We start from the raw sequence: 57,671 nt of genomic DNA on the forward strand, positions 1-57,671 counted from the left end.
TTAATTTCTATTTTAAAAATATCTTACCTACTTTAGGCAAAACAATTTCAAAAGATAATGCAGCCTATACTTATCTACCAGAATCGGTTAGGTCATTTCCAGACGGGAAAGATTTCACCTCAATTTTGGATAAATTAGGCTTCAAAGATACAGTATGCAAACCGCTAACATTAGGTATAAGCTCAATTTACACGGGAATAAAATAGTTTTATTCTTATTAGGGATATTATTCAGTTTTCAAGTTTCGGCACAGCATTATGAAAAAGAAAACTTACCCAATTATGATGAACAATTAATTCATTATGGCTTTTATTTGGGTGGACATACAGCCAATCTTAAAGTTAGATATAATGAAGCTTTCCTCACCAATGAATTTGACTCTTTACACTCTGTAATCCCTCAAAGTTCTCCTGGTTTTACTGTGGGTTTTATTTTTAACCTAAGAATTGCGCAATATTTAGACTTCAGAACAATGCCAGGTGTTGGGCTTTATCAATACACCTTAAATTACAATACTTACGACCAAGCAGAACAAATTACTTATCAAGGAAAAAAGGAAGCTTTTTATGCTGAATTACCGCTTTTGCTAAAATATAAGTCTCAAAGAAGGCAAAATTTCAGAGCCTATATGATTGGTGGCGCCAAACCGTCTTTTGAAGTAAGTGGCAAAAGACCATCGGATATTAATGAAGATGTTCTATTAATTAATACCTTTAATTTAGCTTTAGAAATAGGCTTTGGGGTTGACATCTATTACGAATTATTCAAATTCTCTCCTGAAATCCGCTTTTCCAGAGGATTGACTAATGCATTATTTGATAGGCAAAATAGCTATAGCAGCCCGATCAATGAATTGGTTACGAATAGCGTTTCTATTTACTTCCAGTTTCAGTAGACTCAAAATTTAATCTTTAGATAACATTAAATATCATGTTTGAGTTAATTTTGCAACTGGTTTAAATCAAATTGTTATGAAAAAATTAATCTTACTTTTCAGTCTTGTTTCATTATTTGCTATTTCTGAATCAAAAGCACAATGGCGACTGGCTGCAGGTATAGATGTATTAAGTACACCTTTCTTTGAAAACATCCCAAAATATAGATTTGGAGTGGAAGGACAATATTTCATGGCCAATCGATTTGCCCTTACTGGCGGATTAGAATTTATTGAAAAAGATTTAGGTGGTTCTGCAGGCTTCAGATTCTATCCTATCAATCCTGTTTTTCTGAGAATGAGAGGCATATTGAAAGACAATTCTGATTTAGCTTTAGGAATGGGTTATGCAATAGGCCTGAGTAATAACTGGCGATTAGAAACCATGGCTGATTATTTTGCGGTTAGTAGTGGGTTTGCGTTAAGAGTTGGCTTGGCTGTTAAGCTATAAATTAATAATAGGCGCCATGCTAAAAGTGTCTTCCTTATCTGAAGGATTGATTCTTAAAATATTAGAAACCACTAAATTCACTAAAATCAAAGAAGCCTTATAACGATTCAATTTTGAGATTTCCTGAAATTTAGTCAATGTAATGGATTCATGCTCGCCTAAATATTCCAGTAAGACTTTCTCTTTTTCCTGAATCTGAAGCACTCTCCCATTTTTCCTTTGGGAGAACTTAATAACATTTCGAACTTCCTTGCTGGCTTGTATGCTCTTATCGGCTAAACGAACATAAGCTTTTCCCCAATCAGTTTCTTCATCGGGCAATGCATAATGAGGTTTTTTCTTGCTCTCAGGTACCTCGTAATGTACAACTGCTCTGCTTTCATCTTCATCTAATGGAATGATGTTGTATTCGTATTTCAATCGTGGCTTGCATAGTTTTGCTAATGCCTTATTCAATACGTATATTTCTTCCTCAGCATATTTCACTCCCGGAATATTGCCGTTGTCATCTACACCTATTAAAACATCACCACCTTTTGTATTGGCAAAAGCTACAAATTCTCGCACTATCTTTTCAGGGTGAGCAGCTTTCCTCTTGAACTCGAGCCTATCTCCCTCTCCTCTTCTTACTAATCGATATAGTTCCTTTAGCTCCATTGCCAGAAAGTAATAGTATTATTATATGGAATCTAATAATTAATTTCGCAAACATTTATTATTTGGTACTGAATATCAATCCCTCTCATGTAATTGCCTAATAGGCTCTATTTAACTAAAAGCGAAGGCAATCGGTTTGAATGAATCCTTTTAAATAAAAGACTGATTAAGAGGCAAAGATATCTTCGTCTTTTTTGAAAGATTTGAATTCCAAAGCATTTCCGCTTGGGTCCAAGAAAAACATAGTAGCTTGTTCGCCTGGCTCTCCTTTAAAACGGATATAAGGCTCGATAACAAAATCTGTTTTAGCTTCCTTCAATCTATCCGCTAAATCATGCCATTGTTGCCATTCCAGAATCACTCCAAAATGCTTAATAGGAACTGAATGACCATCTACAGGATTAGCTGCTGGCTCTTGTATAGCTTCATCTGTTAAATGCGCTGTAATTTGGTGACCATACAAATCAAAATCAATCCATCTTTCAGAAGTACGCCCGATTTTACAATTCAAAACTTCTTCAAAAAATTGACGGGTTGCATTTAAATCTGTGACAGGAAAAGCTACATGAAAAGGTCTGATATTATTCATTTTGTGCTAGTTAAATGGATAAATAGATGTTAGTTAAAAACATATTTCCTTCTCTTTTAGGGAAGGACTAAGGATGAGGCTTAAAAAAAGCAGTCAGTGAAATGATTATCAACTGACTGCTTAATATTTTTGATTATAATTTTATACGCCTTCTGCCTGTACTTCTTTTACATCGTTAGGCAACATTCTTTTCAAAAGATTTTCGATTCCTGCCTTTAATGTAATAGTAGAAGAAGGGCATCCGCTGCAAGCTCCCTGCAATAGAAGATTTACTCTTTGAGTATCCTTTTCATATGAATGGAAAGAAATTGCTCCACCATCTTGCTCAACAGCAGGTTTGATATATTCATCTAAAATATTCTTGATTTGCTCTTCCAATTCAGCATTTTCGCTTGTATTGGTCTCTTCAAATAAGTCTTTTGCTTGCAATTCGATCACTCGCTTACCAGATTCCAGAAATTCTTTAATGGTATCCTTTACATCATTTTGGATTTCTACCCATTCGTATTCCGGTTTTTTGGTAACCGTAACGAAATTGCTCATATAAAAAACTCTATCTACATATTCCTTTTTGAAAAGGATTTCTGCTAAGGGCGCTTGAGCGGTATCTTCTATAGATGGAAAATCAAAAGAATCACCTTCAGGCACCAACATTTGGTTGGTAGCGAATTTCAATGAATTCGGATTCGGATTGGCTTCCATGTAAATGGTAACAGGTTGTTGTGTCTGCGTACTCATCTTTTTTAATTAAGTTATTTTCAATTTATTTATTTGCTGGAACGTCATCAGGAACATTAAGTTCGCCTTCTGACTTAGCAATTAATGTAGAAACAGTAGCATCGCCTGTAACGTTCACCACAGTTCTAAACATATCCAAAATTCTATCTACAGGAAAAATAATAGCTACCCATGCAGGATTTAAGCCTACTGAATTCAAAACGATAATCATCATCACTAAACCGGCACTTGGCACGGCAGCAGAACCAATAGAGGCTAAAGTAGCAGTTAAAACGATAGTCAATTGTTGTCCTAAAGTTAAATCCACCATGTGCAATTGAGCTAAGAAAACCACTGCTATTGCTTGGTACATACTTGTCCCATCCATATTAACAGTTGCTCCAATAGGCAATACAAAACTACTTATTTTCTTGGAGGCACCCATATTTTCTTCAACACACTCCATAGTTACCGGTAAAGTAGCAGCACTACTGGAAGTAGAAAATGCCAAAAACTGAGCAGGGCTTATCCTCTTTAAGAATTCTCTATAGGTTAATTTTTTGATAAAAAGTGAGACTATTAACGGATATAATACAAATATCATAAATAACAACCCTACTAATAAGGTAATAGAGTAGCTACCCAATCCCTTGAAAATTTGCCATACTTGAGCAGGTGTATCCGCCATTTTAGCAATAACTCCTGCTAATAGAGCAAAAACAAAAACTGGTGCTGCTTTCATAATGATGTCCACCATTTTAAGTATCACCTCATTCGCCCCATTTACAAAACTTATTACACCTCCTACCTTATCATTCGGCAACATAGCTAAACATATCCCAAAGAATAAAGCAAAAAAGATCACTTGAAGCATATTGGCATTACTGCTAAAGGCTCCGAATACATTTTCTGGCACCATATCAACGAAAAACTTGAGCGGTCCTTGGTTACTGGTTTCTTCTGCCGATTGAGATAATTGATCAACTTTCTCATTGGAAGCTTCAGCAACAGTTCTCAATGAATCCATTGCGCCTTCATTCATGGTGGAATTGACCAAATCCTGATATTTCTGCTCCTTTAAAAATGAGCGACCGTCTTTCGGTTGAGGAACATCAGGGTTTTCACTTACCCATAGTTCATATTTAATTCTATTTTTAACTCTTTGATCTTCATTAACGAACTTGCCTGGTTGCACTAAATTGACTAATGTTAGACCAATACCGACTGCCAGCACTGTAGACATTAAATAGAATACAAGTGTTTTTAAGCCCAGCTTTCCTAGTTTGTTAATATCAGTTAAACTGGAAACACCACTAATAATAGAAAGTAAAACCAATGGAACGGCAATTGCTTTCAATACTCTTATGAATATGGTACCGAAAGGATCAATCCAATCAATTGTAAATTGATTCCAGCCTAAATAGCTAGAAATAAAAGCCCAGACAATCCCTAAAACCAGACCAATAATTATTTTAATGTGTAATGGTAATTTCTTCATCAAATTTTATTCGTTTTAGCCCTCAACATAAAATCAGCAATCGTTAAAGCAGCCATTGCTTCCACAATAGGTACCGCTCTTGGCACCACACATGGGTCATGTCTTCCTTTGCCTTTTACTGTTACTTTATTTCCATCTTTATCAATACTCTCTTGATCATTCATAATAGTGGCAATAGGCTTAAAAGCTACATTAAAGTAAATATCTTGCCCATTTGAAATCCCGCCTTGCACACCACCTGAATGATTACTGGTTGTTTTCACTTTTCCTTCTTCCGTTTCAAAAGGATCATTATGTTCTGATCCATACATTTTCACACCTTCAAAACCACTTCCGTATTCAAATCCTTTTACAGCATTTATGCTCAGCATTGCTTGTCCTAAAACTGCATGTAATTTATCAAATACGGGCTCTCCTAATCCTACTGGAGTTCCTTTTACAACACAACTGACAATTCCACCAATAGTATCTCTATTTTTTCTGGTCTCATCAATATGTTGAATCATTTTTTCAGCCATTTCAGGATCCGGACAACGCACAATATTTTCCTCTGCTTTGTCCAAATCCATTTCTAGATATGATTTTTCAAGTTTTAAACTTCCAACTTGAGAAACATAGGCCTGAACATTAATACCTGCTTGCTTCAGATACATTTTAGCAATGGCTCCAGCAGCCACTCTAGCTGCTGTTTCCCTTGCAGAACTTCTTCCTCCTCCTCTATAATCACGAATACCATATTTTTCTTGGTAGGTATAGTCTGCATGAGATGGCCTGTAACTATCTTTAATATGAGAATAATCTTTACTCTTTTGATTAGTATTTCTAATTCCCAAAGCGATTGGAGTTCCAGTTGTTACTCCTTCAAAGATTCCCGATAAAATTTCTACCTCATCTTCTTCTTTTCTCTGAGTGGTAATCTTGGATTGCCCTGGCTTTCTGCGTTGCATTTCAGATTGCAAAAATGCTTCATCTACCCTTACACCGGCAGGACAACCGTCTATTACAACACCTATACCTACCCCATGGGACTCCCCATAAGTCGTGATTTTGAAGATTTTTCCGAAACTATTGCTCATTTATACAAAAATTGATGCGCAATTTAGGACTTTTTAAGTAAGATGAACAAGGAAAGTGAAAAAGCCACTATAAGAAATATGTTAAACACCCATTTCCAGATTTCTGTGGTTTGATGTGATTGTAACTGATTGGACACCTCATCAATTCTATCATAGAACAACCCATCAGACGAAGCTTGCTCGATATTTACGTTAGCCATGCTTTCACCAATCACTTTTATATTGTAATTAGATTTTAAAGTATCATATTTATTGGTTGAAGTATTAAAAAATATGAACTGAAAATATTCCGATAAATCGTATTCTCCTGGTTCTTTAGGAATCATATAGTATCGAAATGCTTTTGAACCTCTTACTGAAACTCCACTTCTGGTTATGTTTTCACTTACATCAGGCGAATAGATTTCTAATTCCTTTTTATCAATCACTTGAGGTTCCGTTATTCCTGAAATATTCCCTTTCCCTCTAACATCAAATTCATATTGAAAACTTTCTCCTGTATTCAATTCAGTAGAATTAATATTTTCAGACAACTCATAATTCCCAACCGAGACTTGGTCTTTTAATGGATGCTCAGGCAATGGCTTTACTTTAACTGTTTTGGGTTTGGAATAGAAAGTTTTGAACGTTTCTTTCCTATTCTGCCCAAAAAAACTTCTGCTTTTAGCCACCTGATATTTGATCATTTCCAATCCAACTTTCGGAAACACTATATCCTGCTCACCTAAAGGAAAAAAGGTGGCCTGAAATATTTTATAAACACTATATCGTTTTCCACCAATATTGACAGGCTCCGCTGTGATGTTTTCAATATTAAAATTCTCTTCCCAAACATTATTTGGTCTGACTTTACGTAAAATTTCAGTCAGTTGATTTGTTAAGTCATGAAACTGAAGCGGTGCTCTATTCTCATTTGAAACATAAAATGCTAAAGTAGTATTGACTCCCTCCCCAACATATATCTCATCTTTATCAGTGGTTAAAGCAAAAAATGCATCCTCTTTCAAATTAACAAATTCATCTGGTTCATCTCTTCTTCCGAAGAAATCCTCAAATGGATCACTTCCGAAAGGGTCGTATCTCCTATTTCGGCTTTGTTGCTTTGCTGGACCTACTTCTACATTTTTTCCAGGAGAGCTTATGACTTTTCCATTCACATTAATATTGAAGGCTGGTATATTGATAGTACCTTCCTTTTCTGGAACATAGGTTTGCGTAATACTTTGACTTCTTGTTACCTGCCCATTAAAGATATTAGTAGACGAACTACTTGAAGTACCTCTTTTCACTAAACCAGAGATCTCAGGAAACTTATCATAAGATTTTAAAGTCTCTCCCTCAACCTTTACAGTGATAGTAAAAGCCTCATTTAAAGCAATTCTATCTGGTCCTAGCTCAATAGAAATGTCTTGTGCCATCAGCCCAAAACTACCAAAAATCATTATTGAAAATATAATTAAAAAATAGTCTAACCTAAACTTCATATTTATCGTATTTTGATTCAAATACTTTGAATATTCGAACGTTAAAATTAGTGTTTAATTTTCGATTTTAATAAATTTTTACTACTTTCAAGAAACCAGAAAACTAAGTTCTTTAAAGTAATATCTACAACTCAAACCATAATAGCTATGTTAGATTATGCAAAATCAATTCTTTCAAAAGTAAGTTTCGACAGACGTTTATTTGAAAAGGAGTTGACAAAAGCTATTGCTCTGTTAGTTGAACATGAGCTGAATTTATTGAAGGAATGGTGCTACAGAAATTTTAGTTCTAAGTACCGTGATGTGTTAAACAAACATTTCCAAACTATTTAATATTTGAAGCCACCTAATAGGTGGCTTTTTTAATGTTCGATCATTTTTAAAAATCTTCTCTCCTATTCGCAATTCAATTGCATTTAACGTAATTTCGCTTCAAATTATATTAACATGAATTAACATGAACAATAGGAAGAAAAATTCAATCTATTCATTGATATTAATTGCAGTAGTGGCAATTGTTTGGTTTTATAGGGATAGCCAAAAGCCTGAAACTGAAAAATTGCCTTATATTTTTATTTCAGGAGAAGCACAAGGCACTACCTACAACATCACCTATTCAGATGTAGAAAACAGAAATTTCAAAGCTGCAGTGGATTCAATTCTGCATCAATTTGACTTAAGTTTATCCACTTATGTGAAGAGCTCTGAGATTGTAAGATTTAACAAATCAGATAGCTTCAAATTTGAATCTCCCTTTTTTTATCCTGTTCTAGAAAAATCGAAAGAAATCTATGAAGCTTCAGAAGGAGCTTTTGACCCAACTGTTTATCCATTGATAGAAGCTTGGGGATTTGGTCCAGAAAAAGTGGACTTCCCAGATAGCAGCCGAATAGAAGAAATAAAAGAATATGTGGGTTTCGAACACATTAATTTCAATAAGCAGCGAGTTGTAAAAGAAAAAGAAAAAGTATCTCTAGACTTTAACGCTATAGCACAAGGCTATTCTATTGATGTCGTTTTTGAATTCTTAGAAGCTCAAGGAATTGAGAACATGATGGTAGAATTAGGAGGGGAATTGAGAGTGAAGGGAAAGAATGAGAATGAAGATTTATGGGCGATAGGTATTGATGATCCTAAAATAGAAAGTGGTCAACAAGCTTCAAGAGTTGCCATTATAAAATTAGATAATGAAGCCATTTCCACATCAGGAAATTACAGGAAATTTTTCGTACATGAAGGTGAGAAATATGGACATAGCATCAATCCAAAAACAGGCTACCCGATTCAAAGAGACATTATTAGCTCAACAGTAGTTGCACCAACATGTATGGAAGCAGATGCATGGTCCACTGCTTTTATGGTTACTGGATTGGAAAAAGCAAAGGAAATTCTGACTACACAAAATCATCTGAAAGCCTTTTTCATTTATGAAGATGAAAATGGTGTTCTAAAGCAATTCAATACTGAAAATATAGGGGAAAATATCATACTAGAATAATGGTTCAAGAGAAAAAAGAAGGCTTCAATGAATGGTTTGGTTCTCCCTATTATCACATTCTATATAAAAATAGAGACGATAAAGAAGCTAAATTCTTCCTTACCAATTTACTGAATCATTTAAAAATCCCAAAAGAGGCAAAATTATTGGATGTTGCTTGTGGTAGTGGAAGACATTCTATTTTTTTGAACAAAAAAGGTTTTGAAGTAGAAGGAATCGATCTTTCAGAAAGAAATATTGCATTGGCAAAAGTACATGATAATGAAAAATTGCAATTCCATATTCATGATATGCGCAAAAGCCTAAAGGAAAATTATTTCGATTACGCTTTCAACCTGTTTACTAGTTTTGGTTTTTTCAAATCGGAGGAAGAAAACCAAAAATGCATTAGTTCGATTTCAGATTCACTTAAAAATGGGGGCGTATTTACCTTAGATTTTCTGAATCCATACAGGGTAATTCATAATCTGGTGAAAGAAGAAGTCAAAACTATTGACGGCATTGAATTTCACCTGAAAAGACATTTTGATGGAGAAAATATCATTAAAGAAATCAAATTTAATGCTGATGGTAAAGAATATGAATTTGAAGAAAGAGTAAAAGCTGTTAGAAGATTATCCTTTTTGGAATTTTTTCGTAATGCTAACTTTATGCTTTTGCAAACCTTTGGCGATTACGAACTAAATGAATATGAACCCGAGTCTTCCGAACGCATGATATTTATTGTGAAGAAATTATGATTAGTAATACTATAATATTGTTTTTACTCACTTTTGGGGCTGGCTACCTAGTGTTTTTTATTCCAAAAGTGAATAATTCATTTTTCAAATTGGCACTAGTATTTGCAGGAGCTTATCTGTTTTCAGTTACTGTAATTCATATTTTACCAGAAATATTTTCGCAAGGTGAAAATGTTGCTTATATCAGTTTATATGTCCTTGCAGGTTTTTTCGTTCAAGTAATTTTAGAATATTTTTCCGAAGGCGTAGAGCATGGTCATTTGCATAATATTGAGGGTCATCATCATCATGGGCAAAATAAATGGCTGGGATTGTTAATTGCCTTATCAATTCATGCTTTTTTAGAAGGCACGTTATTGGCTCATCCTGACACAATACATTCGCACGACAGCACTAACTCCGTATTCTTTGGAATATTAATGCACAAAATGCCAGCTGCATTTGCGCTAATGTCAGTTTTGATTTGTCATTTAAAAACGAAATGGAAGACTGTTTTAATATTAGTCATTTTCAGTTTGGCAAGTCCTGCAGGTTTAGGTCTTAGTCATCTTTTACACGATGCTGAAATATTCTCAGATAGAGTCTTCCTTATACTCTTTGCTATTGTTTCAGGAAACTTTTTACATATTTCCACTACTATCTTTTTTGAAAGTAGCCCAGATCATAGCTTTAATTTCAAGAAATTATTTATCTCTCTTCTAGGGGCACTGATTGCGGTATTGGCTGAGTTTTCGTTTTAATTATTGCTACTTGTTTTAAGGTACTATAAAGTAAATAATAGCAAGGCAACAAAAGTAAATGGCTAATTACATTTTGATCAATCCATTTATTTAAATAAATATTAAACCCATGAATCATGGCGGGGACTGCAAATAAAGCAATAGCTAATGGGATTCTAAGATAAGCAATATCTCGTTCTTGAAAATATTGTAAAAGATGAATTATAGATACAAAACCTATTAAGCCAACAATAGAATTCATCTTCACTACATCAAAATGCTGAACAGTAAAAACCTGAAAAAGAAATATTCCAAAAAAAGCAAATATCAATCCTTTTAAAAAGACTTTAATTTTAGCCGAATCTATTAATCTTAAACTAGCCAACTGGAAGAATAAAATTGAAACACCTTGCATTGTCCAAGCAATTAGATGTGGATTTTTACCTAAATAAAGATCCAGTAAATGAGCGGTTCCACCTAGAAAGGCTGAAAACCCTAGAAACAAGAAAAAGAAAGCAGTTAATTTTGCGTATTTGGAATTGAATTCATAAAAAAGCTTATGTCCAAAATAGGCACAAAAAGCTGCCATCAAAATATCACTGATGAAAGTTAAGGGATCAGCTAGCTCCAATCCCATAAACTCAATGTAGGTATGTTCAATCAATTTAAATGTAATTCAAAAACTTAAAATCAATAAGTGAACTGACTAAAAAAATCAGTTCACTAGACAGTTTGAATTAAACTGTTAAACAATATATGAATATTATTTTATACTTAAGTGCAGTTCTTTCAATTGTTCTGGAGAAATTGTGGCTGGTGAATCAATCATTACATCTCTTCCAGCATTGTTTTTAGGAAATGCGATATAATCTCTGATTGAATCAGAACCACCAAACATGGCGCATAATCTATCAAATCCAAAGGCTATCCCTCCGTGTGGTGGTGCACCGTATTCAAAGGCTTCCATCAAGAACCCAAACTGCTTTTGAGCTTCCTCTTCTGTAAAGCCTAAAGCCTTGAACATTTTTTGCTGTAAAGACTTATCATGAATCCTGATACTTCCTCCTCCAATTTCAACTCCATTGATCACCATATCGTATGCATTTGCTCTGATTCTTCCTGGATCAGATTCAATGAATTCCATATCCTCTGGCTTAGGACTGGTAAACGGATGGTGCATGGCATGAAATCTCTTCGTTTCTTCATCCCATTCCAAAAGAGGGAAATCTAATACCCAAAGTGGTTTGAAAACATTTCTATCTCTCAAGCCTAATTCAGTACCCATTTTCAAACGTAATTCATTCATTGCTCTTCTAGTGTGATCAATATCACCACTAAGTACTAAGAGTAAATCCCCGGCTTTTGCTTCAGCAGCTTCTGCCCAAGCGTTAAGATCTTCTTGGCTGTAAAATTTATCTACAGAAGATTTGAAGCTTCCATCTTCATTGCATTTCACATAAACCAATCCTTTCGCTCCAATTTGTGGACGCTTCACATATTCGGTTAAAGCATCCAATTGCTTACGAGTATATTCTGCTGCACCAGGAACATTTATTCCTACCACTAACTCCGCTTGATCAAATACATTAAACCCTTTGCCTTGCGCATGTTCATTTAATTCTACGAAAGGCATTCCAAATCTAATATCAGGCTTATCAGAACCATAAAGTTTCATAGCCTGATCGTATGTCATTCTTTCAAAATCATCAATTTCAACACCTTTCACTTCTTTGAAAAGATATTTTACCATTTCCTCGAAAGTGTTCAAAATGTCTTCTTGCTCCACAAATGACATTTCACAGTCAATTTGAGTAAATTCTGGCTGACGGTCAGCACGTAAATCCTCATCTCTGAAACATTTCACAATCTGAAAATATTTATCGAAACCAGAGACCATCAACAATTGCTTGAAAGTCTGCGGTGATTGTGGCAAAGCATAAAATTCACCTTCATGCACACGGGAAGGAACTACAAAATCACGTGCTCCCTCAGGAGTAGATTTTATTAAAACAGGTGTTTCTACTTCTAAGAATCCTGCGCTATCCATAAATCTACGGGTGGCTTGCATTAATTGGTGACGCAGCTTAAGCTTTTCCCGTACTGCAGGTCTTCTTAAGTCCAAATAACGGTATTGCATTCTTAATTCTTCTCCACCATCAGTATCATCTTCTATAGTGAAAGGAGGAGTTTTAGCAGCATTTAGGATTTTTAACTCCTCAAGAGATATTTCTATTTCTCCAGTAGCCATTTTATCATTTTTGGAGAAGCGTTCCAGCACCTCGCCTTTTGCCTGTAGAACAAATTCTCTACCTACTTTTCGGGCAGTCTTAAGAATATCTTCGTTTGTTTTGCCTTCTTCACATAAAAGCTGTGTAATTCCATAGCGGTCACGCAAATCTATCCATAATAAACCGCCTTTGTTACGTACACGCTGTACCCAACCGCTCAATATTACTTTTTCACCTTTATTTTCTATTCTTAATTCTCCGCAATGATGTGTCCTATGCATGATAAAATCTTAATTCAAATTTTGGGCAAAGGTAAGCAATTAGGCGAATTGATGAAGTGCTTTTCAGAATTGAATTTAATGGAGCAGTAAATTTTAAATAAAAAAAGGGATGAATTCGGTTTTTATGAACTCATCCCATTAGATTATTGATTAAGTAAATTATTTTGAATCTGCCGTTTCTTTGCTTAAAATTTCTTCAATTACAGCTTTCATTTCTGACTCTGATCTATAGCCTCTTGCAATTAGATAACCTTGATTGCCAATGCTTAAGACCACAGAGGGGAAACCTCCAATCCCCATCTGTTGACCAATTTGAAATTCTTGATATGTTTTTTCTTTGTAAGCAGGATCTTCCAATTTACTTTTGAAAACCTCCCAAGGTAAATCAAAACTTTCTATAAGTGTTCTGTAATTTTCAACTTCATTAAGATTTATACCCTGTTCATATAAAGTTGATTGCAAAGCTGAGGCAAACTCAATGCTAGATTTATTGGTCATAGATTTATAAACCGTCATAGCGATACAAGGCAATTCAGAATTAAGCATTAAGCTTCCTTCCTCCAAAATATCCAAATAAGGTTTCCCAAACTTCACACCTGTCATTTCTTCTAAACGAGGCATAGCTTCCTTTAGATACTCTTTCATTTCGCTTAATGGCTTCACTCTATCTCCAAGCACCATTCCACCGCTGATGGCTTCAAAAGCTACTTGCTCTTGAAATTCCTTTTCCAATTTTTTAATCACTGGACTGAATCCAAAACACCATCCGCATAAAGGATCGTAGAAGTATAATAATTTTGCTTTTTCCATGTTGCTACATACGTTGTGAAGAGGATTGAGTTGACAATTGAAATAAGAATCTAATTAAATTCTCCAGAAAGTTGATAACCAAAAGAATCAGCACTATTGTCAGGGCTTAATGCCAATAAATACATTTTTGTTTTAGCTGGAACGGTAAATTTATAGGGTAATTTTTTAGTACTAATGAGATTTTTCAATTCCAATTTTAAAATACCTCTCATTTCTGTATTCATTCCGTTATTAACATAAATTAACACGTAGTCCCCATAATTCTCTGTATCAAATTTAATTTTATTATTTAAGTCGGAAGGCTTCATTTCAGCTTCAAACTGTGATTCCTGAAAGCTATCCTGAACTTCAAAATCAGGTTTTTCAGGATGGTATGCATAATAGCTATTCGATTCTCTAGGTATAAATAATTCCTCTTTATAATTTAAAAACTTTATTGGCAAAGTAATATTTTTAAAATTCTGATTTTTAGCAACCATAAAATGAAGGTGAGGCCCAGAGCTCCAACCAGTATTACCACTGAGGCCAATGAATTGCCCTTTTTCAATTTTATCTCCTTTTTCAACTAAACTCCCATTTTTTTGCAAATGAACATAGCTTCCAACCGTCCCATCGTCATGATAAACTTTAATAAAATTACCATATTTTTCAAATTTCGGGTCATTGCCTCCCACATTAGAATCTTCACTAACTTCTATCACTAAGCCATTTCTTGCAGCATAGATACTGTCTCCAATTTCTAAATTAAAGTCGATGGCATTTACCCCTCTATGTGTCCCTGAGCCATTATTCCCTTGCCCTATTCTGACCCTTTTCCCATGCTTATAGGGCAATAGATATGGATAATCTTCATCAATTGTAAGTGATGGATCACCTATATTATAAAGAAAATTGAAGTCAAAGGAAGTACCCTTAGTTTCCTCATTTTTTTTCAACTTCAAAACCTCTTGACTCGCGGCATTTGCTGGAATAGTTCTGATGAAACTTTTCTCTCCTGAGCTAGAAGATAAATTTTCCATTTTCTGAAAATCAATCTTAACCGTATAAGGAACTGATTCATTGTTATTTGCATAGAACACAAAGCCTTCATCAGATTTTTTATAAAATATTTTAATTGGCTTATCTTGGGCTAGCAGAAAGCTTGAATAAAAAGTATAGATAAGTAAAAATAAGAAGCTTTTCATTTGAATTTAATTTTAAGACCCTCCCGATTAGCATGGACAGGCTATGAAATTTATTTAAAACTTATACGTATTACACTGTAAAAACAGTTGCATTGTTTTACAAAAATGAAATTAGGAAAGTTTATAAGTTCAATAATTAAATCACACAGAAAACTACTATTTATTATTGAATATCAAATAATAAATACGTAATCCTATTGTAATCTAATAAACTCGAATTATTTTTTTCTACTATTTTGATTCTTTAGAAAGAGGAAACAATAAGCTTAATTGAATGGCGGTTACTTGATTTGTAGATGTAGTAGGGTTCTCCCTAATAAAGTGGTTAACAGGAAGAATATTTGCAAATCCAGATTTGAAACTTCCGTCCAATTGCAGAATAAATAGAGAAAAATCATAGGAAAACCCTACTCCAGCATTAATCCCAAAGTCGCCTCTATTATCTCTATCTGGAGAATAATAAATTTGAACCTGATCCAAATCCTGATCGTTTTCAATTGTAGTGGAAGAATTTAATGCCCATGCCACATAAACTCCGGCATCTACAAAGAATTTAAATTTTTCTTTACCAAACACCTCCCAATGCAAATAGAAAGGCATTTCTAAATAATTTATTTCTGTAATAACAGTATTAGTATAGAAAGTATTGGTTGAATCCAGAGTGTTTTGTCCCCAACCTTTGGTAGAATAGTTTAAATCTAATTGAATCCCAATCTTATCATTTTGCATGTAGCGGTATGAAATCCCAAAAGTTTGACTTACAAAATAAGCAGTTGGAAATCTGGTTGAAATAGGTCTATTGGTAAAATCAGTGAAATTTACAAAAGGAATATTAGCACCTCCTTTTACACCCAAGTAGGATTGGCCCTTAATTTCTTTTGTAGAAATTAGACATAAAAAAAGTATGAAAACTATAAATATCTTTTTCATACTATTATAACTTATCAAGATCGAAAAAATTACGATTCTGACTCCTCTTTATCAGTATTTCTTTTATCAATAAATGCGATTGCATTTACTAGGCCAACTAAAGTGACTAATATCCAAAAAAATGTGTTGGCTCCTTCTGTTACCGGTATATCGTAAAACATATTTTTCTCTTTATAATTTATTGGACAAAAATAGAGGATAAGCTTTTATCCTACAAGCATTATTGATTTACTTTTTTAAAGTATCTTTCTCAAGATTAAATAAATCGTTCAAAACACCAATTAAGGTTTCTTCTTCACCTCTTTTGCAAGCGGCTTTCAGTTGTAAAACTGGAAGTTTAAGTATTTTCTGCATCATGCTTTTAGTCACCTTATCTACAATTTTACAGTCTTCGCTTTCAATATCTTTAAGATAACGAGCAAGTTCTTCTTGTCGTATCTGCTCTAATGCATTTTTCAGATTATTAATAGTTGGAGAAACTGCCATTTCTTTTGACCAGTCATTGAATTCATCCATTGATTCCTCAATGATTTCTTCTACTTGTGGAATAGCTTTAATTCGTTTCTCTAAGGCTTCATCCGCTTTACTTTTCACACTATCTACATTGTAAACCAATGCTGCAGGGTTTTCCTCTACCTCGTTACTTACTGAACGAGGAACAGATAAATCTATAAAATACTTAAAACTTAAAATATCTAAAGCATCAACTTTTTCCTTCGTAAAGATGGGTTCTGAAGCCCCAACTGAGGAGATAATTATATCTGCATCTTGAACTCCGTCCCACAATTCGGTATAAGGATGAACTTCAAAATTACATTCAGCTGCTAATACCTTAGCCTTATCTTCTGTTCTGTTGGTAATTTTAACAGAAAGTCTTGTATCTCCTACAAGATTCCGGCAAACATCCTCTCCTATTTCACCTACACCAACGACCAAAACTCTTGGATTTTTAATATCCGCTGTTAAGGTTTTTACTAATTCAGTAGCTGCATAAGATACTGATGCTGCCCCATCTCTAAATGGAGTTTCTTGTACCACTCTTTTATTAGTGAAGAAAATAGTATGCATCAAACGATGCAAGAAAGGACCAGCCAATTGTAAATCAGCCGAAAGCTGATAAGCTCTTTTAACTTGATTTGAAATTTGAATATCACCTACAACTTGAGCTTCTAAGCCCATTGAAACTCTAAAGAGACGTTCAACTGCAGGTTCATGCTCGTTAATAATTTCAAAATAGGGTTTAAATGAATCAAAATCACTAATTCCTTTTTCAATCCCTATTAATTTTATGATATCTTCAGAAAGCTCCTCTTCATTGAAATAATATACCTCTGTTCTGTTGCAAGTCGAGAGCACCAAAACATCGGAAACTGAAGTAAACTCTTTGAAATAGTTCAATAACCTACCAATAGCCCCATCATTAAGAGAGACTTGTTCCCTAATTTCAATAGGGGCATTTTTGAATGATAAACTTATTGCTTTGAAATTTTCTTTCATAATTCTAGATGAATACGCAAAAATAACTTTTAAGTCACAGGAAATAAAATAGATGTAAGTAGTTCTGCTTATTTATTATTTTTCTAAATAAGACGCCTTCCTATCACTGCCACTTAACACATAAAAATGCCAATTCATTCCATTTATTTTTTTAGCAAAATAAAATAACGAAATTCGTGCAAAATTTAATCAATGGAAACGAATACGATATTAGTAATAGGAGCAAATGGTCAGCTGGGCACCGAATTAACAGCTGAGTTAAGGGCGATTTATGGAAGCACTAATGTTATTGCAACCGACATTCAAAATCCAAAAAAGGAACCACTTCCCAATGAGCCTTTTGAGCAATTGGATGTTATGAATGCTGAAAAATTGAATAAAATAGTAGAGCAGTATAAGGTTACGGAGATCTATATGTTAGCAGCAATATTATCTGCCAAGGGAGAGCAAAACCCGATCTTTGCATGGGATCTCAATATGCAAAGCCTACTTAACGTATTAGAAGTAGCTAGAGAGAAAAAGCTATCAAAAGTTTATTGGCCTAGTTCAATTGCTGTTTTTGGACCAAAATCTCCTGTTGACAATACTCCTCAGGATTGTGTAATGGATCCCAACACTGTCTATGGAATCAGTAAATTGGCTGGAGAAAGATGGTGTGCATACTATAATGAAAAATATGGTGTTGATGTTAGAAGTTTAAGATATCCTGGATTAATAGGATACAAATCTTTGCCAGGTGGCGGTACTACTGATTATGCTGTCGATATTTTCCATAAAGCATTAAATAAAGAAGATTTTGAATGCTATTTGAGAGAGGATTCATATCTACCCATGATGTATATGCCTGATGCTATTAAAGCTACTATTGATTTAATGCAAGCACCTGCAGAAAAGATTAGTGTAAGATCTAGTTATAATTTAGGAGCACTTAGTTTCACTCCAAAAGATATTTATGAAGTAATCAAAAAGCAGCATCCTGATTTCAAAATTTCTTACAAAGTGGATTATAGACAAAAAATTGCTGATACATGGCCTAACAGCATTGATGATAGCCAAGCGCAAAAAGATTGGAACTGGAAACCATCATTCACTTTAGAAGATATGGTAGAAGATATTTTGGAGAAACTTCCTGAGTATGAATTCTAAATAAGTTTTTAAGTATAAAAAAGGCTGATTTTAAGAGAAAAACTTAAAATCAGCCTTTTTTTTTGCAGCAATCAATCATTTCCTACCATAAATAAAGCGTTGGCAAATAATAGTTGACCTTGATGCCAAAATGCTCTAAAGAGTGGATCATCTTGTAAATAAATCACTTGGCCTCTTCCAAATGATTCAACTCCAAAAACCATACTGTTGAGTTGCTGTTGCTTTGCTTTATAACCTGCAAATCCTGCGATGTGGCTATTATTAGATTTAATCACCCCTACATTCCATCCATTGGGCAGATACTCGTAAGCTTTTCCAGAAGTCTTTAGGCTGAAATATTGATTTCCTAAGCCAAACGCTAGCGGATGACTATTATCAAGTTGAATGTCATAAATAGCGCCAAATATACTACTCGACAATCTTTTTCTTTCCGCATTTTCATATAAAGCCAATGCTTCTTCTGATGGATCTTCTTTTTTTGTTTTCAGTTGCCCATTCTCGTGATCTGCAATTAATGAAATAGCAGAACCCATCGCAATAACTTTTCCTCCTGATTTAGCAAATTCTAATAATTTTGATTTTCCTTCTTCAGTTAAATTAGAATAGCTACCTGATGGTAAAATTAACTGATCGTAATCAGAAATATCAATTCGATCAAAGCTACTCACTCTTATACTGTGAATTGGATAATCTAATGACTGCTCAAAGAAATACCATATTTCACCATAAGCTAAAGAAGAAACTCCTTCATCCATTAAAACGGCTATTCTTGGAGCTTTCAAAAATTGAACCTCTGATGAACCTATATCATAAATTTTATCAGCAAATCCTGAGGTTATTGGATAAACTCTTATTTCAAATTTATTTGAAAGCTTTAACAGCTCTTCATTTAAGTTCTTGATTTCTTCATTGTTGGTTTGGGTAATAATTAAACTTCCCTTATTAAATTCTTCAGACTTAAATTTCAAATTTTTATATGCAATTCGAACTTTTATATCCTGCTTAAGGGCTTCCGCTAAAAATTGAGCTGAATTAAATGAATTCCATTTTATGGCATAAGCATAAGCTGATTGCAAATTATCGTTTTCATTGATTTGCTCATCAATAGGTTCAGAATTCATTCTATTTTTCAAACCGTAAGTTTCCAATCCGTAGGCATAAGGAATCGCCCAAGCTGTAATGTCATAGGTTAGGGAATCGCTGTAATTCGGTTTAGGATCGAAAAGTGCCTGAATTAGAGTTGATTTTGGTTGGTAAGCACTTATGACCAAATCTTTTTTATCTGAATTGAAACTAATTTCCTTTCTTTGAAAATAACTATAGCCACTTAAATTTTGTTGCTTCCCAATTTGACCAATTTCTATTTTTTGACCTTCCAAAAATTCAAGTAAAGCTTTTATATCATCCTTTTTATCTTCTGTCCATTTTATAACATATGATTTAAATGGATCTTCAGGATTGTTGATATTTCTTGAAAAATATTTTTTAAACTCACTGTTTAGTTTTTCAGCATTTTGAGAAGCTATTTCGATAGTACTCATCCCTGTTGTATAATGATGTTCCAGCCTATCTTTCAAGGTCAATGTATCCCCTATATTGGTAATCGCTCCTAATCCAGCTCTTCCATTACCTGCTTGTTCGTAGGTCATCCCGATGGCACCATTGAATGTTGGGTAGGTATCACCATAACTTGGATAAAACAAATCAAATCGCTCACGAGTAAAGTATAACCAGTTATTTTGATCAAAATATTTAGCATGATTTTGACCTATTTGTGTCTGAAAATCTTTCTGCCAATCGGTAATTACCTCATGCAGCGGCTCAGCTGCTGGAGCAAAATAATAGGGGCTATTAATGGATTGCTCATGAAAATCGACATGAATATGAGGCATCCATTCATGATAGGCTTTCATTCTGGCTTTTGATTCCGTTTGCGTTTGCCATGCCCAATCTCTGTTCAAATCAAATAAATAATGATTTGGTCGACCACCTGGCCAAGGTTCATCATGTTCTACTGCATCCAAGTTGGGATTGAAATTTTTCGCACCATACCTTCTATAAAAATTAGCATATCGATCTCTCCCATCAGGATTTACGCATGGATCCATTATGATTATTGTATTCTCTAGCCATTCTTCACTTTCCATTCCTCCAGTTAATAATTCATAAGCAGTTTTCATGGAAGCTTCTGTGGAGGATGCTTCATTTCCGTGAATATTGTAACTCAACCAAACCACAGCTTTTTCAGCGGCACCATTTAATTCACCATTTAATCCAGTCTGCGCAACATTTTGATTCTGGATTTCATCAAGGTTTGCTATGTTCTCGCTAGAAGAAATCACAGCATAATAGAGTGGCCTTCCTTCATAAGTCTCACCATATTTCTTCAAGATAATTTGATCAGAATTATCGGCTAGATATTTAAAATAATCAACTACTTGATGATGGAAAGTGAATTTATCTCCCAAAGCATATCTTAATTTCTGATCAGGAGTTTGAAGATTTTGAGCAATTGAAAGACTTGTGATTGAGTAAATTAACAGAAAGAAAATTACTTTTTTCATATATATATCCTTGAAGTGAGTGTGAAAATTATTTGTCAATTTACATTGTTTTTTAAAATATCGAAAATGTAATTGACAGACGGTTAGAACACAAGCTATACCAGACAATTGTAATTTTTCTCACAAAAAAAGGTCTCATTTCTGAGACCCTTTAAATTTGATTTAAACCTAATATTAATTTCTACTTCTGGAAGAAGAAACTACGGCTCTTGAGTTTCTACTTTCATTACTTCTACTATTTTGAGATCCTCTTACTGAAGAATTTGGACTTTTTGCTGAATTACTGATTCTTGAATTTGAGCTGCTTCTTCCTCTCTCATTATTACTGATTCTTGAATTTACACTACTTCTGCTTCGCTCAGAATTACTAATTCTATTATTTGAATTATCTCTAGTTGAGTTACTTCGCACTTCATTTCTATTTACTGAACTTCTGCTAGAAGAACTTCTTCTCGAATCTGATTTTATATTTTTTGAAGCATAACTTGCTCTTACATTTCTATTAGCTGCTCCATTATTTGCTGCATATGAATTATAATTTCTACCACTTCTGTAAGCGATATGGTTATGCCCATTATGATAATTATGACCATGATTTCTGTGGTTACAAACTACTTGATGAGTTCTATAAAAGTTACCATGATAACCACAATGACCACTACAAATATGTTGTGCTAATGGATAATTGTTATAATAGTTAATATCCAAAATGATAGCATTTCTACCAAAGAACAACTCTACAAACTGACCTCTATCTACTAGTAAAACATTGTAAAATAGATTTCTTCCTCTGCGTTCACGATTGATATGCACAATCTGATGATATGGATAGTAATAATCAATTTCATAAAGTACCGAATTTGGAACTGCCCAGTTGTGTGTTGTGCCAAAAGAAGCCACAATTTGAAAATTTTGAGTTTTTGCAGAATTAGAGAAAAATAATAATCCTAAACCTAAAACGAACGGAAGTAAAATGTGCTTCTTCATAACTTTAATTGTTTGGTGTTATGAAGGATGAACCAAGTATTGTGCCAAAACCGTCAAATTATATATAAATACCTGATATACAGTATTATAAATTATTTTTTATCGATGAAATATCCTTAAGATTTGTTTCCTCTACACTTTGGAGAAGGATCAAGACTTATGCTTTAGACTTATTCATAAGCAGTTCTGCTTACAATACTTCTGCCCAAAGTAATTTCATCAGCGTACTCAAGTTCTCCGCCAATTGGAATCCCTCTGGCAATGGTGCTGGTTTTAACTCCTAATTGTTTTACTTTTTTGCTGATGTAGAAAGCAGTGGTATCGCCTTCCATGGTGGGAGAAAGTCCGAAAATAATTTCTTTTACTTCTGAATCTGATGAAGAAACTCTCTCCATTAAACTGTCAATGGTTAAGTCTTCAGGTCCAATTCCTTCTATAGGAGAAATAATTCCTCCTAAAACATGGTATAAGCCATTATATTGTGAAGTATTTTCGATAGCTAATACATCTCGAGTATCTTCTACCAAGCAGATAATAGAATTATCTCTTTTATGGCTTTTGCAAATATTGCATATCTCCTCATCGGAGATATTATGGCATTTTCTGCAGTATTTAATATTTTGGCGCATATCTATGAGAGATTGCGCTATATCCGTTGTGAAATTTTCTTCTTGTTTTAATAAATGTAGGACTAATCTTAGGGCTGTTTTTTTTCCAATACCAGGAAGCTTGGAAAATTCATTGACTGCAGACTCAATTAATTTAGAGGAAAACTCCATATTATTCTATCTCAGCATTGATTCCAGCATCTACTATAGCTTGTCTGTAAGGGATTAAATCAACAAACGAACCTTTTTTTACTGCACATTTGCCTTTGTAATGCACCAATAAAGTGCATTGCTCAGCTTGTTCAGGAGAATGTTTACAGACTTTAACCAATGTATTAATTACATGCTCAAATGTATTCACATCATCATTATAGACGATCAAATCATTGATATCCTCATCAGAGGTAGTTTCCAAAACCACCTCTCTTTTGTCTTCTTCTAGCTGATAAAATATTTTAAAATCACTCATCACGATTCAATAACTTTAAAAAAAGCCTAATGTTACAATTAAGCATAATTCACATGCAAATTTACGAAAAATTAACCAACTTCGGATTTATTTAAAAACCCAATTTTAAAATCATTTAAGAAATAACTTTTATTAAGGCTTATTTTTTGTGCAATAGTAATTTCGAGTTTATAAACTATAATAATTCATTATGAGTCCGATTCTGGTCATTTCAGTCATATCCATTTACTTTCTGGTTTTAATGGGGATTTCCTGGCTTACTTCTCGTCAAAATGATAACCTAACATTTTTCACTGCCAACAGACAATCGCCTTGGTATTTGGTGGCTTTTGGAATGATTGGTGCTTCGCTTTCTGGTGTAACTTTCATCAGTGTACCTGGTGAAGTGGGCAATACTGCTTTCGCTTATTTTCAGGTGGTTCTGGGCTATTTGGTGGGCTATTTTGTAATCGCTACTGTTTTGCTTCCCCTTTATTACCGACTTAATCTGATTAGTATTTACACTTATCTGGAACAAAGGTTTGGGAAATACTCCTATAAAAGTGGTGCATTTTTCTTTTTACTATCTAGGATTGTTGGCTCTTCCTTTAGATTATTTTTGGTAGCTGGAGTATTACAATTAGCTATTTTCGATGCGTATGGCTGGCCTTTTTCGGTCACCGTGGCGATTACAATTGCATTAATCTGGCTCTATACCTTCCGCGGTGGGATAAAAACCATTGTTTGGACGGATACACTTCAAACGCTCTTCATGATTTCGGCAGTTGCTATCAGCATTTATTTAATGAAAGATGCATTAGATATGTCTTGGCTACAGCTAACAGAGAAAGTTTCTGCTTCAGGCTATTCCGAAATATTTGTTTGGGACTGGCAAAGTGGTCAAAACTTCTTTAAGCAATTTATCAGTGGCGCTTTCATTGCCATTGTGATGACAGGTTTAGATCAGGATATGATGCAAAAAAACCTGACTTGCCGCTCCTTAAAGGATGCACAAAAGAATATGTTCTGGTTTTGCATAGTATTGGTAATTGTGAATTTCATGTTCTTAAGCATGGGTGCATTGCTTTACATTTATGCGGGAGAAATGAATATTGCCATTCCGACCAGAACTGATGATTTATATCCACTTCTTGCTCTCGAGCATTTCCCTTTAATTGCAGGAGTAGTTTTTCTTTTGGGGATAATTGCAGCAGCTTATTCTAGTGCTGATTCAGCCCTTACAGCATTGACCACGTCATTTTGTGTTGATTTCCTAGGCTTAGGCCAAGATGATAAACCCATTTCTAAGAAAATCCGCATCAGAGTACACCTGGTTTTCTCTGTCATTTTATTTCTAGTCATTATCGCGTTCAAAGCCATTAATGATCAAAGCGTAATTACTGCTGTTTTTAAAGCAGCAGGCTATACTTACGGCCCAATTTTAGGGCTATTCACTTTCGGATTGCTCACAAAATATCAACTGAAAGATAAATGGGTTCCGTTAATAGCTGTACTCGCTCCTATCTTTTCTTATATCATCAATGAAAATTCGGAAGCATGGTTTTACGGCTATAAATTTGGATTTGAAATACTGGTAGTCAATGGATTACTGACTTTCTTTGGATTATTTTTAATTAGAAAAGATAAAATAGAAATCGGCCTAAAATAGATCCTAATACAAAAAGATTGAATTGATTGGCTTCCAATCATTGACAGTAGAGTTAATGAAACTTACGAAATGCTTTCAGGAAACCACATTTCAATATCTAAAATTGAACCGTTTTGAAAATATGAATCAGAGGCATTTCAGATTCCATGAGAACAAAAACATCTTATATATTAGAAAAAGACGCATTAGCGTAATTAATTGATGAACGTTTTGGAAATTACCTCAATGTTTAAGTCGTAACAAAATGAACGCTTATACAGAAGGAGTTGGATTCAATAACAGCAAAAAAACTTTGATACAAAGCTCAATATTCCAGAGCAGTAATTATAGTCTTTCATTTTTATTGTCAAGCATAGCATTCTGATTTCACAATGGCCGAAAGTAAAATGAAGATTGACAACCGCCAAAAAATCAGTACGTTATTAGAAGAAAGTAGAGTATCTACAAACCTGAGAAATGAAAACTATATTTTTGACTTTGGGATTACTTTGTACAGTTTTTTTGCTCGAAGCGCAGGAAAAAACACCCCCTAATATTATAGTAGTAGAGTCGAACTTTATTATCAGCACTCATTTTTCTTATGACAGAGTCATGACTTCTGTTGGAGATAAGTCAGCACTAACGCTTGGGGGTGACTATATGATGGGGACTGGTTTTGGTTATGGAACGCATTGGATTGCACCAGAAATCAATCTTTTTTCTTTTGGTCCCAAACACTTTCTCGAAACCGGAATACAATATGCAATTGCCTTCAGCAATAGTGAACCAGAAGCGGATAGTGATTCTTCGCTGGGCATCAAAGTTGCATACCGATACCAAGGATCTAAAGGATTTATTTTTCGCACCAGCTTATATGCACATCTCGGAGTTGATCCGCCTGTTTTTCCTACAATTGGATTTGGATACGCCTTCTAGAATTTTACTATTTCTTCAAAACAAATTTAAAACGCGGGAATTCCATTCACATTAGCTATAATTTTCATTTATCAGAGCAAAGTTAAACCTCTAGCTCTACCATCGGATCCCAAAAAATACTTTTGAAATTCTGAATTTGATCATCCTTTACTTGAATCCCTTCTGCTTCCAATGCTTTTTGCATGGTGTCAGGAGTTTCAAAATGCATTTTACCGGTCAATAATCCATTTCTATTCACCACTCTATGTGCTGGGATATTTTCTATAGAATGAGAAGCATTCATAGCATATCCTACAACTCTGGAACTTTTTGCAGCTCCTAAGTATTTAGCTATAGCCCCATAGGATGTCACTCTTCCTTTAGGGATTAATCGGACAACTTGGTATACCTGATCGAAAAAATCATTCTTTTCCTTCATAAAATATGCAGACTGCTTTTACTTTTCTATTTTTGATTTTTCAGCTGGTGAATTTTTGGCATCCATCCTCCCCTTTTGGGAAAATTAAATGGGGTTTAATTCATTTTGCTATGTGTTTTCAATTTGTAAGTCGGTCATGACCGTTTCGTATGGCTAAATTAATTTATATTTTCTTAATTCCATGGTGTTTGTTTGCTTATGCCAGTCATGCGCAAGCTTATGCTAATTTTCCTCATGACAGCACTTTGGAAGTATTTTCCAAAAAGGGCAAAAAAGGAATTAGAAATGAAAGTGGAAACATCTTATTAGATGCAAAATATCAAGCTTTTGGATGGTCTGATGGTGAATCAAAAAGCCTAACTGGATATATTGGTTACCAACAAAACGATTTATGGGGCTTAATGTCCAATGACTTCGAAGTAATTTCAAAACCTAAATACCATAGCTTATTGCCATTTGGTGATGATTTGTTTATCATTTCTGAGAAAAGTAAATATTCTAAAGTCCTATTCTATGGCTTAATTAAAGCGAATGGAAAGTCAAAAATTAAGACGAGTTTCCGAAACATTTATCCTGCTGGAAACCATCTTATCACAGCCACTAAAAAAGAGAAGGATATTTATTTTGGTATAATCAATTCCTCTGGTAAAACTACTCTACCATTTGAGTATTTCCATATTGGGTATTTAGGGCACGACAATTTTATTCTAACAAAAAATACTGGTGAAAAAGAACTTATAAAACTCGCTTCTAAGCCAGAAGTATTATTGGGAAATATGGACAGTGTTTCCTCTTTTAGAGATGGAGTAGCTATCATTTTCAGAAATGGAAAACAGGGGCTAATTAGGCAAGATGGCAAAATGTTATTACCAATTGAGTACAAAAAAATTGAATGGAATAATGGCACACATATTTATGTTACACCTCTCGATGAATGGACTATTTTAAATCAAAATGGCAGAGAAACAGGTATACAAAAAGCTGATTCCATTTTTTATTTGAATGATAGTTTACTTGTAAAAAACACTTCTTCATTTGCCCAAATCCATAATATTAACACTAATAAAAGCAATCAAGTTTTTCATGCAGATATCATTGGTGTATTTGGAGACCACTTCATTCTCAATAAATCAAATCAGACTTTCATAGCTCAGGACAGCAATCAAATTATTAGTGAAAAATTCAATAATGATGTTCAATGGAATGAAGATTTTTTTGTAGCAAAAAAGAAAACTTATCAAGGTTTTGAAAACATCATTATTAGTACAAAAGGAAAATCAATAAAAGCTGACTCATACATGTTTTTAGATAATTCCATCGCCCTAAAAATCAAAGCAAATTGGGGTATTTTTGATAAGAATTTAAAAGAAGTCATCCCTCCTCTTTATCTCAATATCCTGAGAAATGAAAATCAATATATAGTGAATTTTAAAGGTCTTTATGGTGTAATTGACCTAAATAACAATTGGGTAATTCCCCCTCAATACAAAGAAATTAAAGCTATCAACAGCACTCAATACAAATTGGTAGATAAATATTTACGTGAATTTATTTCTGACGGAGATGGAAATACCGAAGCCAGACTATATTATGATTTTTATGGAAACTATGGAGTGGAGCAAGATTTAAACGATAAATATAGATTAGTTGATCATAAAGGACAGGCTATATCTGATTTCAAAAAGGGCAAATATTCAGGTCATGGGAAATCAGGAATAATTTTTCGAAATGGAAACCAGCATATATTGCTAAATGATTCTGGGAAAGAACTATTCAAGATTAATGATTATGATACTATCATTTTTTCAGATGATGAATACTTAGCCATTCAAAAAAATGGTCAATGGGGATTTATAAATGATAGTGGTATTTTAAGAATCGCAAATCGCTACGATACAGTGCGTCCTTTTAAAAATGAAAGGTCAGCAGTTAAAATCCGTAATTCATGGGGTTTTATAAATCGAAGTGAAGATTTAGTGGTTCAGCCATATTATTCTAAAGTGTCAGATTTTGAAAACAGCACTGCATTTGTCCGAATTAATAATAAATACGGATTGATTAATGTGAATGGCGATTTCATAATTGAGGCTGAATACGATGAAATTTTAAAAGAAAAGGGATTTTATTTATTGAGAAAAGCTTCAAAATGGGGAATTGCAAATACTCAAGGTGAAGTAATTTCTTATCCTAACTACGATGAAATTACTGTGGGAAATGATTATCTCAAAGTAGAAAAATATGGCACTTCCAGGATTCTCTCCAAAAAAGGAACAAACCTTATTGACAATCAATATGATCAAATCTATTATGACGAAGAAAGAAAGCTTTTCCTTGCAAAGAAAAAATCTAAAAAAGAACAAGTTTTCTTAACTGATATTTTGAGTGGTGACTATCCTTAATTTCAATCTCCAGCAGAAATAATTTCCTCCATATTAATCCTATCTATTATAATCTATTAGCTGATTTTTCTGTGAAACATATTGAATTTCACAAGGTTTCCAGTCATCTCAATAAAATATTCATTCTCACTTTTTTCGATAAGATGTGATTTTTAGCTTATATTTGAGTTGTTTTTAGGGATGAATTAGGATAATTTAAATTCCTTAGTGTACTTTATGGCTTACAAATTTGAACATACTGCTGATATAGCTTCTGAACTTCCAGGAGAGCTTCTTTTTAAAATAATGAATGAAAGCTCATTAGTTGAAGCAAATGGAGTTCCTGCAAAAGCATTGAGAAATATGCTGAATTTCATTACCCACGAATTTGAAGCTGATGAACACTGGGTGGTTGAAGAAAGTAAAAAAGATAATTGCCTAAAGTGGGATCTGGAAAACCCATTAATTAAAGAGAGCATTCCATTCAACCATGAATTGAAAGAAAAAAGTCAACATCCTTTTTTCACTGTTGAAATTAAAAAGCCATTTTTATTATTTAAACATCATTTAATTTTCCCTGTAGATATAAATGAAAAGAAAATTTACATAGGCTTTTCTTCCCAGCAAAAGTTTGATTTAACTTCACAGGATAAAAAATTCTTTCATGTTATCTCTGAAAGGTTAAAAGAGTTAATCTTATTAATAAACAATGAAAGAAAAGAAAAATCAAAGTCTCAGCGATTAGAAACTATATTGGATAGGCTACCTCAAGCTATCGTGTTCACCGAAAATAGAAATGGTGATACATGGCTAAATAATGAAGCCCTTCAGATTTTTGGCTTAGGAAAAAATGAGAAATCAATCCCATCTGAGCTTTTCAGCAAAAAATTAGCAGAGCTCAAGGTAAAAGTCACCAATAAAGAAGAAGTAGAATTGGTGGGAAATAATATGATTAGCTTAAATGCTTTACCATCAAGCTTTGGAGAAGATTGGATCTGGAAATTCGAAAATTTCGTTTTGAAAGTAATTCGAAAAAACGCCTATATAGCTGGAAAAGAAGGAGAATTATGGGTTTTCGATAATGTAAGTGAATTATATTTCGCTAATGAAAGATTGAATTCTCTTTTCAGAAAACTTAATGTAGCCTACAATGAGATTAATGCTAACCTTACAGAATTTCAAAGCAAATCGAGTAGTAAAAATATTACAGATTTAGAAGCTGAAGAATCACGAATCATACAACAATATGATGATAAAGATATTTTAGGAAAAGTTACTCATGATTTGAGAACCCCTTTTGCTAAGGTTTATACTATAGTTCAGCTTCTTTTAACTGACAACGAGGAAAATTTAAGTGATCAACAGGTAGAAAGAATCAACCTCATTAAGCAAGTAGTAGCTGATGGATTACAAATCGTAAAAGGATTTTTGGATACAGGCAATATGGTCTTGGATGACAAGAAATTTAAGCCAGAAACCATAGATATTCAAGAATTCGTGGACAACAGTTTAATGCCTTATGAACTTTTATCTGCCAAAAAGAATATTATTTTTATTACTCAGGTATTGAATAAAAATCTGAAACTTGAAGTTGATAGAACCTACCTCAGAAGAATTGTGGACAATTTGGTATCCAATGCCATTAAGTTTTCATCAAATGAAACACAAATTAACTACACCATATACCAAGAAGGTGAAGAAATCATATTTTCTGTAAAAGACCAAGGACCTGGACTTACAGATGATGACAAAAGCCGGCTATTTAAAAAATATCAGCAACTATCTGCCAAACCAATTGGCACAGATGAATCTACTGGATTAGGACTTTACATCGTAAAAACCATGACAGATAAAATGGGTGGCAGAATTTGGGTGGAAAGTGAGAGTGGAAAAGGAGCTGAATTCAAAGTTGCTTTTAAAGCCAAATCTTAAAATTCTTTACAAAGAATTTGTCCTATTTTTCTCTTTATTTCTCCAAAGTATTTTACTTTAGATTTTTAAAATTTTGGAATCATTATAATTTGCTATGAAGAATTTAATTCTACTGGGCCTCCTAGTACTATTGTTTGCATGCTCACCCGAAAAGGAAAAGATTGATCTGTCAGGGAAATGGATAGGTGAAATCAGTATGCAGGACAAGACCATGCCGTTTGAAATGCAAATTCAAGCAGAAAAAGATGGTAGTATAAAAGCAGAAATTATAAATGGTGAAGAAGAAATAGTATTGGATGAAATCAAAAAAGCAAATGATTCTCTTCATATCCCTTTACACATTTTTGATATTACAATTGATGTAAAAATAGGTAATAATGTATTAGCAGGAACCTACACCAAACATTACGAGGAAGATTATGTGCTTCCCATTACTTTTCACAAAGGTGAAAACAGATTTAAAAGTAATTCAGAAAAAGAACCGTCTGATTTTTCAGGCAAATGGGAAGTAACTTTCATTGAACCAAAAGAGAAAGATACCACTGAAGCAGTGGGGATATTTGAGCAAAATGGAACAACTATAAAAGGAACATTTTTAACACCTTTAGGGGATTACCGTTATTTAGTAGGTATTGCTCAAGGAAATCAAATGAAATTAAGCACTTTCGATGGGAATCATGCCTTTCTTTTTGAAGCTGAATTGCAAAGCGACAATACCTTAAAAGGAGATTTTTATTCAGGAAAAGAGTGGTATGAAAGCTGGACAGCATTTCGAAATGAGAATGCAGAACTTCCAAACCCAGACTCTTTAACTTATCTTAAAAAGGGATATGATAACATCTATTTTAGCTTTCCGAATTTAGAAGGTGAAAAAGTAAGCTTGACGGATGAGAAATATCAAGACAAAGTGGTTATCGTTCAAATTTTTGGTACTTGGTGTCCTAATTGCATGGATGAAACCAAATTTCTAACTCAATGGTATGATAGAAACAAAGACAGAGGAGTTGAAATCATTGGATTAGCTTATGAATCCAAAGATGATTTTGATTATGCCAAAAGTAGGGTGGAAAAAATGATTAAGAAATATGATGTGAAATATGACTTTCTTATTGCGGGAACTAATGATAAGGAAGCAGCTTCTAAAACCTTGCCAATGCTAAATCGTGTGATTTCATTTCCAACCATGATTATACTTGATAAGAATGGTGAGTTGGTCAGCATTCATACTGGTTTCAATGGCCCAGGAACAGGGAATTATTACGATGAATTTGTAAAGAATTTCAACTCAAAAATGGATAGCCTTTTAATTGAATAAAAAATGAATCTCTTTTTTAAATATTCAATACTTCTTTTAGTGCTTTTTGCACATGTGAGCGCTTCCTACGCCCAAGAAATTGGAGAGAAATATGAAAGAGAGGAAAAAATCAAGCAAGAAGAATTCCCTAAACCTGCTTTGAAATTAATTAAACCTATTCTTAAAAAAGGAAAAAGAACACGATATTTTAAAGATCATGAAGCAGAAACTTATTTCTTTGAAGTTAAAACGATCTATAAAGACGAAAAAATAAGCATCAAATTCTACAAAGATGGTAGCCTTTTGGATATTGAAATCCTGAAAGAATTTAATGAGCTACCTGAAGAAATTCAAGAACAAATTCAGCAGTATTTTCAAACTAATTATAAAAAACATAACCTCAACAGAATTCAAATTCAATATAATCGTGAAAAGGAATATGAAGATGGAGAACTAGAAATTGATGAGGATAAAGAGTATGTAGAAGAATTTTTAGAATTGGACTTGGAAGACCTCGTTATAAAGTATGAAATTGAAGCTGAAGTGGTGAGTGAAGATAATGAAAGAGGTTTTTTCGAATTTCTTTTTGGTGCTGAGGGTAAAATGGAACAAATCAAGAAAATCATTATAAGGGCTGATGACAACGTACTTTATTAGAAGTCTTTTTTTCTTTTTATTTTTTATTCAATTCATAGGACAAGCCCAAAAAAGCCCTTCTATCCGATGGGAGCCCGGTGTTTCGCTTACCAAAAAAATAGACTCTAGATGGAGTTATAACATATCTCTGATGGGCAGGCAAAGGTTTACCAATTATGGAGAAGGTGAGAAAAACTTCAAGACCGATCGCTGGGAAATTAAAGGCTTTGGTACTTATACCCTTTTAGGAGGTAAAAAATTAAGTTTAGGTTATATGTATAGAAGCTATAACCCCTTTGAGCCAGAAGGTGGATGGGAACATAGAATCACCCAACAAATTGCTTTTATTACGAATTTCGGAGGATACCGAATAGGAAATAAATTCAGAATAGAACAAAGAATCCGTTCAAGTGATTATTTAACGAGATTAAGATATTCCATAAGCAATGATTTTCCATTACAAGGAGAAAATCTTGATCCTAAAGAATTTTATCTGATTGCTGGAAATGAACTTGTTTATGCGTTCAATCGAATAGGCAATGAATTAGAAAACCGATTTTCATTGGGAATAGGCAGGCTTATTAAAAAAGGACAAAAGCTTCAATTCGCTTTTGTAAGCCGAAACAGTGATTTAATCAGTACGAGTCGCGATCATATTATTCAGTTTGAAAGCGTTTATTACTTTAGTTTGTAAATAACCTGAATTCGATTATTAATTTAGGATTCAGACTGTTTGTAAATAGTGAGTTTCAACTAAAAATTTCTTACAATAGCGAGCTATTGTAAGAAATTTTTAGGAAGAAAATCGCTGTTTACAAGCAGATTTAGAAAAACTTTCTCATTAAATCCAATATACTGCGTTGTCTTTCTTCGATATAGCTCGCTATATCTTCAAAAAGACGCCTTGTCTATTGAATTTTATGAAAATCTGAATTTCCAAATTAATGTCGAACTCAGGTAAATAATAATTTCACTGTGGAAAACTTTCCCGAATGTCTTCTTGTTTGACCTACGAAAGCTGTAATTTTGCAGCATCCTCAGGGTGTTAAACAAATTTTGGTGAACCTAACAAGTATGACAATACCGGGTGAAGCAAGCTTGTAAAGCCAGGCCTCATGCCGACTTCGGTCGGTCCCTCGTTTACCGTTTACGGTATTCAGGATAACAGTGGAAGGCTGATCAGGTACGCAGCCCAAATCCTGTAATAATCGGGGTTCACGCAATTTCTTTGATGCTCTGAGGTATTTTTTTTTCATTAAGTTAGAAGTTTGGAGCCAGAAGCTCGGAGTTGGTATGTAATTGGCTTATCCTAGGGCGCGCTTAAAAACATATATCTTAGTGAATATGGATTTTGCCTTAATTTAAATAACATTCTTGTTTCAAGAAGTTTTTCAGCAAGTGCAAGCTTTTATTGAGGGATTGTTAAAAATATGTGCATTTGATTTTCAAATGCTTTAGCCTCAAGCACTGCATATATTTCCTGGGCTTCAGTTCGAGGTATAATTATACATCTTCACTTTGCCCAGTCGTATTTGAGGCACTTGAGACTTTTTAAGCAGGCCCTATCCTAGATATTAAGTTTCTGCTACTTTAGTACAATTCAGAGCAAGATCAATACTCGGACATCAAACCACCCTCAAAACCAAGCCCTTCAAATACTCACCTTCTGGATGGAAAATATTAATAGGATGATCAGCTGGCTGGTGAAGCTGATGCAATATTTGTACTTGTCTGCCTGCTCTTGCCGCTGCTGAAAAAATAACAGTACGGAATTGCTCCTGATTGACTACCTGGGAACAGCTAAAAGTGAAAAGCACCCCGCCCGATTTCATATTCTTCATGGCTTTTTCATTTATAGTTCTATATCCTTGCAAGCCATTTTTCAATACTTTTCGATGCTTAGCAAAAGCTGGAGGATCCAATACAATCACATCATATTCCTCTGGCATTTCATTTAAGAAATTGAATACATCAGCCGTAAAAGATTGATGATTTTGAGCTTCTTTAAAATTCAAGCCTACATTCTGATCGGTTAAATCAATTGCCCCTTGAGAACTGTCCACGCTATGTACTAATTCAGCACCCGACTGTAAGGCAAAAATGGAAAAACCACCAGAATAGCAAAAAGTATTGCAAACCTTATTGCCTTTACTGTATTGTTCTAGTAATTTTCTATTTTCTCTCTGATCAATGAAGAAGCCTGTTTTTTGCCCGCTTACCACATTGATATTAAAAATGTTTCCGTATTCTTTCACCAACCATTCCTCTTTTTCTTCTCCATAAATGAAAGCATCTGAAGTTTCTAATTCAGCTTTGAAAGGAAGCGTATGCGCACTTTTATCATAAACTGCTTTCAAGCTATCCCCTAAAAGCTCTTTCAATACTTCTAAGAAGACTTCTTTGATTTGGTACATACCAACTGTGTGCGCCTGAAAAACCACGCAGCCATCATAATAATCTACTATAAGCCCAGGAAAGCCATCTCCCTCACCATGTACCAATCTGAATACATTGGTTTCAGGATTGTCCCATAGATTGGCGGTCTTCCTCAATTCAATGGAAGATTGTAATTTCCTTTTCCAGAAATCCTGATTAATCTCCTCTTTTTGGAAAGTCAGCATGCGAACTGCAATAGAACCCACTTGAAAATAACCAATTCCGATAAACCTTTTGTCTTGGGTATGAATTTCAACAAAATCACCTTCTTTCACTTCACTAGGCACAGGATGAATAGCACCTGAAAATATCCAAGGATGGAAACGCTCTAATGATTTTTCTTTTCCTTTTTTGAGGTTGATAATAGGTAATTGACTTTGCATAAAATTCGGATTCTAAAATATTATGCAAATATGGGGAAATTTGAGGAAGAAGGCTTTGATTTTATTCTACTTATTCAAATTCCACCACCACTGGAAAATGATCGGACAAAAAAGTATCCTGAATTCTTAAGCTAAAGTTCTTATAACTCTTAATTTCAAATCCCTGATAGAAAACATAATCAATCCGCCTTTCATAGTTTTCTCCAATTTTAAATGCGTTATAAGTTCCGACAGGCCCTAAATTTAATTCAGCTTCAAAAGCATCCTTTAATTCTGAGTCGATGATTTTTTGAATAGGCTCTGTTTCCGGTTCTAAATTGAAGTCACCCATCAAAACCACTTTACCAGTGTGATCTAATTCTTCGATTTTAGATAAAATTAAATATGTTTAATGGATTTGCTACTGAATCGATAAGCATCGCCCAGATTATACTTTCTATATAATCCTCCATCCTGCCTGAGATAAACATTTATACTGTCAATGGTTTGATCATAAAACTCCAATATATAATTCCCCTCATATTCAGGCAATTTAAAATTTAGCTTTACCCAGTAAGTGGAATTTCTATTATAATCATCAGGTTCAAAATCAGGCTTTTGGGTGAAATTAGATTGGAATGAAGGTGATTTCACATCCGAAAAAGTGAGTTGATTGCTCCTATCCTCAAAAGAGTATAATTCCTCCATACTGAGGATTACTTCTTCCTGATCTCGATCAATTTCAAGGGGATTAAAAATAAATAAATAAAATATAATTGAAATTATAAACATGCCTTTCAATAAAGTAATATCAATTTATAGGAATTTTACTAAACCTTTACACCTAACCCTCTAATTTTTAGTACTTTTGAATTTTTCTATTAAAAATATCCGTTCTTTTCATTTTAAAACTTATCATGTTACTAAAATCATTCATTGAAGAAGCTCAAAATAACAGTAAATATTTAGATGGAAATCTATCAATTGAATTTGGTTTTCTTCCAAAAGAGGAGCCTTCTCAGACCAATAATGAAGCTTTAAAAGAATGGGAAGAATTATGCGAAAGAATTCCTGAACTTTATTTTAAAGATCAATCACAAGAAGAAATTGAGAACCTCACACCTTTGTACATTGATAAAATTAAAGGGCAAGATATAACCAGAGCTGTATCAGTAATGAGTCTATTAGCTTCCGCTTATTGGCGACATGGAACAAAAAATAAATTCTCCATTAGGAATACAATTGAATATGGAGAGCTACCCAAAGTATTGGAAGAACCTTGGATTGAACTGAGCAAAAGATTAAATAGAGAAAAAGCCCCTTACCAAAGCAGCTATGACTTATTCATGAACAACTTCAAGTTGAAGCCCAATTTAGAATATAATATTGAAAATATTAAAATTGAGAATCTTGAAGTACTAAATAAGAGCTTTGGAAATGAACCTGAACGGATTTTTTATATGTCCTTTGTGGAAATTCATGCAGCATTAACTCCTGTAGTGGAATGTTTATGTGAAATTGAAAATGCTATAAAAAGTGAAACGCTCAGTACTAATGAGAAATTTGATAACCTTAGCCGGTATCTAAACAAAATTTCATCCGCAATTAAACAAGCTAACAGAGCTTTAGTGAAAATAAGCCCTGTAAAAAGATCAAAAACCTTTTGCGACCCTATTCAATGGGCAAAAACTGTTGGTGTTTTTGCATTGCCGCCTGCAAATTACACACAAGGCGGGACAAGTGGCACTAGCACACCTATGGTGCATGTATTAGACGCAATTTGTGGAAGAAAAAGTTACGATTCTTATTATGGTGAATATGTTTCCAAGGAAGGAGAACCATTATTACCTCTAGTAATTAAGGAATTCACCAAATTAGTTTATAAACTTGATGTTAAAGGCTGGATAGAAAATCAAGAAGTGAAGAATGATGAGTATGCTAATTTGATCGATTCATTTAACAACCTTATTGATACTTATACTGGCGCAAATGGATTTTTAGACAAGCATACTGCCAAAGTGTTTAATTACTTGGGAGTAGCCACATTTGTTGGAAGAAATGAATCCACCAGTGGGCATCAAAGATATATCACCAAAGAGACATGGAAAAAAGTATCGGACGAATTGAAAATAGCCCAATTTGAAAGAAAAAAGTTGTTTGATGAAGAAATTCAGCTTAACTCAAAATCGGAACTGAAAATTGAAGAAAGTGAAAATACTATTTCTGCTTTTGAATTAGTAAAACATTATAGATCAAATGATGCCCTAATCGCAATTAATTCAAATGTGTTTGAAGTCACTAGCTATTTGGAGCTACATCCTGGTGGAAAGTCAATTATTCAACCTTATTTAGGGCATGACGCAACACAAGAGTTTAATATGGTTTCTGGGCACTCCACTAATATGGCTCAAAAATTATTAAGTAAATATTGGGTAGGAAAATTAACGGAAGAGAGAAACTATCCTGAATTCCACCACTATGAAAAGCTTTTAAAAGCATTCACCAGAACCTACAATATCATAGACCTACAACTCAGTAATGAAATTAAAGAGTTAAAATCTGCTACACTTAATTTGACTCAAATAAAAAATCAATTTATATCAGATTTACTGCAGAATTTAATAAGTCTTCTGGAGGATAAAGGGATTTCAATTCGGTTCAATCACTCAAGCTGGAAAGAATTTATGGATTACATGAGCAAAACCGAATTAGAGTCTTTTGATAATTTTATATTGGATGAGCTACATAAAAATTTAAAGCAGTTGTTAACATTCGGTCAGAAACTATTAGAAAATTCTATTGACCTTATGGTGGATTTTATAGAATCCAATAATCAAGCACCTATTGATGAATTAGAACTTCTTCTACAAAAAGAATTCAAAAATTATGAAGAAAAACTAAATGAGTCCTTTAGCGAAACCTTAGATGCCGTATAATTCAAATTGTCAATCTGTTGAAAGACAAAACCAAATTAAATAATCAGCTATTTATCTCACTATTCTGGAAGTAGAAAAAGATGCTTTATGACATCTCTTTCTACTTCCTTCCTTTTGACATTAAAATAGCACCCACTAATAGTACTACAACACTAACAATTAGTGGAGTCCAATTAGCTGAGCTGACCCCAACATCCAATCCTAAGAAACTAAAACTCTCGGAATCTTGAATGGCTTGAATACCAAATAAAACTGTTCCAATAATGCCAATTATCAAAATAATTGTACCTGCAATCTTCATAATGAATGTGGTTTAAAGTTTAAAAAAATGGTTGATAATATATTCATATGTAAATAATACAAACGAAACTAATCTTTAATAGTTGTTAAATCCACCAATGAACCACAAAAAGCAAGGTGATTAATTCATCTCTTCGAGTAAAGCTTCAAGATTAAGTGGGCGAGTATACATTTCTATCTCACCCTCAGCATTTCTTGGCCATTCTTCCTTTGGTCTGTCCCAATAAAGTTCAACGCCATTCCCATCAGGATCATCCAAATATAAGGCCTCAGAGACACCATGATCTGCTACTCCTGTAAACCTATAATTAGCTTCTCTCAAGCGAGCAAATATCTCTGCCAAGGATTTCCTAGTGGGGTAGACAATAGCCGTATGGAACAAACCAGGCGCATAATCCGGTGCGGGTTCTGCACCTTTACTTTGCCAGGTATTTAAGCCAATATGATGATGATAACCGCCTGCGGAGATAAAAGCTGCTTGATCGCCCAACTTCTGAATAATTTCGAAGCCCAATAAACCATGATAAAAATCCAAGGCTTTATCCAGATCAGAAACTTTTAAATGTATATGACCAATTCTTGTCTGTGCAGGGATTTTGTAATCTTTCATAATAGCAATTTTAAAATTGATTACGCTAAAATATTTTACATGTTGCTACATTGTTTACATGTTGCTACATTGTATATTGAATGTTTTTCGATTTATTATTTTGGATATTACCCATAAATCAAAAAAAGGAAGCTGCTGTTTAATAAAAAACTATATTAATATTTTATATAAATATATAGTTCAAAGCCTATGTCTGAGCTAAACATTAAACTCACACAAAATAAATATATATCTTGTTTTCTTATTAATACTTGATTTTAACAACATGAAGAGTATAAAGGTGACAAAAAAACCTACAAAGACATTAGTTTAAAACAATACTTCTTGCTCAAGATAATTATTAGTCGTTAAATTATACACATTAATCTCCATAAGTACATTATACCTGTAAATTATATAACAAAGTATATTATACCTGTGAATTATGTAACAAAGTATATATCTAAATACTTATCTTACACATATTAAATACGTTGCAGAACAGCAAACTTAAAACACCCAGCATAATGAGTGAAAAAAAGTTAAAATCAAACACAAAAAATTCCGACAAGCATCATGATTCTTATTCGAAAAATACAAAAATGATAAACGCTTCACGATCATCTCACTTCAACCAAAATGATATGACTGAATCAGATATAAATAACAGCTGCTATATTGTGGGCATTGGAGCATCTTCTGGTGGAATGGAAGCCATTCATTCTCTATTCGACAACACCCCTGCTGATGGCGTGTCATATGTAATAATCCAGCATCTTTCTCCCAATCATAAAAGTTTTATGGCGGAGCTATTGGAAATACACAGTAAACTAAAGATTTGTGAAGTAGAAAACGAAATGGTAGTAAAGCCTAATCAGGTCTATACCATACCGAAAGGGAAAAACATGACGATTAGAGACAAAACGCTGTACTTAACAGATAGTATACCTAAACAAACTAATACAGCTGTTGATATTTTTTTTAAATTCTCTCGCAGAAGATCAAAAAAGTAAAAGTATAGCGGTTATTCTATCAGGGATGGGTAATGACGGAACCAAAGGGATTGAGGCCATCAAAAGGAATGGAGGTATGGTAATAGTTCAGGAACCGTCAAGTGCAAAGTCGCCTAGTATGCCACTAAGTGCCATTGAATCTGGAAATGCTGATGCTATTCTGGCTCCAAATTTAATCCCTGACGAAATAATTTCTTATTTAAAAAGCGAAGAACTTAAAGCCAAGCTCGCTGAAGAAGTCACCCAAAGCAATGAAGATCAGCTTTCTGAAATCCTTAATTTAGTAAAGCAATATACTCCATTAGACTTCACAGATTATAAACGTCCTACTATTATCAGAAGAATAGTAAACAGGATGACTAAAAATAATATCAGTAGCTTAAATGGTTATGTAAATTACATCCATGAGAACACGAACGAACTTGAGATTTTGGCTCATGAATTCCTCATAAGTGTAACGAAATTTTTCAGAGACAAAGAAGCTTATGAGATTTTAAGAGAAAGAATAATTCCTGAAATCGTTAAAAATAAATTAACGGTAGACTCCCTTAAAATATGGGTGGTGGGATGTGCAACTGGAGAGGAAGCTTACTCTTTAGCTATCTTGGTAATGGAACATCTAACAGAGGTGAAAAAAAATCTAGAAGTTAAGATTTTTGCTAGCGACATTGATAAAGAAGCATTGTCTGTTGCCTCAAAAGGAATTTATAATTCAAGCATTAAGAAAGATATTTCGGATGATTTACTCGATAAATACTTTATAAAAGAAGAAAATACCTTTAGGGTTAGGGACAATATCAGGAAAATGATCATTTTTGCCGATCATGACATCGTGAAACAGCCTCCTTATGGTAAAATTGACCTCATAAGTTGTCGAAATCTGTTGATCTATCTTAATCCCGTACTACAAAATAAAATTCTTTCTTCATTACATTTCTGTCTTAATAAGGACGGATATTTATTTCTAGGACCAAGTGAAAGTTTAGGAGAAGTAAAGAAATCTTTCAATATGGTCGATAAAAAATGGAAGATCTTTAAAAGCATAGAAACGCCCAAATATCTTAGAGATACAACCTACACCACCCCTGGATTAAATTTACCGAATATATCATTCCAAAAAAGTGCGACAACTGAAAAAGTTAATTCTGATAGAAACTTAACGGAAATTCATAACCGCAGCATTCTTGAAGAATTGGGGTTTGAGGCCGGTATCTATGTAGATTCAAATTTTTCTATTTTAGAAACCTTTGGGAATTATGACAAGTATCTATCTCCCAAATTTTTCAATTTCAACTTACTTGAAATGCTACCTGATCAGCTTTCTATTGCCACTTCTGTATGCCTTAGGAAAGCCGTTAAAAATCAAGGCAAAAGCAGCATGTCAGATGTGAAATTTATAAAAAATGACCAAAAACAATTTATTGATATAATGGTCTTGCCCATCAGTAAGTCTAATGACAATAGTCCTGATATTTCATTGATTTTGTACAGTGATCATCAGCATGAGGAAGAAAACTTAGATAATGAAGAATCTTTTGAATTAGATTCTCATGCACGACAACACATCAATGATTTAAAGCATGAGTTAGCCATTTCTCAAGAAAAACTTCACAAAAGTTATGATGCCCTCGATGAATCTAATGATAATATAACCTCTTACAATGAAGAATTAATATCGAGCAATGAGGAATTGCAAAGCACAAATGAAGAGCTACAATCTGTTAATGAGGAATTACAGACAGTAAATAATGAATATCAGTTGAAGATAAAGGAATTAGCAGAGCTTAATGATGATTTAACTAACTTTTTTAAAGGTACGGTTAATGGGCAACTTTATATTGACAATGATTTGATTTTGCGCAAATTCACCTCTGCGACTACCAAACAAATAAATCTTAAGACCACCGATATAGGGAGACCTTTAAGCGATATTTCTACTAAAATAAAACTCCCTACACTAATTACTGATATAAAGAATGTTATTCAATCTTCAGAAGAAACAATAAAAGAAGTAGAAACCATTGACGAGCGGTGGTATCAAATGGTGATTACTCCTTACTTTAAAGAACAGGAAAATATCAATGATGGTGTTATTGTTACCTTTAATGATATTACCGAATTGAAAAAAACGCAGTATAAGCTATCACGCATTAATGAAGATCATAATACTTTTATTTACTCTGTTTCTCATGATTTAAGAGGCCCATTATCCAGTCTGAAAGGATTGATATCATTTTTAACAGATGCACAGAAAGCTGGCAGTATAGGGACAGAAAAAATAATGGATATGATTGAGGTATCTATTAACAACCTATTACAAACTATTGATGAATTATCAGACATTGCTAAAATTGAAAACGAAATAGAAAATAGCGAGCCTGTTAATTTAGAGGATGTATGTGATGAAGTTAAAATTGGGCTTCAAGAACTAATAACTAAAACTAAAACAAACATAATTTGTGATTTTCAGGAGCCTACTATATCATTTTCTAAGAAAAATTTAAGAAGTGTATTATTAAATTTGATCAGCAATGGTATAAAATATAGATCCCCCGAAAGAGAGCCTGAAATCCTTATAAGCTCAGAAAAGAAAGATGGCTTTGTAGTATTATCCATTCAAGATAACGGACTAGGAATGGAAGCTGACAAAATTGAGGAAATATTCAATGTCTTTAAAAGAAGACATAATCATGTTGAAGGATCGGGTATTGGATTATACCTGGTGAAAAAAATCATAAATAATGCGAATGGAGAAATTTCGGTGGATAGTGAGCTAGGTAAAGGTTCAACTTTTACTGTTCGTTTTAAAAGTGAATAATTATTTTTAACATTTAGATTTTTATTATCAAAACTGATATTTTTAATAGCCTAGTATTCAAATAAAATTGAATACTAGGCTTTTTTATTATAATCAAAATTTTTCTACTACTACATTCTAGTCAAAGAAATTAACTAAGGTTCTCTTGAAAATTAAAATGAAACTCTAATTTTCATTATATCAACTATAAAGTCCTTATTCTGAAATTTTATCATATCTAAAATCTCAAAAAGCTTTGATTTAGAGGAAATCTGCGGTTTTTGATATTAAAAATAGATTTATATCTAAAATTATATTTTGTAGGTTCTACTTTTCCTTTTTGTTTGATCAAAAAGAAAGAAAAAATCAAGACAAAAAGATGTCAGCCAGAGGCTGACCAGCCTCTGGCTGGCTTGTCTGCCCAAACAGGCCCGCCTTTTTGTCCTCCTGCCCGCCCTCTTCGAGTAAATATTTTTTGGTTTTGAAGGTTTGTAGTGTTAATCAAGAGGAGCCTAACTATTGCTGTTTAAAGCAAAATTTTCAAGTGATTGGCTTTTGTAATTTTTTGTCTTTGTATGCTAAAACCCAAGTCATATTTCTCTTATGCCGATCTATTAATCAAGTAAAATGAAATCCTGCTCTCTATTTTTATATGAAAGCAGTATTCTGTAAATATTTATTGTAAATTGATAAGTAAATACACTCATAAAATTATTTAAAACAGTGTAAATTCTTTTAAAACTGCCGTCTATCAATGGAATAGAAGCACTCATCCTACAATACATATAACTTAATGAGAATGCATGCAATTGTATGTACTATATTTCCTAACTTTAAACCTTATAATCAAGGAGTTAATAAAATCCATCACCTTAAAATATTAAGTCAATATTAGTTTACAGACCCAAATCACTTACAAGAAAGTTTTAGTTAAGCACTTCCCCAAAATCACAAAAGAATCAAAAAGAAATGACAGAATCTGATTTAAATAAAAGCTGTTACATTATTGCAATAGGGGCATCAACAGGAGGAATGGAAGCAATTCACACCCTTTTTGATCACACGCCTACCGATGATGTTTCATATGTCATTTTACAGCACCTTTCCCCAGATTACAAAAGCTTTATGGCAGAGCTACTGGAAAAGCACAGTAAATTAAAGATTTGTGAAGTAGAAAATGAAACTTATGTGAAGCCCAATCAGGTGTATTTACTTCCTAAAGGGAAAAACATGACTATTCAGAATAAAATTCTACACTTAACGGATAGAGAATCAGAACACAACACCACTATTGATGTATTTTTAAATTCCCTTGCAGAAGATCAAAAAGAAAAAAGTATAGCTGTCATTCTATCTGGTATGGGTGAAGATGGCACTAAAGGAATTTCTGCCATAAAAAAAAATGGCGGTATGGTGATAGTGCAAGATCCATCAAGTGCTACGGCTGCTAATATGCCACTAAGCGCAATTGAATCAGGACATGCCGATGCTATTCTTGCGCCTCACTTAATTCCTGAAGAAATAATTTCTTATTTAAAGCGTGAAGATCTTAGAGAAAAATTATCAGATCTAGTCACGCAAAGCAATGGAGAGCAATTATCTGAAATCCTCGATTTAATCAAAGAAAACACACCTCTAGACTTTACTAATTATAAGCATCCGACCATTGTAAGAAGAATAGTCATTAGAATGACTACTAATAAGATTAATAGCCTAAAGGACTATATTAATTATATTCATGAAAACATGGGGGAGCTCGAGATTTTGGCTAATAGTTTCCTCATTAGTGTAACAAAGTTTTTTAGAGACAAAGAAGCTTATGAAATACTAAAAGAAAAAGTAATCCCTGAAATCATCGAAAATAAACAGATTGATGAACCCTTAAAAATATGGGTGGTCGGGTGCGCCACTGGTGAAGAGGCCTATTCGCTCGCTATATTAATTAAAGAGCATCTTCAGGAAGTGAAGAAAAAATTAGAGGTTAAAATTTTTGCGAGTGATATTGATGAGAGCGCACTTGCGGTTGCCTCAAAAGGCATTTACCATTCGAATATTAAAAAGGATGTTCCAGAGAAGCTCCTTAAGAAGTATTTTAGAGAAGAAAACCATAAGTATCGGATAAAGGACATTATTAGGAAAATGATCATTTTTGCTAATCATGATATTGTAAAACATCCCCCATATGGTAAAATTGACTTAATGAGTTGCCGAAATCTTTTGATTTATATCAATCCACTTCTTCAAAAAAAGATTCTCTCCTCATTACATTTTTGCCTTAACAAGGAAGGATATTTATTTTTAGGACCAAGCGAAAGTTTAGGTGATTTACAAAAATCTTTCTCCACGGTAGATAAGAAATGGAAAATATACCAAAGCATAAAAACTCCAACCTATCTTAAAGATACAACTTACACTACCCCCGGATTAAATTTGGTCAATAATCCGTCACAAAAGGATTATGAAGGTGAAAAAATCAGTAAAGAAAGAAAGCTTTCCGAAATTAAAAATCATCACATACTACAGGAATTGGGGTATGAGGCTGGTATTTATGTAGACTCTGACTTTTCTATCTTAAAAACTTTTGGGAATTTCGAAAAATACCTTTTACCTAAATTTTTCAATTTCAACTTACTTGAGTTACTTCCAGAAGAGCTTTCTATTGCCACTTCTGTATACCTTAAAAAAGCTACCAAAAATAAAAAGAAAAGTCGAATAGCAAAGGTTAGGCTCAGTCAGAATAGCAAAAAACAAGTAGTAAATATTGAAGTTGTTCCCTTCAATCAACCAGAAGATAGCGATACTGTTATTTCACTTGTTTTATATAGTGATTATAAGGAAGTAGAGGAGAGCGCTGAAAATGAAGAATTCTTTGAACTAGATTCTCATGCACAACAACATATTAATGACTTAAAGCATGAGTTATCGGTAGCTAAAGAAAAACTGAAAAAAAGTCATGAGGCTTTAGAGGAGTCCAATGACAATATCACCTCTTACAACGAAGAATTAATTTCAAGCAATGAAGAATTGCAAAGCACAAATGAAGAATTGCAATCTGTTAATGAGGAACTGCAGACTGTCAATAATGAATATCAATCAAAAATTAAGGAATTAGCTGAGCTAAATGATAACTTAACTAACTTTTTCAAAGGCATGGTAAATGGGCAACTTTATATCGATAAAGATATGATATTGCGCAAATTCACCCCACCTGCCACTAAGCAAATAAATCTTAAAAATAGTGATGTAGGCAGACCTTTAAACGACATATCAACCAAAATCAAACTTCCTACGCTGATTGATAGCATACAAAATGTTTTTGAATCTTCAAATGGGATTGAAGAAGAAATACAGACATTGGATAACCGCTGGTATCAAATGGTGATTACTCCTTATTTCAAGGAGAAAGAAAGAGAACATGACGGAGTTATCATTACGTTTAATGATATAACTTCCTTGAAAAAAATCCAGCAAAAGCTATCACGCATAAATGCTGATCATAGCACATTTAGTTACTCTGTTTCCCATAATATAAAAGGACCATTGGCTAATATAGAAGCAATCATGCCTTATTTAAAAAATCCAGAAAAATCAGGTAAGAAAAACATGGTGGAAATGGTAGAAAAAGCAATTGACAATATTGCTAAAACCGTTGATGAATTATCTGATATTGCCAATATTGAAAGTGAAATAGAAGAAAGAGAGGCTGTTAATATAAATGAATTATTAAAAGAAGTTAAAACTAGCCTTCAGATAGAGTTGAATGAATCTAAAGCTTCAATTATTTGTGATTTTAAGGAGCCTACTATTTCCTTTTCCAAGAAAAATTTGAGAAACATATTATTCAACTTACTCAGTAATGCGATCAAATATAGAGCTTCTGAAAGAGCCCCCGAAATTAAAATTAGCACACAGAAGGAAAATAATTATACCATTTTATCAGTACAGGATAATGGACTAGGAATGAAAGCTGATAAAATAGATAAGGTATTTAATATTTTCACACGAATACATAATCATGTTGAAGGATCCGGTGTCGGATTGTATCTAGTGAAAAAACTTATTGACAATGCAGGGGGAGAAATTAAAGTTGAAAGCGAGTTAGATAAAGGTACTACTTTCAAAGTGTATATTGAAAATTGAATTACAAAGTATTTTCACCTAAACATTTACCATTTTCTTCTGAGTTCTTTGCCACTCGTATTTATGATTCCTGATTAAAACAACTCATGGCAAAGAACTTATTTTTTGTGACCTTAGTGAAAGCCTCTGTGTAAATCGTATGTTCACCATTGTTAAAAATAATAGTAGCCTATGGCTACCATTTATTCTCTTTTGTGGTGGAAAAATTTATCTTTTCAAAAACTACTTTCGCCCCAAGCTTCATTAAAAACAAATTCATTGAGCGATTTTCTTGTGCGCTCTTTGGTTTCCCTATCTTTTAAATCCTCAGGTACATCTTCAATGTCTAGTTTATAACCTAAGGCAATTCCAGAAACGATCTCATAGTCTTCCGGAATGTCAAAATCCTTTTGGATATTATCTCTAACAATACCAGCCATCTGATGTAAATATAATCCCATAGCAGTTGACTGAGCAGACATATTCCCCATTGCCAAACCGAGATCGTGCCAGCTGTGCATATTGGGTCTTCCATTTTTATCAAAGGTTTTCTTGGCGAAAGTAAGCATCAATACCGGAGCATTTTGTGCCCAAGTTTGATTATGAGGATTAAGTCCATTCAAGACTTTCTGATAATGATCCCCTTGATCTTTAGTAGCCACCACAAATCGCCAAGGCTGTTCATTAAAACAAGATGCAGCCCAGCGAACAGCTTCAAAAAGTTGCTCCAATTGATCTTTGGCAACCTCCTTCTCAGAGAAAGCTACCGGACTTTTCCTTTTCTTAATTAAATCTAATTGAACTTGAGCTAAGTCTTGTGAGGTATCTATATTTTGATTTTCCATAATTGTCTTTTTAGATCAATACGAAAATTCAAATTACATGTTACTACATGGGTTTCTATTACTTTCCTTCTACATTTAATTGTAACCCGAATATTGTATTGTTTAATATTTCAAATAAATAATTAATTTCAGTTAGTCTATTTTGATGGTAGAATATTATTCCATCCTTTACTTCAAGAGGGATTTCAGAATTACTAATTTTTGTTTTATCAATTTTAGGCGTATTAGTCAATAAGTCCTTTAAATGCTTAAATTTATCTTCAAATTGATTATTACCTAGTTTTGAAATATTAATGTTTTTCAAGTTTTCTGCCTCTTTAGAAATTGAAAGGTATATGCCGTAGATTTTCTTAAGTCTTGAAGCTGCTTTTTGGTAAGAAATTTTTCCATCTTCCAAATCATTTGAAATATCATTCAAAACATTATTAATTTCACCTAACCTATTGATTATTAAATCAACTTTTTTTCTAGAATGAAATTTCGAACGATCAAAATAATTAGTTAAAAAAATTGCTATAATTAAAGTTGTTCCAACAGAAAGTAGATTAGAAATACTTAATTCGGGATTAAAGGTTATGAAAGACCAGTTAACAAATATTTCATTAACTATAATACCTGAAATAAAAGCTACTATTAATATTAGTATCTGATAAAACTTATTCATCAGGATTTTCATAAGCATCTTTAAGATATTCAAAAATATCTTCTATTAAATAAGGTTCTTCATCAGATTTTATCTCAATAAATTCAACTAGTTCATCATAATCAAGCTTATTTTCTCTTATTAATCCACCGAAAACCTCTTCTAAAAATGAAGTCCCATACCCTGCGGTTCCATCTAAATCAATTTCTATTTTTTCATTTTTTTTAATAGATTCTGATACTTGAGGAAAAACTATTTCATTTCTGAGCTTCTCCCCAGACCAACTACCCTCTTTTATATATCTAGGTCCTGGAGTAGTTGTATAATCTTGAGCTATTTTTAATTTTTTCTTAGACATCGCAATGTTCATTATCAGCAGTTAATTCCCAATATACAAACGTACCACTAAATCCATTTGTTATTTTTTTAAATTTATTTTGGCTAACATTTGCGAACACATCGTTCGTAATAATATGTAAATTAGAAATCTGGTTTCTTTCCATTACCTCATTTATCCCTGGAAGCCCTTTACCTCTGTAATGTTTTTTTGTAACTGTTTTATGGAGTTTACCTTCTAAAATAATTTGTAGTAAGTCTGTATTTTTATCACTACTAAAAATCTCATTTATCTTTGATTTCCATTTGTAGAATTTACTTTCTTCTGTTTTATTATTTAAACTATTAAATACACCAATACCAAAATCAACAAATGAAAAGCTTACTTTTTGTTCTGCGATATTATGATTAACACTCAACCACCAATGTTTCTCGCCCTCTGAACCTAATACTGCATGATTATTTGTGTTTTGCATTAATTCAAGTAAAGCTCTTTGAACTCCTTGACATCGCTTTTTCGTTCCCCAGATAGATTTTGTCGCACTTTCAATAATATTAGATCCAAGTTCTGCATCAACTTTATTAGACGCATGTGTATGTATCTTGTTGTTTCTTGTTTTGATTGAATATTGATCAACCTTTTTAAAAGATTTATAAAGATTTTCAAAAAATCCTGACTGTTCAATAATTTTTCTAGAAGCAGGATCTTTTGGTAAATTACCATTAAATGAAATCCCTGAAGATTTAAATTTCACCATTATTGAAAGTAAAACCACAATCGCTCCGTAACTTACATTTGATACTTTATTTAGTAAAACAAAAACCCTCTTTCTTTTATCATATACTTTTGAAAGCTTTTGAATAAATTCTGATACTCTTTCAGGATTATCAATAAAGGATAGATTTATAGGAGCAGCAATTTTCACATAATTTGAGTGCTTTTCATTTACAAAATTATGATCATGTTGTTCTGCTTTATTTAATCCATGCAATTTTCTATTTTTTATTCTCCTTTTTTCTTTGTGGATTAAATGCCTTTTAAGTCTATTTTTTGCCCTTTTAGAATTGAATTTCTTATACCTTTCTGTTTTCCATTTTTTCTTCATATTCTTACGGTTGAAATGAATACAAATATGATCTATAGCTATTAAAAAACCACCCAGTCTCCTAGGTGGTTTCAATATTCTTAAATCTTAAAATCTAAAATCTTTATTCTCATTTAAGACCCGCACATTTCACAGTCATCAGGATTGTCCAATGAACAGGCTACTTGAGCTGCTTTAAGCGCTGCTAGATCATCTTCTTCAATGTTAGCTTGTGGACCATGTCCTTGAGCTCCATTGCCGTTATTAACTGGTCTTTTCACCTTAGTATCGGTATTGAGGTTAATGTCCTGAGGCTTACTTTCCGGCTGTGGCTCATCCAACTGACTTTTATCAACTGTAAACTGAATGGCGCTAGTTGCTGCTTTTGAACGTAAATAATACATTCCGGTTTTCAAACCCTTCTTCCAAGCATAGAAATGCATAGAAGTCATCTTTCCGAAGTTCGGATCTTGCATGAATAAGTTCATACTCTGCGACTGACAAATGAAAGCTCCACGATCGGCCGCCATATCAATAATTGATTTTTGAGAAATCTCCCAAACGGTTTTATACAGTTCTTTAATATCCTGAGGAATATCTGCAATATCCTGAACCGAACCATTTGCCGCAATCAGTTTATTCTTCATGTTATCATTCCACATGCCTCTTTCGATCAAGTCACGCATTAAGTGCTTGTTCACCACTACAAACTCTCCAGATAATGTTCTTCTAGTGTAGATATTAGATGTATAAGGCTCAAAGCACTCATTATTTCCTAAAATCTGAGAAGTAGAAGCAGTAGGCATAGGCGCTACTAATAAAGAGTTACGAACTCCATTTTTCTTCACTTCCTGCTTCAATGTAGTCCAATCCCATCTTTCTGATGGTGTTACGTTCCACATATCAAATTGGAAGATCCCTTTAGAAACTGGCGAACCTTTATAAGTCTCATAAGCACCTTCTTTAATGGCCAAATCTTTTGAAGCCGTCATAGCTGCAAAGTAGATAGTTTCAAAAATCTCCTTATTCAATTTTCTTGATTCAGCTGAATCAAATGGATAACGTAATAACATGAAAGCATCTGCTAACCCTTGAACACCCAAACCAATCGGTCGGTGTCTCATATTGGAAGTTTTAGCTTCCTTCACAGGATAATAATTCACATCAATTACACGGTTCAAATTCACAGTAGCCGTATAAGTGATATCATATAATTTATCGTGATCGAAGAATTTCTGTCCGTCCCCGTCCTCTGTAACAAACATAGGCAAGGCAATAGAAGCCAAATTACAAACCGCTACCTCATCCTTAGAAGTATACTCCATAATCTCGGTACATAAGTTTGATGACTTGATGGTACCCAAATTTTTCTGATTCGATTTTTTATTTGCTGCATCTTTATACAACATATAAGGCGTGCCAGTCTCAATTTGAGACTCCAAAATCTCGAACCAAAGCTCTTGAGCTTTTACTGTTTTTCTTCCTCTTCCTTCTCGCTCGTATTTTTCGTATAATTTCTCGAAGTCATCTCCATAAGCTTCATCCAAGCCTGGTGCTTCATTCGGATCGAATAAAGTCCACTCTACATTAGCTTCCACTCTTTTCATGAATAAATCTGACATCCACATGGCGTAGAATAAATCACGCGCACGCATTTCTTCTTTTCCATGGTTCTTTTTCAAATCCAAGAAATCAAAAATATCAGCATGCCAAGGCTCAAGGTAAATAGCGAAACTTCCTTTTCTTTTTCCACCACCTTGATCCACATATCTAGCAGTCATGTCAAAGTTTCTCAACATCGGCACAATACCATTGGAAACCCCACCGGTTCCTTTGATGTATGAACCTGTTGCTCTTACATTGTGAATGCTTAGTCCGATACCTCCAGCTGATTGAGAGATTTTAGCTGTTTGTTTTAAGGTATCATAAATTCCATCTATGCTATCTTCCTGAATAGTTAATAAGAAGCAAGATGACAATTGTGGTTTAGGAGTACCAGCATTGAAAAGCGTTGGTGTAGCATGTGTAAACCACTTCTCTGACATCAAATTATAAGTCTTAATAGCTGATTCAATATCTTCCCCATGGATACCAATCGCCACTCTCATCAACATGTGCTGTGGACGCTCAACAATTTTACCGTCTACTTTCATTAAATAAGAACGCTCTAAGGTTTTGAAACCAAAGAAATCATAACCAAAATCACGGTCGTAGATAATAGCAGAATCTAATTGAGCCGCGTGCTTTTTGATGATGCCATATGTTTCCGTAGAAAGCAAAGGTGCGTTTTGTCCGGTTTTCGCATCCACATAAGTATAAAGTCTTTTCATTGTATTGCTGAAAGACTTACTTGTAGTTTTATGCAAATTGGAAATGGCTATTCTAGCTGAAAGTTTGGAATAATCCGGGTGCTTCACTGTCATAGAAGCAGCGGTTTCAGCTGCTAAATTATCCAATTCCTGAGTAGTTACACCATCGTAAATACCGTTGATTACTTTTCTAGCCACATCAATTGGCTGAATGTAATTAAGATCTAAGCCATAGCATAGTTTTTCTATGCGGGCAGTAATTTTATCGAATTTAACGGTTTCTCTCCTACCGTCTCTTTTTACAACTAACATGCTATTATTATTTTATGGGGTTATAGGTTCTTGTTCCCGCGTAACCTGTCCCGTATTTTAATCGGGAGGCGGAAATCTTTATTTCTTTTTACTATTTGTTCTTACTAGACCCCTGCCTTCGCAGGGACCCTGATTAAAATGACTCGATTAAAATCACATCTTACTTTAGAAGTCTTCGTCCAATGAGAATTTAGCTTTATCGCTATCTTCTTCTTTTTTCATTACACCAGCTTTTTGGTAATCTCCAACTCTTTTCTCGAAGAAGTTGGTTTTGCCTTGCAGTGAAATCATTTCCATAAAGTCAAATGGATTGCTTGATCCATATACTTTATCACATCTTAATTCTTGTAATAATCTATCAGCCACAAACTCGATGTACTGACACATTAAATCTGCATTCATCCCAATCAATTTAACGGGTAATGAATCGGTCACAAATTCTTTTTCTATTTCCACTGCATCTGTGATGATAGAAGTTACTTTCTCTTTGGATAATTTATTAACCAAATGATCATTGTAAAGCAGACAAGCAAAATCACAGTGCAATCCTTCATCTCTTGAGATTAATTCATTAGAGAAAGTTAAACCTGGCATCAGACCTCTTTTCTTTAACCAGAAGATTGAGCAGAAACTTCCAGAGAAAAATATTCCTTCCACAGCAGCAAAGGCGATTAATCTTTCAGCATAATTTCCTTCATCAATCCAACGCAAAGCCCAATCTGCTTTTTTCTTCACGCAATCCATTGTATCGATCGCATTGAAAAGACTGCTCTTTTCTTTATTATCTTTTACATAAGTGTCAATCAATAAAGAGTAGGTTTCTGAGTGTACGTTTTCCATTGCAATTTGGAAGCCGTAGAAAAACTTAGCTTCAGTATATTGAACTTCTGCCACGAAGTTCTCCGCAAGGTTTTCATTTACGATTCCATCACTAGCTGCAAAGAAAGCCAATACATGCTTAATAAAGTGTGTCTCACCATCCGTCAGATTTTCCCAGTCTTTTTGATCCTGGCTCAAATCGATTTCTTCAGCAGTCCAGAAACTAGCTTCGGCCATCTTATAGAATTCCCATATATCTTTATGTTGGATTGGGAATAAAACAAAGCGGTCTTTGTTCTCCTTCAAAATCGGTTCGTCTTGGAATGTGTTTACTTCACTCATCTTTGAAATACTTTTTATGTTCTTAATAAATTCCTCAAAGAAAACAGGGTGGTTCAGGCTAATGAATTCTTACTAAAGCAGATAGAAAAAATTACGCAGTCAAAAATCTTTTTTTACTTCCCTATTTTCTTGGCTGTGCTTACAAATATTAGGAAGATTACTGAAAAAACAAAGGGTGAAAAGTTACTGACAGAGCGCTGTGGATAAGTATATATATACCTGTATTTCAGTATCTTAACGGCTTTTATCTCAGCTTCACTTAGGGGAATTTCGCGTGTATTCAATCATTAAAAAAAAATGCTAAAGTTTTCCACAAGCACAAGCAAATCAGCACTTGAAAAAATGACCATAAGGACACTATATTACATCATTAATTATTATACAACAATCTCTCTTTCAGGTCTTCTGGCATAAATTCAATCTGCGGCTCGTGCTGATTTAAGAAAAAGGACACGGGGCCATAGTAAGTATTACTAGTAACGGGATCTTCGAACTTACGATACACTCCTTTCTTCATTTTATTAGACAAAGCTGCTGAAACTGAACTCCTTACCTTAGATTTATTAAGGTCGGGTTCCTTCTCCATTATAAAGTCTACTACTTCATTGGTTTTTACCAATTTCCGCTTAAAATCAATAAAATAGGCGATTTTCTTAGTCCAAGCCCATTGATCATGATACGCATTTGTCTTTTGATGAAGTAAATTTTGAGCTTCATTTTCCTGGAAAAGAGGCAGGTTAACTAAATTGGAGAGGTGACTATCGATCTCTTCAATCTCCGCTTTGAATTGATTGATTTTCATTTGCAAAGCTTTCTTTTTGTCACCTAAAGCTTTTATATATAGGTCAGTATATTTCTCTGGAATGTTAACCTTCATCTTTTAATAAATTTTAAGTACTTATTAGTTTCAAAATAAAGCATATCAAGCGAGTAAAGCAAGCGTTTGAAGCGTATTATATGATTTAAATCAACATTAAAAGCCATTTATTGCTTTAATCGCTTCCAATTCAAGGTAATTAAAGCAATATTTCAATCGCTTATCAAATGTGCAGAACAGAAATCAATAAGATTTAGATCAGTAATACAATAGCTTTTGTAACTATAAATAAAATCACTATATTTGCATTCCTTTTGGGAAATAGTATACTTAATAAACAATTATTTCAATGTACGCAATTGTAAACATAGCCGGAAAGCAGTTCAAAGTAACGCAAGACCAGTTCGTATACGCTCCAAAGATGGAGGGTGAGGATGGCGCTTCCGTAGAGTTCGACAAAGTATTGTTAGTAGACAATGATGGAAAAGTCGAAGTAGGTGCACCTTTAGTAAAGGGCGCTAAGGTATCAGGGAAAATCCTTGGTCATGTAAAAGGCGATAAAGTAGTCGTTTTCAAGAAGAAAAGAAGAAAAGGCTACAAGAAAAGAAATGGACATCGTCAAGATTTCACAAAAGTATTAATCGAAAAAATTACAAAATAATATAAACCATGGCACACAAAAAAGGAGCTGGTAGTTCCAAAAACGGAAGAGAATCGGAAAGTAAACGATTAGGTGTGAAAATTTATGGTGGCCAAGCTGCAATTGCAGGAAATATCTTGGTTCGTCAGCGTGGTACTTCTCATCACCCAGGCGATAATGTTGGGATGGGAAAAGATCACACATTATTTGCACTTACTGATGGAGTGGTTCAATTTAAAAGAGGCAAAAAAGACAGATCTTACGTTTCTGTTGAGCCTGTAAATTAAGAAGATAAGATTAAAATTATTCCAAAGCCTTTCAATATAATTGAAAGGCTTTTTTATTTATACCCTCCAATATCAAATTGCTCTTTTGAGATATCCTGAAAAATTAGAATAATCAAACTGGATACATAAGTAAAAATTCAAGATTAATTCTTACAGCGATATAAAAAATATCTAGTCTTTTATCAGTTGATAGATTCCCCCCTCATCACATACTACTGAAAACCTTATTAAATCAAATTTTTCCAGCATCAGTTTTCTAAACCACTCAAATTATTACATTCATAATTAGGATATTCCAATACAGTGGTAATAATTTCCTTCCAAGTCTTCCGATAATTACTTATCTTATATTGTATTATGAATTTGTATTGACTTATTTTTATTTTGAAATTAAGACTTCTATATATAGCCCTGATAATTTTGATGAGCACTCATCTGATGTCTCAATCAAAAACAGATAGCTTACGATCCGTTTTGAGGAATGCAGAAGGAGAGGAAAGAATAAATATTTTACATTCATTGATTTATGAAACCTGGTTAAATTACCCTGATTCAGCCTTAAAATATGCTGAACAAGCCTTAATTCTCTCTAGAAAAGATGACGATACAAAAAATATTTCCAAATCACTTAGGCTTTTAGGTGGCACTTACAATTATAAAGGAGAATTTGAATTTTCACTAGAATATAACATACAAGCATTAGAAATCGCCACTCAAATTAACGATTCTATCCTGATTCACAATGCTTTAAACAACATTGGATTTGTATACATCAGCTTAGGGAATTATCAAAATGCACTGGAATATTTGATGCGATCTTATCAATTAAAACAAAAATTAGGTGTTGTTTATGGATTAGAACATACGTTGAACAATATTGGCTTAGTTTATGCACAAGCTCATATGTTAGATAGTGCCATTCATTATTTTAACAGCGGTTTACAAGTTGCTCAAGCTAACCATGATATTGATTTGGTAATCTATTCTTATAACAATATGGGGAATTTGCACCTTTCCCAAATGGACTACCAAAAAGCTGGTAATTATTTTAAATCCTCTTTATCCTTAGCTGAAAATACTGAAAATAAAAACTGGAAATCAGTTGCATTGCAAGGGATGGGGCAAGTCTCAATGTCTCAAGGACTATATGATTCGGCTAACTACTATTATGATCAATCATTGAAGATCAGGAAGGAGATTAGCGAACAAAAAGGAATAGCTCAAATTTACCTCCTACAAGCCGAGCTTTTAGTTTTAAAAGGTGATACTGAAAAAGCACTTGAATTACTCACTCAATGTGATTCTATTGCTGACAAGATTAAAGCCAAAGATTTGGTATTAGGAATTTATAGGGTACGCGCTGAATTATATAAGAAAAAGGGAGACACTCCATTATCCAATGAGTTCTTAAAAGAATTTATTTTATTAAAAGACTCACTGTATCTCGATGCATTGGAAAGGAATCTATCATTAGTCCCTTTAAAGCTTGAGGAAAATGAGAATAGATTAAAACTGCAGGAAAGTGAGATTGCCCTAAAAGAGAAGAGTTTTCAGAATTTAGTATACATTTCGCTGCTCATTTTAGTCACTCCCTTTTCATTACTCATGATATTAATCTATCAGCGAAATAAGAAGATCAACAGCACCTTAAAGAAACAAAACGATAAGGTTGAAGCTCAAAAAGAAGAAATTGAAACTCAAAAAGAATATTTAGAAGCCAATTTAAAAGAATTAGAACGGGCGAAAAATGTAATAAGCCAACAAAAAGATGAGCTTGAAACCTTAAATCAGCAATTAGCGGGTACTGTTGATAAAAGAAACTATGAATTAAAAAAAGTAAATGAGAGGTTACGCACTACCAGTTTGGAATTAGACAACTTCATATATAAATCTTCTCATGACATTAAGGGACCGATAGTGAGGCTTATTGGAATTTGTAACTTAGCCATGAGAGATGTAAATGATGCAAAGGCCTTAGAATATTTCAGCATGTTGGACAAAGCAGCACTAAGACTCAATGTCATTATTGAAGAATTGAAATTGATCAGTGAGTTAAATGAGAAGGAAGTTGAGAATTCACTAATAGATTTTAAATCAATTGTTCAAGAGTGTTTTAATGAAGTGGCTTATATAGAAAATATAAAGGAATTCAATTTGGATGTCCATATTGAAGATCATTTAGTTTATTATTCAGATGAAGCCTTAGTACGCTTGATAATCTTTAATATGCTCCAAAATTCTTTACAATTCATGAAAAGTGAACAGTCAAAGGATTATAAAATTGGTTTTTATATAACTGATGATGCAAAACATATCCATATAAGCTTCAAACTATTTGATCTAAAATTATTGGATGCAGAAACCTCCAAACTTGTAAGTAGTTTCTCAAAAGCGCA

General features: G+C 33.5%; 52 protein-coding genes (2 of these 52 cut by a window edge). 22 read left to right on the forward strand and 30 right to left on the reverse strand.

Going from position 1 to position 57,671, the window contains the following annotated elements; genetic code table 11:
- The 3 genes from ubiE to QYS49_RS00285 form a co-directional block, all read left to right on the forward strand.
- Nucleotides 1-206 carry the 3' portion of a bifunctional demethylmenaquinone methyltransferase/2-methoxy-6-polyprenyl-1,4-benzoquinol methylase UbiE gene (gene ubiE / locus QYS49_RS00275; RefSeq protein ID WP_308349623.1) on the forward strand. It extends 517 nt beyond the left edge of the window, so only the last 206 of its 723 coding nucleotides appear in the window; its start codon lies off the left edge, out of view; the stop codon is at nt 204-206.
- Nucleotides 155-895 carry a type IX secretion/gliding motility protein PorT/SprT gene (porT, locus tag QYS49_RS00280; protein WP_308349624.1) on the forward strand — a complete coding sequence of 247 codons (741 nt, stop codon included), beginning with the start codon at nt 155-157 and terminating at the stop codon, nt 893-895. Before ubiE ends, porT begins: the two co-directional genes overlap by 52 nt.
- A 76-nt stretch (nt 896-971) precedes the next feature.
- Nucleotides 972-1,385 carry a hypothetical protein gene (locus QYS49_RS00285; protein ID WP_308349625.1) on the forward strand — a complete coding sequence of 138 codons (414 nt, stop codon included), beginning with the start codon at nt 972-974 and terminating at the stop codon, nt 1,383-1,385.
- Here the strand turns inward: QYS49_RS00285 and QYS49_RS00290 are convergent.
- The 6 genes from QYS49_RS00290 to QYS49_RS00315 all read right to left on the reverse strand — a co-directional run bounded on the left by QYS49_RS00290 (nt 1,380) and on the right by QYS49_RS00315 (nt 7,406).
- Nucleotides 1,380-2,042 (reverse strand): AlbA family DNA-binding domain-containing protein, encoded by a 663-nt coding sequence (locus tag QYS49_RS00290; RefSeq protein ID WP_308349626.1) that lies wholly within the window; start codon nt 2,040-2,042, stop codon nt 1,380-1,382. The genes QYS49_RS00285 and QYS49_RS00290 overlap by 6 nt on opposite strands.
- A 166-nt stretch (nt 2,043-2,208) precedes the next feature.
- Nucleotides 2,209-2,631, reverse strand: a complete 423-nt coding sequence (locus QYS49_RS00295; RefSeq protein WP_308349627.1) for a VOC family protein — start codon at nt 2,629-2,631, stop codon at nt 2,209-2,211.
- Between the two features lie 141 nt (nt 2,632-2,772).
- Nucleotides 2,773-3,369, reverse strand: a complete 597-nt coding sequence (locus QYS49_RS00300; RefSeq protein ID WP_308349628.1) for a NifU family protein — start codon at nt 3,367-3,369, stop codon at nt 2,773-2,775.
- 25 nt (nt 3,370-3,394) lie between these two features.
- Nucleotides 3,395-4,846 carry a dicarboxylate/amino acid:cation symporter gene (locus QYS49_RS00305; protein ID WP_308349629.1) on the reverse strand — a complete coding sequence of 484 codons (1,452 nt, stop codon included), beginning with the start codon at nt 4,844-4,846 and terminating at the stop codon, nt 3,395-3,397.
- Nucleotides 4,846-5,922, reverse strand: coding sequence for a chorismate synthase (gene aroC / locus QYS49_RS00310; protein ID WP_308349630.1), 1,077 nt, complete (start codon nt 5,920-5,922; stop codon nt 4,846-4,848). The genes QYS49_RS00305 and aroC overlap by 1 nt, the downstream gene beginning before the upstream one ends.
- 23 nt (nt 5,923-5,945) lie before the next feature.
- Nucleotides 5,946-7,406 (reverse strand): BatD family protein, encoded by a 1,461-nt coding sequence (locus tag QYS49_RS00315; protein WP_308349631.1) that lies wholly within the window; start codon nt 7,404-7,406, stop codon nt 5,946-5,948.
- Nucleotides 7,407-7,553: 147 nt separating this feature from the next.
- Here QYS49_RS00315 and QYS49_RS00320 point away from each other — a divergent pair, with 147 nt between their 5' ends.
- The 4 genes from QYS49_RS00320 to QYS49_RS00335 all read left to right on the forward strand — a co-directional run bounded on the left by QYS49_RS00320 (nt 7,554) and on the right by QYS49_RS00335 (nt 10,384).
- Nucleotides 7,554-7,739: a hypothetical protein gene (locus QYS49_RS00320; RefSeq protein WP_308349632.1), complete on the forward strand. Its 186-nt coding sequence runs from the start codon at nt 7,554-7,556 to the stop codon at nt 7,737-7,739.
- 124 nt (nt 7,740-7,863) lie between these two features.
- Nucleotides 7,864-8,904 (forward strand): FAD:protein FMN transferase, encoded by a 1,041-nt coding sequence (locus QYS49_RS00325; protein ID WP_308349633.1) that lies wholly within the window; start codon nt 7,864-7,866, stop codon nt 8,902-8,904.
- A complete protein-coding gene (locus QYS49_RS00330) occupies nt 8,904-9,644 on the forward strand; it encodes a class I SAM-dependent methyltransferase (RefSeq protein WP_308349634.1) in 741 nt (246 codons plus the stop codon). Before QYS49_RS00325 ends, QYS49_RS00330 begins: the two co-directional genes overlap by 1 nt.
- Entirely contained in the window at nt 9,641-10,384 is a 744-nt protein-coding gene (locus QYS49_RS00335; protein ID WP_308349635.1) for a ZIP family metal transporter, read from the forward strand. Before QYS49_RS00330 ends, QYS49_RS00335 begins: the two co-directional genes overlap by 4 nt.
- On the opposite strand, the gene QYS49_RS00340 is transcribed toward QYS49_RS00335, so the two are convergent.
- From QYS49_RS00340 to hemA, 7 genes are all read right to left on the reverse strand, one after another.
- Nucleotides 10,332-11,027, reverse strand: a complete 696-nt coding sequence (locus QYS49_RS00340; protein ID WP_308349636.1) for a DUF6962 family protein — start codon at nt 11,025-11,027, stop codon at nt 10,332-10,334. The two genes, QYS49_RS00335 and QYS49_RS00340, sit on opposite strands and share 53 nt — an antisense overlap.
- Before the next feature lie 99 nt (nt 11,028-11,126).
- On the reverse strand, nt 11,127-12,872 hold the full coding sequence (gene aspS / locus QYS49_RS00345) for an aspartate--tRNA ligase (protein WP_308349637.1): 1,746 nt from the start codon (nt 12,870-12,872) through the stop codon (nt 11,127-11,129).
- 159 nt (nt 12,873-13,031) lie between these two features.
- A complete protein-coding gene (locus QYS49_RS00350; protein ID WP_308349638.1) occupies nt 13,032-13,682 on the reverse strand; it encodes a DsbA family protein in 651 nt (216 codons plus the stop codon).
- Nucleotides 13,683-13,732: 50 nt separating this feature from the next.
- Complete coding sequence (locus tag QYS49_RS00355) at nt 13,733-14,866, reverse strand: M23 family metallopeptidase (protein WP_308349639.1); 1,134 nt, start codon at nt 14,864-14,866, stop codon at nt 13,733-13,735.
- Nucleotides 14,867-15,097: 231 nt separating this feature from the next.
- A complete protein-coding gene (locus tag QYS49_RS00360) occupies nt 15,098-15,796 on the reverse strand; it encodes a porin family protein (RefSeq protein ID WP_308349640.1) in 699 nt (232 codons plus the stop codon).
- A 29-nt stretch (nt 15,797-15,825) separates the two neighbouring features.
- The gene (locus QYS49_RS00365; RefSeq protein WP_013455077.1) at nt 15,826-15,957 is read right to left on the reverse strand and encodes a hypothetical protein; all 132 of its coding nucleotides are present in this window, start codon (nt 15,955-15,957) and stop codon (nt 15,826-15,828) included.
- 67 nt (nt 15,958-16,024) lie between these two features.
- Entirely contained in the window at nt 16,025-17,293 is a 1,269-nt protein-coding gene (hemA, locus tag QYS49_RS00370; protein ID WP_308349641.1) for a glutamyl-tRNA reductase, read from the reverse strand.
- Between the two features lie 192 nt (nt 17,294-17,485).
- Here hemA and QYS49_RS00375 point away from each other — a divergent pair, with 192 nt between their 5' ends.
- On the forward strand, nt 17,486-18,439 hold the full coding sequence (locus tag QYS49_RS00375; protein ID WP_308349642.1) for an NAD-dependent epimerase/dehydratase family protein: 954 nt from the start codon (nt 17,486-17,488) through the stop codon (nt 18,437-18,439).
- A gap of 71 nt (nt 18,440-18,510) precedes the next feature.
- Here QYS49_RS00375 and QYS49_RS00380 read toward each other — a convergent pair whose 3' ends face one another.
- The 4 genes from QYS49_RS00380 to QYS49_RS00395 all read right to left on the reverse strand — a co-directional run bounded on the left by QYS49_RS00380 (nt 18,511) and on the right by QYS49_RS00395 (nt 23,067).
- The gene (locus QYS49_RS00380) at nt 18,511-21,003 is read right to left on the reverse strand and encodes a M14 family metallopeptidase (protein ID WP_308349643.1); all 2,493 of its coding nucleotides are present in this window, start codon (nt 21,001-21,003) and stop codon (nt 18,511-18,513) included.
- Between the two features lie 174 nt (nt 21,004-21,177).
- Entirely contained in the window at nt 21,178-21,990 is an 813-nt protein-coding gene (locus QYS49_RS00385) for a hypothetical protein (RefSeq protein WP_308349644.1), read from the reverse strand.
- Between the two features lie 170 nt (nt 21,991-22,160).
- Nucleotides 22,161-22,769 (reverse strand): recombination mediator RecR, encoded by a 609-nt coding sequence (gene recR, locus QYS49_RS00390; protein WP_308349645.1) that lies wholly within the window; start codon nt 22,767-22,769, stop codon nt 22,161-22,163.
- Nucleotide 22,770: 1 nt separating this feature from the next.
- On the reverse strand, nt 22,771-23,067 hold the full coding sequence (locus tag QYS49_RS00395; protein ID WP_308349646.1) for an ATP-dependent Clp protease adaptor ClpS: 297 nt from the start codon (nt 23,065-23,067) through the stop codon (nt 22,771-22,773).
- A 190-nt stretch (nt 23,068-23,257) separates the two neighbouring features.
- Between QYS49_RS00395 and QYS49_RS00400 the strand changes: the two genes are divergently transcribed.
- On the forward strand, nt 23,258-24,715 hold the full coding sequence (locus QYS49_RS00400; protein ID WP_308349647.1) for a sodium:solute symporter: 1,458 nt from the start codon (nt 23,258-23,260) through the stop codon (nt 24,713-24,715).
- A gap of 456 nt (nt 24,716-25,171) precedes the next feature.
- Nucleotides 25,172-25,630: a hypothetical protein gene (locus QYS49_RS00405; protein WP_308349648.1), complete on the forward strand. Its 459-nt coding sequence runs from the start codon at nt 25,172-25,174 to the stop codon at nt 25,628-25,630.
- Between the two features lie 82 nt (nt 25,631-25,712).
- Here QYS49_RS00405 and QYS49_RS00410 read toward each other — a convergent pair whose 3' ends face one another.
- The gene (locus QYS49_RS00410; protein ID WP_308349649.1) at nt 25,713-26,048 is read right to left on the reverse strand and encodes an MGMT family protein; all 336 of its coding nucleotides are present in this window, start codon (nt 26,046-26,048) and stop codon (nt 25,713-25,715) included.
- Between the two features lie 149 nt (nt 26,049-26,197).
- Here QYS49_RS00410 and QYS49_RS00415 point away from each other — a divergent pair, with 149 nt between their 5' ends.
- From QYS49_RS00415 to QYS49_RS00435, 5 genes are all read left to right on the forward strand, one after another.
- On the forward strand, nt 26,198-28,447 hold the full coding sequence (locus QYS49_RS00415) for a WG repeat-containing protein (protein ID WP_308349650.1): 2,250 nt from the start codon (nt 26,198-26,200) through the stop codon (nt 28,445-28,447).
- 216 nt (nt 28,448-28,663) lie between these two features.
- Entirely contained in the window at nt 28,664-30,358 is a 1,695-nt protein-coding gene (locus QYS49_RS00420; RefSeq protein WP_308349651.1) for a sensor histidine kinase, read from the forward strand.
- 94 nt (nt 30,359-30,452) lie between these two features.
- Complete coding sequence (locus QYS49_RS00425) at nt 30,453-31,673, forward strand: TlpA disulfide reductase family protein (RefSeq protein ID WP_308349652.1); 1,221 nt, start codon at nt 30,453-30,455, stop codon at nt 31,671-31,673.
- A 3-nt stretch (nt 31,674-31,676) separates the two neighbouring features.
- The gene (locus tag QYS49_RS00430) at nt 31,677-32,309 is read left to right on the forward strand and encodes a hypothetical protein (protein WP_308349653.1); all 633 of its coding nucleotides are present in this window, start codon (nt 31,677-31,679) and stop codon (nt 32,307-32,309) included.
- Nucleotides 32,290-32,982 (forward strand): DUF2490 domain-containing protein, encoded by a 693-nt coding sequence (locus tag QYS49_RS00435; RefSeq protein WP_308349654.1) that lies wholly within the window; start codon nt 32,290-32,292, stop codon nt 32,980-32,982. The genes QYS49_RS00430 and QYS49_RS00435 overlap by 20 nt, the downstream gene beginning before the upstream one ends.
- A gap of 931 nt (nt 32,983-33,913) precedes the next feature.
- Here the strand turns inward: QYS49_RS00435 and QYS49_RS00440 are convergent.
- From QYS49_RS00440 to QYS49_RS00450, 3 genes are all read right to left on the reverse strand, one after another.
- On the reverse strand, nt 33,914-35,107 hold the full coding sequence (locus QYS49_RS00440) for a class I SAM-dependent rRNA methyltransferase (RefSeq protein WP_308349655.1): 1,194 nt from the start codon (nt 35,105-35,107) through the stop codon (nt 33,914-33,916).
- A gap of 70 nt (nt 35,108-35,177) precedes the next feature.
- Complete coding sequence (locus tag QYS49_RS00445) at nt 35,178-35,486, reverse strand: endonuclease/exonuclease/phosphatase family protein (RefSeq protein ID WP_372587674.1); 309 nt, start codon at nt 35,484-35,486, stop codon at nt 35,178-35,180.
- Nucleotides 35,486-35,878: a 7TMR-DISMED2 domain-containing protein gene (locus QYS49_RS00450; protein ID WP_308349657.1), complete on the reverse strand. Its 393-nt coding sequence runs from the start codon at nt 35,876-35,878 to the stop codon at nt 35,486-35,488. Before QYS49_RS00450 ends, QYS49_RS00445 begins: the two co-directional genes overlap by 1 nt.
- Nucleotides 35,879-36,003: 125 nt before the next feature.
- Here QYS49_RS00450 and QYS49_RS00455 point away from each other — a divergent pair, with 125 nt between their 5' ends.
- A complete protein-coding gene (locus tag QYS49_RS00455) occupies nt 36,004-38,022 on the forward strand; it encodes a cytochrome b5-like heme/steroid binding domain-containing protein (RefSeq protein WP_308349658.1) in 2,019 nt (672 codons plus the stop codon).
- A gap of 100 nt (nt 38,023-38,122) precedes the next feature.
- On the opposite strand, the gene QYS49_RS00460 is transcribed toward QYS49_RS00455, so the two are convergent.
- Together QYS49_RS00460 and QYS49_RS00465 are read right to left on the reverse strand one after the other, a co-directional pair.
- Nucleotides 38,123-38,323 (reverse strand): hypothetical protein, encoded by a 201-nt coding sequence (locus QYS49_RS00460; protein WP_308349659.1) that lies wholly within the window; start codon nt 38,321-38,323, stop codon nt 38,123-38,125.
- A gap of 120 nt (nt 38,324-38,443) precedes the next feature.
- The gene (locus tag QYS49_RS00465) at nt 38,444-38,932 is read right to left on the reverse strand and encodes a VOC family protein (RefSeq protein ID WP_308349660.1); all 489 of its coding nucleotides are present in this window, start codon (nt 38,930-38,932) and stop codon (nt 38,444-38,446) included.
- Nucleotides 38,933-39,438: 506 nt separating this feature from the next.
- Between QYS49_RS00465 and QYS49_RS00470 the strand changes: the two genes are divergently transcribed.
- From QYS49_RS00470 to QYS49_RS00480, 3 genes are all read left to right on the forward strand, one after another.
- Complete coding sequence (locus QYS49_RS00470; protein ID WP_308349661.1) at nt 39,439-39,924, forward strand: chemotaxis protein CheB; 486 nt, start codon at nt 39,439-39,441, stop codon at nt 39,922-39,924.
- The gene (locus QYS49_RS00475; protein WP_308349662.1) at nt 39,881-42,742 is read left to right on the forward strand and encodes a CheR family methyltransferase; all 2,862 of its coding nucleotides are present in this window, start codon (nt 39,881-39,883) and stop codon (nt 42,740-42,742) included. The genes QYS49_RS00470 and QYS49_RS00475 overlap by 44 nt, the downstream gene beginning before the upstream one ends.
- 948 nt (nt 42,743-43,690) lie before the next feature.
- The gene (locus tag QYS49_RS00480; protein WP_308349663.1) at nt 43,691-46,861 is read left to right on the forward strand and encodes a chemotaxis protein CheB; all 3,171 of its coding nucleotides are present in this window, start codon (nt 43,691-43,693) and stop codon (nt 46,859-46,861) included.
- Nucleotides 46,862-47,076: 215 nt separating this feature from the next.
- Here the strand turns inward: QYS49_RS00480 and QYS49_RS00485 are convergent, their stop codons facing one another.
- The 7 genes from QYS49_RS00485 to QYS49_RS00515 form a co-directional block, all read right to left on the reverse strand.
- Entirely contained in the window at nt 47,077-47,685 is a 609-nt protein-coding gene (locus QYS49_RS00485; RefSeq protein WP_308349664.1) for a nitroreductase family protein, read from the reverse strand.
- A gap of 58 nt (nt 47,686-47,743) precedes the next feature.
- Nucleotides 47,744-48,349: a hypothetical protein gene (locus QYS49_RS00490; RefSeq protein ID WP_308349665.1), complete on the reverse strand. Its 606-nt coding sequence runs from the start codon at nt 48,347-48,349 to the stop codon at nt 47,744-47,746.
- Nucleotides 48,342-48,686: an STAS-like domain-containing protein gene (locus tag QYS49_RS00495; protein ID WP_308349666.1), complete on the reverse strand. Its 345-nt coding sequence runs from the start codon at nt 48,684-48,686 to the stop codon at nt 48,342-48,344. Before QYS49_RS00495 ends, QYS49_RS00490 begins: the two co-directional genes overlap by 8 nt.
- The gene (locus QYS49_RS00500) at nt 48,679-49,770 is read right to left on the reverse strand and encodes a hypothetical protein (protein ID WP_308349667.1); all 1,092 of its coding nucleotides are present in this window, start codon (nt 49,768-49,770) and stop codon (nt 48,679-48,681) included. Before QYS49_RS00500 ends, QYS49_RS00495 begins: the two co-directional genes overlap by 8 nt.
- Nucleotides 49,771-49,883: 113 nt before the next feature.
- Nucleotides 49,884-52,370 (reverse strand): ribonucleoside-diphosphate reductase subunit alpha, encoded by a 2,487-nt coding sequence (locus QYS49_RS00505; protein WP_308349668.1) that lies wholly within the window; start codon nt 52,368-52,370, stop codon nt 49,884-49,886.
- Nucleotides 52,371-52,535: 165 nt separating this feature from the next.
- Nucleotides 52,536-53,531 carry a ribonucleoside-diphosphate reductase small subunit gene (locus QYS49_RS00510; protein WP_308349669.1) on the reverse strand — a complete coding sequence of 332 codons (996 nt, stop codon included), beginning with the start codon at nt 53,529-53,531 and terminating at the stop codon, nt 52,536-52,538.
- Between the two features lie 370 nt (nt 53,532-53,901).
- Entirely contained in the window at nt 53,902-54,408 is a 507-nt protein-coding gene (locus QYS49_RS00515; protein WP_308349670.1) for a hypothetical protein, read from the reverse strand.
- A gap of 289 nt (nt 54,409-54,697) precedes the next feature.
- Between QYS49_RS00515 and rplU the strand changes: the two genes are divergently transcribed.
- The 3 genes from rplU to QYS49_RS00530 all read left to right on the forward strand — a co-directional run.
- Nucleotides 54,698-55,009 carry a 50S ribosomal protein L21 gene (rplU, locus tag QYS49_RS00520; RefSeq protein ID WP_013453948.1) on the forward strand — a complete coding sequence of 104 codons (312 nt, stop codon included), beginning with the start codon at nt 54,698-54,700 and terminating at the stop codon, nt 55,007-55,009.
- A gap of 8 nt (nt 55,010-55,017) precedes the next feature.
- The gene (gene rpmA / locus QYS49_RS00525; protein WP_308349671.1) at nt 55,018-55,275 is read left to right on the forward strand and encodes a 50S ribosomal protein L27; all 258 of its coding nucleotides are present in this window, start codon (nt 55,018-55,020) and stop codon (nt 55,273-55,275) included.
- Between the two features lie 438 nt (nt 55,276-55,713).
- A protein-coding gene (locus tag QYS49_RS00530) for a tetratricopeptide repeat protein (protein WP_308349672.1) crosses the window boundary here: on the forward strand, nt 55,714-57,671 show its 5' portion. It continues 160 nt past the right edge of the window; only the first 1,958 of its 2,118 coding nucleotides appear in the window; the start codon lies at nt 55,714-55,716; its stop codon lies off the right edge, out of view.

It is taken from the genome of Marivirga salinae, assembly GCF_030503855.1.
Lineage (GTDB): Bacteria > Bacteroidota > Bacteroidia > Cytophagales > Cyclobacteriaceae > Marivirga > Marivirga salinarum.

Coding starts and splice junctions, on each gene's coding strand:
- QYS49_RS00320 (WP_308349632.1), top strand. CDS start 7,554: ATGTTAGATTATGCAAAATCAATTCTTTCAAAAGTAAGTTTCGACAGA.
- QYS49_RS00455 (WP_308349658.1), top strand. CDS start 36,004: ATGTTACTAAAATCATTCATTGAAGAAGCTCAAAATAACAGTAAATAT.
- QYS49_RS00510 (WP_308349669.1), bottom strand. CDS start 53,531: ATGAGTGAAGTAAACACATTCCAAGACGAACCGATTTTGAAGGAGAAC.
- QYS49_RS00305 (WP_308349629.1), bottom strand. CDS start 4,846: ATGAAGAAATTACCATTACACATTAAAATAATTATTGGTCTGGTTTTA.
- QYS49_RS00400 (WP_308349647.1), top strand. CDS start 23,258: ATGAGTCCGATTCTGGTCATTTCAGTCATATCCATTTACTTTCTGGTT.
- QYS49_RS00450 (WP_308349657.1), bottom strand. CDS start 35,878: ATGTTTATAATTTCAATTATATTTTATTTATTTATTTTTAATCCCCTT.
- aspS (WP_308349637.1), bottom strand. CDS start 12,872: ATGCATAGGACACATCATTGCGGAGAATTAAGAATAGAAAATAAAGGT.
- QYS49_RS00460 (WP_308349659.1), bottom strand. CDS start 38,323: ATGAAGATTGCAGGTACAATTATTTTGATAATTGGCATTATTGGAACA.
- QYS49_RS00405 (WP_308349648.1), top strand. CDS start 25,172: ATGAAAACTATATTTTTGACTTTGGGATTACTTTGTACAGTTTTTTTG.
- aroC (WP_308349630.1), bottom strand. CDS start 5,922: ATGAGCAATAGTTTCGGAAAAATCTTCAAAATCACGACTTATGGGGAG.
- QYS49_RS00410 (WP_308349649.1), bottom strand. CDS start 26,048: ATGAAGGAAAAGAATGATTTTTTCGATCAGGTATACCAAGTTGTCCGA.
- recR (WP_308349645.1), bottom strand. CDS start 22,769: ATGGAGTTTTCCTCTAAATTAATTGAGTCTGCAGTCAATGAATTTTCC.
- QYS49_RS00395 (WP_308349646.1), bottom strand. CDS start 23,067: ATGAGTGATTTTAAAATATTTTATCAGCTAGAAGAAGACAAAAGAGAG.
- QYS49_RS00420 (WP_308349651.1), top strand. CDS start 28,664: ATGGCTTACAAATTTGAACATACTGCTGATATAGCTTCTGAACTTCCA.
- QYS49_RS00315 (WP_308349631.1), bottom strand. CDS start 7,406: ATGAAGTTTAGGTTAGACTATTTTTTAATTATATTTTCAATAATGATT.
- QYS49_RS00380 (WP_308349643.1), bottom strand. CDS start 21,003: ATGAAAAAAGTAATTTTCTTTCTGTTAATTTACTCAATCACAAGTCTT.
- QYS49_RS00360 (WP_308349640.1), bottom strand. CDS start 15,796: ATGAAAAAGATATTTATAGTTTTCATACTTTTTTTATGTCTAATTTCT.
- QYS49_RS00505 (WP_308349668.1), bottom strand. CDS start 52,370: ATGTTAGTTGTAAAAAGAGACGGTAGGAGAGAAACCGTTAAATTCGAT.
- QYS49_RS00335 (WP_308349635.1), top strand. CDS start 9,641: ATGATTAGTAATACTATAATATTGTTTTTACTCACTTTTGGGGCTGGC.
- QYS49_RS00430 (WP_308349653.1), top strand. CDS start 31,677: ATGAATCTCTTTTTTAAATATTCAATACTTCTTTTAGTGCTTTTTGCA.
- QYS49_RS00385 (WP_308349644.1), bottom strand. CDS start 21,990: ATGAAGAAGCACATTTTACTTCCGTTCGTTTTAGGTTTAGGATTATTA.
- QYS49_RS00480 (WP_308349663.1), top strand. CDS start 43,691: ATGACAGAATCTGATTTAAATAAAAGCTGTTACATTATTGCAATAGGG.
- QYS49_RS00350 (WP_308349638.1), bottom strand. CDS start 13,682: ATGGAAAAAGCAAAATTATTATACTTCTACGATCCTTTATGCGGATGG.
- porT (WP_308349624.1), top strand. CDS start 155: ATGCAAACCGCTAACATTAGGTATAAGCTCAATTTACACGGGAATAAA.
- QYS49_RS00285 (WP_308349625.1), top strand. CDS start 972: ATGAAAAAATTAATCTTACTTTTCAGTCTTGTTTCATTATTTGCTATT.
- QYS49_RS00485 (WP_308349664.1), bottom strand. CDS start 47,685: ATGGAAAATCAAAATATAGATACCTCACAAGACTTAGCTCAAGTTCAA.
- QYS49_RS00495 (WP_308349666.1), bottom strand. CDS start 48,686: ATGTCTAAGAAAAAATTAAAAATAGCTCAAGATTATACAACTACTCCA.
- QYS49_RS00425 (WP_308349652.1), top strand. CDS start 30,453: ATGAAGAATTTAATTCTACTGGGCCTCCTAGTACTATTGTTTGCATGC.
- QYS49_RS00355 (WP_308349639.1), bottom strand. CDS start 14,866: ATGAAAAGCTTCTTATTTTTACTTATCTATACTTTTTATTCAAGCTTT.
- QYS49_RS00465 (WP_308349660.1), bottom strand. CDS start 38,932: ATGAAAGATTACAAAATCCCTGCACAGACAAGAATTGGTCATATACAT.
- QYS49_RS00375 (WP_308349642.1), top strand. CDS start 17,486: ATGGAAACGAATACGATATTAGTAATAGGAGCAAATGGTCAGCTGGGC.
- QYS49_RS00295 (WP_308349627.1), bottom strand. CDS start 2,631: ATGAATAATATCAGACCTTTTCATGTAGCTTTTCCTGTCACAGATTTA.
- QYS49_RS00365 (WP_013455077.1), bottom strand. CDS start 15,957: ATGTTTTACGATATACCGGTAACAGAAGGAGCCAACACATTTTTTTGG.
- rplU (WP_013453948.1), top strand. CDS start 54,698: ATGTACGCAATTGTAAACATAGCCGGAAAGCAGTTCAAAGTAACGCAA.
- QYS49_RS00490 (WP_308349665.1), bottom strand. CDS start 48,349: ATGAATAAGTTTTATCAGATACTAATATTAATAGTAGCTTTTATTTCA.
- QYS49_RS00500 (WP_308349667.1), bottom strand. CDS start 49,770: ATGAAGAAAAAATGGAAAACAGAAAGGTATAAGAAATTCAATTCTAAA.
- QYS49_RS00300 (WP_308349628.1), bottom strand. CDS start 3,369: ATGAGTACGCAGACACAACAACCTGTTACCATTTACATGGAAGCCAAT.
- QYS49_RS00415 (WP_308349650.1), top strand. CDS start 26,198: ATGGCTAAATTAATTTATATTTTCTTAATTCCATGGTGTTTGTTTGCT.
- QYS49_RS00290 (WP_308349626.1), bottom strand. CDS start 2,042: ATGGAGCTAAAGGAACTATATCGATTAGTAAGAAGAGGAGAGGGAGAT.
- rpmA (WP_308349671.1), top strand. CDS start 55,018: ATGGCACACAAAAAAGGAGCTGGTAGTTCCAAAAACGGAAGAGAATCG.
- hemA (WP_308349641.1), bottom strand. CDS start 17,293: ATGAAAGAAAATTTCAAAGCAATAAGTTTATCATTCAAAAATGCCCCT.
- QYS49_RS00440 (WP_308349655.1), bottom strand. CDS start 35,107: ATGCAAAGTCAATTACCTATTATCAACCTCAAAAAAGGAAAAGAAAAA.
- QYS49_RS00470 (WP_308349661.1), top strand. CDS start 39,439: ATGAGTGAAAAAAAGTTAAAATCAAACACAAAAAATTCCGACAAGCAT.
- QYS49_RS00515 (WP_308349670.1), bottom strand. CDS start 54,408: ATGAAGGTTAACATTCCAGAGAAATATACTGACCTATATATAAAAGCT.
- QYS49_RS00330 (WP_308349634.1), top strand. CDS start 8,904: ATGGTTCAAGAGAAAAAAGAAGGCTTCAATGAATGGTTTGGTTCTCCC.
- QYS49_RS00435 (WP_308349654.1), top strand. CDS start 32,290: ATGACAACGTACTTTATTAGAAGTCTTTTTTTCTTTTTATTTTTTATT.
- QYS49_RS00325 (WP_308349633.1), top strand. CDS start 7,864: ATGAACAATAGGAAGAAAAATTCAATCTATTCATTGATATTAATTGCA.